Here is a 56723-nt window from a genome sequence, read left to right on the forward strand (position 1 = left end):
GCGGCCGTCAGGCTCGCAGCGGCCGCTCCCCTGTGGCGACCCGGCGCCACATTCGGGTACCACGCCCTGACCATCGGCATCATCATGGAGGAGCTCTGCCGCCGCGTCGCCGGCAGCACGCTGCAGGAACTGTACGATGCCCGCATCCGGGTGCCTTTCGGCGTCGACTTCTTCCTGGGGCTGCCGGAAGACCAGGAGCCCCGCTACCGGGACGTGCTGTACGACGCGGACATCCTCCAGCCGTGGCTGGATCCGCTGGGACTCGAAGGCCTGAACGGCAACGCCGCGATCAGCACCGTCATGGAACTTCCCAACCACAGGGTCATCCGCCAGTACGGCATGAGCGGTGCCGGAGGCGTGGGATCCGCCGACGGCCTGGCACGCCTGTACGCTGCCGCCACCACCGGCGTTGACGGCGGCGATGCCTTCCTCGCAGCTGACACAGTCCGGACCATGTCCGAGGAACAGGTGTGGGGGCTGGACCGCGCGTCGGGCCTTGACAACGCTTTTGCCATTGTGTTCATGAAGCCGCATCCAAGCCGGAATTTCGGCAGCCACCGTGCGTTCGGCCACGAAGGCGCCAACGCCGCGCTCGGGTTCGCGGACCCCGCCTATGATCTCGCCTATGGCTACATTCCTGGAAGACAGGAAGAGGGCCGCACGCCCGGCCGGGCGCACCGTTTGGCCCATGCGGTTCGGCAGGTTGCAGCCTCGATCAGGCAGGCGCCCGCCGCCCGTGCATACTCCTGAGTAGGTTTGTCCACTTGTAGCACCATTAGGACCCGCCTAGGGTGAGGCCAGATGATCAAATCAAAACAGCATAACGAGGGATCACCGTCGCTGGCGGCCAGATTCTGGCGCACCACTGTGGAGAGCCTTTCCGCTGCCGTCTCGGGCCCGCGGCTGCAGTTGGCGGCCAAAGCGGGACTAGCCGCTGGACTGGCCTTCCTGGTCGCGCCCTTGATGCCCGGGGCCGCGGCCCAGTACCCCTACTACGCCCCATTGGGCGCCCTCGTGGCAATGTACGAGAACGTCGCGGGGTCCATGCGGCAAGGCGTCCAGACCCTCATCGGACTCGGGCTCGGCATCGGCCTCGCTTTCCTGCTGGTGAGCTTCAGCGACCCCACACCGGTGACCGTCGCCATCGTGATGGGCCTTGGAGTCCTGCTGGCCGGACTTCCCCGCCTCGGAGCCGGCCGCGACTGGATTCCCACCGCAGCCCTCCTGGTCCTCCTCGTGGGGGGAAACAACCCGGACGATTTCTCCTTCGGCTACCTCGTCCAGATGGGTGTAGGAGTAGTGGTGGGCATCGCGGTCAACGTGCTGGTTTTTCCGCCGCTCCACTTCAAAGCTGCGGCCCTCAGCCTCGCCGAACTGCGCTGGGCTTTGGCCAAGCAGCTCTCCGACATGGGTGCGGCCATGCGGGAAAAGTGGCCGCCCGAACACGAGGAGTGGGCAGTGCGTTCGGAGGCGCTTGCCCAGTCGGCACGGGACGTCAGGACCGCCGTCCAGAAGGCGGATGCCAGCCGGCAGGCCAATCCCCGCCGCCGACTTCACGACCACAACGTGGACCGGGACTACAACGACCTGCGCGGCTTGGAGAGCGTGACCTTCCATATCCAGGACATGACGGAGGTCCTGGCAGATGTGATTTGGGACGAGGATGCGCCCTTTGTGATCCCGCTTCCCTACAGCGAGCCCCTTGCTGATGCGCTGGACGCGGTCAGCGAAGTTCTGCGGTCCATGGAGGACGAGCAGCCTGACAAACAGAATGAGCTGATCGGGTCGGCCAAGGCCGCCGTGGACGCCCTGGCCGAGCGGATGGCCTCCGACGACGTCAACCCGCATGCCCCGAGCGCGGCCGAATCGATTGTCCTGACCCTGCACCGTATTCTCCGGGTGGTCACGGCCGGCCAGTCCTGAGCCCTAGCGGCATCCCGCGGTAACTGACATCAATCACGACGGCGGAGGTCACCTTGCGAGGTGACCTCCGCCGTCGTGATTTCTGCGGTATTTGCAGGAAAGGGAGGTTACAGCGCCTCCACAGAACCGCTGAAGTGCCGTCGGCCCGACCGCGGATTCCACGCCACGTACTGGGAGTGCTGCCAGGCGCCGGCCGCAGAATGGACCGAACTGATGTCCAGTGCCACGCGTGCGGGCAGGAACACCGGCGCTTCAAAGGCAACATCCCAGCGGAAGGAATCCCCCTTCACGGCGCCGACGTCGGCGAGCGCCCGCGAGGCAAGGTACATGCCATGCGCGATGGAGCGCCGCATGCCCAGGGCCTTGGCCGAGAGCACACTCAGGTGGATGGGGTTGAAGTCGCCGGAGACTGCGGCGTAGGCCCTGCCGGTGTCAACCCCCAACTGCCAGAGTGCAGTGGGGTCAGGCGCCGAGAAGGTTGCGGGAGTGGCAGGCGCCGAGGGCTTGTCGATCCCGGGGAGGAAGACGCCCTTTGCCAAGTACGTGGAGGTTCCCTTCCAGCGGACTTCGGTTTCACCCGTGCTGCGGACCTCTGCGGTGATGTCCACCTGCGTGCCGGCACGGTGCCCGCGCAGGTTCTCCGCCCAGGACGTGATGTCCAATGCCTCAGTGAACAGGACCGCTCCATATTGCTGCACCTTGTTGCTGAGGTGCACCATTCCCAGCAGCGGCAGCGGGAAATCGTCACGGTTCATCACGCTCATGGACAGCGGAAACGCGAGGGCGTGAATGAAGCCTGCAGGCAGGATGTCGCTTGCGGTCTCACCCACGAGGTGCTGGTAGGCCGTGAGGTTACCAACCTGAGCCAGCACTCCCCTGACTTCATGCCCGCAGGGAGGCAGCGCGATCCCCGTGTCCGTGCCAAGGACGCGCCGCCTTGCTGCAGTGGCGGCGGCATTGACGTACAGCTTGGATAGGGACGGCATGTCCCCGAGGATCAGGGGCTGGGCTGCGGTCATGCGCCCACCAGGTTCTGTCCGCATACCCGCAGCACCTCGCCTGTAATGCCGCCGGCGGCGTCGCTGGCCAGGAACGCAATTGCCTCAGCCACATCACCCGGCTGTCCTCCCTGCTGCAGGGAGTTCAGGCGCCGGGCGATTTCACGCGTCGCAAACGGAATCCGCGCGGTCATTTCAGTTTCGATGAAGCCCGGGGCCACCGCGTTGATGGAACCGTGGCGTTGCGCCAGGAGGGGTGCCGTTGCGCGCACCATGCCCATCACCCCGCCCTTGGACGCCGCATAGTTCGTCTGCCCCCGGTTACCTGCGATGCCGCTGGTAGACGCAACAGACACTATCCGCGGCGCGTTCCGGAAGTGTTCGGACGCCAACAGCGCCTCATTGATGCGAAGCTGTGCCGCGATGTTGACGGCAATCACGGAATTCCAGCGGCCCGCGTCCATGTTGGCCAGCAGCTTGTCCCGCGTGATGCCTGCATTGTGGATGATGATGTCCAGCCGCCCGTGCCTTCCGACAGCATGATCGATGATCCGCTGGCCAGCGTCCTCCCGGCTGATGTCCAACTGCAGCGCAGTCCCCCGGACCTCGTTTGCGACCGCTGCCAGGTGGTCCCCCGCGGCAGGGATGTCGACCACCACCAGGGTGGCGCCGTCGCGGTGGAGCGTGCGGGCAATCGCCGCGCCAATTCCCCGGGCGGCGCCGGTCACGACAGCCACTTTGCCCGCCAGCGGTTTATGGGGATCGGCCGGAAGCTGTCCTTCCCCGGAAGCGACTGTGAGGAGCTGGCCGTCGACAAAGGCCGACCGGCCGGACAGGAAGAACCTCAGGGCGCCGAGGGCACTGGGACTCACGGTGATTACCCCGTCGGCCAGCACGATGCCGTTTGCCGTGGCGCCGGCGCGCAGCTCCTTGGCGAGGGAGCGCAACAGCCCGTCCACGCCTTGACGAGCCGCCGCCGCGGCAGGCGTGGGCGCGCTCGCTGACGTCCGGGACACCGTGACGACGCGTGCGTTGGGCGCAAGATCCCGGACGGACGACGCCACTGAGAGGACCGGCCGTTCAAGGTCCTCCGGGCGGTCCAGTTCATCCAGGACCAGGACGATGGCGCCCAGTTTCTCCCGTGGCACGGCATGCCGCCGGACATCGAGGTCCCAGGACAGGAGGGTGGCGGCCAGGTCGTCAGCGCCGCCGCTCGATCCCTGGACCAGAATGGGACCGGGTACGAGCGACTGTCCCGGGTGGTATCGCCTGAGCATTACCGGCTGCGGCAGGCCAAGCCTCCTGGCAACGTCCTTGCCTATGCCGCGGCTTACGAATTGTGCGTATTTGTCCGTCACGCCGGCCTCCCTAAAGTGCTTCAAGAATGGCGACGACCCCTTGGCCGCCGGCAGCGCAGATGGAAATCAGGCCCCGGGCCGGACGGCCGTCCACCTGTCCCTTTTCGTGAAGCATCTTGGCCAGGGAGGCTACAATCCGGCCTCCAGTGGCGGCAAAGGGGTGCCCTGCCGCCAAGGAGGAGCCGTTGACATTCAGCTTGGAACGGTCGACGCTGCCCAATGCGCCGTCCAGGCCGAGCCGCGTGCGCCCGAATTCTTCGTCCTCCCACGCGGCCAGGGTGCTGAGGACTGTTCCGGCGAACGCCTCATGGATCTCGAAAAGATCGATGTCGTCCAGTGTGAGGCCGTTACGGGCCAGCAGCCGGGGCACTGCGAATGCGGGCGCCATCAGCAGGCCGTCCTTGCCATGGACGAAGTCGACTGCGGCGGCCTCGCCGTCGATGACTGTTGCAAGCTTGGGCAGCTCGTGCGCGTCCGCCCATTCTTCCGAAGCCAGCAGCACGGTGGACGCGCCGTCGGTCAGCGGCGTGGAGTTGCCGGCGGTCATCGTTGCCTCGGCGCCGAGGTTCTTACCGAAGACGGGCTTGAGCGTTGCCAGCTTTTCCAGGGTTGTGTCGGGTCGGAGGTTCGAATCCCTGTTCAGTCCGCGGTAGGGCGTGAGCAGATCGTCGAAGAACCCGGCATCGTAGGCAGCTGCAAGGTTTCGGTGGCTGTTGTACGCCAGCTCGTCCTGGGCTTCGCGTGCGATCTTCCACTGTGCGGTGGTCAGAGCCTGGTGCTCGCCCATGGAAAGCCCCGTCCGGGGCTCCCCCGTATTGGGCGCATCAGGTGCCAGGTCTTTGGGCCGCAGGCGGCTCAGCACCTGAAGCCGCTGGGGCAGGGACTTGGCACGGTTGAGGTCCAGCAACACCTCACGCAGGCCCTCGCTCACGGCGATCGGTGCATCGGAAGCAGAATCGACCCCGCCGGCGATGGCCGAATCGATCTGGCCCAGTTTGATCTTGTTGGCCAGGCCGAGGACCGTTTCCAGCCCTGTGGCACAGGCCTGTTGGAGGTCGTAGGCAGGCGTTTCCGCGGAGAGGGCCGAGCCCAGCACGGCCTCGCGGGTGAGGTTGAAGTCGCGGGAGTGCTTGAGGACTGCGCCTGCGGCAACCTCGCCAATGCGTTCGTCCTGCAGGCCGAAGCGGGCAATCAGGCCGTCCAGGGCGGCCGTCAGCATGTCCTGGTTGGAGGACTTGGTGTAGGCCCCGCCGGTCCGCGCGAACGGGATCCGGTTTCCGCCCACCACTACAGCCCTGCGCACCGTGCCCGCGGCAGGTGCTGGCGCGGAGGTGGTGGATGATTCGTCTGGTCCGGTTGCGGACAGTCCGTTAAAGGACATGTGCTGTCTCCTCTTGATCAACGCTGGTTACCGATACCCAGCGTACCTGATACGCTGGGTATCGTGAACATTCTTCATGCTGAACTTCCCGCGCCTTCCAGCAGCATCGTTTCAACCAGTGATGCTTCCGGCGGATCCGGCGGAGCGGTCGACGGGCGCGCCGCCCGCTGGCAGTCACACAGGGAGGAACGCCGGCGGGAACTCATCAAGTCCGCGCGTAAAGCCGTCCATGCACTAGGCAGCGATGCTTCCATGGAGGACATCGCCGCTGCCGCAGGCACGTCAAAGTCCGTGTTCTACCGCTACTTCGGTGACAAGGCAGGACTCCAGCAGGCAGTTGGCGAAGTGGTGCTCAGCCAGATGCAGCGCCGCATCCAGGAAGCTGCCCAGAGCGCCCAAACACCCCGGGAGGGACTCCTGGCCATGGTTTCGGCCTATCTCCAAATGGCGGAAACCAGCCCGAACGTCTATGCGTTCGTCACCGCCTACTCGGCAGGCGAGCCGGGGACAGCCAACCCGGGAATGGCAGCGGCCGGAGCCCTCGGCCACTTCTTCGAAGAAGTCCGCGACATGATTGCCCGGCCCATGCGCACGCATCTGGGCACTGGCAAGGAAGCCGTGATCGGTTACTGGCCCACCGCGGCGATCGGGCTCGTGCGGAACGCGGGTGAGCAGTGGCTAGGCACTCCGGCGTCCCCCGCCAAACCGTCCCCGGAAGCCATGGCCCGCCAGATCACCGCCTGGCTGTGCGTCGGGATAGCACCGGAACTGGAAACTGTTGACCCCAAGACCCAACCCCTTAGTGACCCAAACCCTTAGTGAATTGTCAGAACCAAAGAAGGAATCGACATGACTGACGTAGTTGACCGCCCCGCCGGCCAGGCAAGCCGTCCCGCCGGACGTTCCAAGCAACCCGCCGAAGGATCGCCCGCCGTCGACGTCGCCGCCCTGGGCGAGCAGCTCCTGGGCAAGTGGGCCCACATCCGGCGGCACTCCCGCGAGCTTTCCGGCCGTCCCGAGCTGCACAAGACCGAGGGCCTCACCCACGCCGGGCACCGGAAGCGCACGTTTGGCCAGCTGAAATACCTGGTGGAGAACAAGGCCGTCCACCGGGCCTTTCCCGTGTCACTCGGCGGTTCCGACGATCACGGCGGCAACATCGCCGGGTTCGAGGAACTGGTCACGGCCGATCCGTCGCTCCAGATCAAGGCGGGTGTCCAGTGGGGGCTCTTCGGCTCGGCCGTGATGCACCTCGGCACCGAGGAACACCACGCCAAGTGGCTGCCCGGCATCATGAACCTGGACATCCCGGGCTGCTTCGCGATGACGGAAACCGGGCACGGCTCCGACGTGGCCAGCATTGCCACCACGGCCACCTTCGACCCTGCCGCACAAGAGTTCATCATCCACACGCCTTTCCGCGCAGCGTGGAAGGATTACATCGGCAACGCCGCAATTGACGGGCTCGGCGCCGTGGTATTCGCCCAGCTAGTGACCAAGGGCGTCAACCACGGGGTGCATGCGTTCTATGTGGACCTGCGGGATCCGGAGACCAAGGAATTCCTGCCGGGCATCGGCGGTGAGGACGACGGCGTCAAGGGCGGACTGAACGGCATCGATAACGGCCGGCTGCACTTCAGCAATGTCCGCATCCCGCGTACCAACCTGCTCAACCGCTACGGTGATGTTGATGCCGACGGCATCTACACCTCCCCCATCGCCAGCCCTGGCCGTCGCTTCTTCACCATGCTGGGCACGCTGGTCCAGGGCCGCGTCTCCCTGGACGGTGCCGCAGTGGCTGCCAGCAAGCTCGCACTCAAGACCGCCATCCAGTACGCCACCGAGCGCCGCCAATTCAATGCGTCATCCCACACTGACGAAGAAGTGCTCCTGGACTACCAGCGCCACCAGCGACGGCTGTTCACCCGCCTCGCCACTACCTATGCCGCCAGCTTTGCCCACGAGCAGCTCCTGCAGAAGTTCGACGACGTCTTCTCCGGCGCGCACGACACCGACGAGGACCGCCAGGATCTGGAAACGCTCGCCGCAGCACTAAAGCCGCTCAGCACGTGGCATGCCCTTGATACCCTCCAGGAGTGCCGGGAAGCCTGCGGCGGCGCAGGGTTCCTGATTGAGAACCGCTTCGCGTCCCTGCGCGCAGACCTGGATGTGTACGTCACCTTCGAAGGCGACAACACCGTACTGCTCCAGCTGGTGGCCAAGCGCCTCCTCGCGGACTACGCCAAGGAGTTCCGCACGGTCGGCGTCGGCGTGCTGGCACGCTACGTGGTGAGCCAGGCCGCCGGGGTGGCAGTGCACCGAACGGGCCTGCGCCAGGTTGCCCAGTTCGTGGCCGACACGGGTTCGGTGCAGAAGGCAGCAATCGCGCTCCGGGACGAAGACACCCAGCGGCTGCTGCTGACGGACCGGGTACAGACCATGGTGGCCGAGGTCGGAGCCGGGCTGAAGGGCACCAACAAGCTGCCCCAGGTCCAGGCCGCCGCCGTCTTCAACGATCACCAGCATGAACTGATAGATGCAGCCCAGGCCCATGCGGAGCTCCTGCAGTGGGAAGCCTTCACGGAGGCGCTGGCCGATGTGACCGACCCGGGCACCAAGCGTGTGCTGACCTGGCTCCGGGATCTGTTCGGACTCTCGCTCATCGAAAAGAACCTGTCCTGGTACCTCATGAACGGGCGGCTTTCAATGCAGCGCGGACGCACAGTGGGTGACTACATCAACCGGCTGCTGGCCAAGATCCGCCCGCACGCCCTGGACCTCGTGGACGCCTTCGGGTACGGGCCGGAACACCTTCGCGCGGCCATCGCGACGGGGGCCGAGCAGACCCGCCAGGACGAGGCGCGTGCGTACTTCCGGGCCCAGCGCGCCGACGGACAGGCGCCGGTCGACGAGAAGGTCCTGATGGCCCGGAAGGGCCTGGAAGCCAAGGCTCCGCGGCGGTAGTTTCCGGCGGACTCCCGCCGGAAACTGCGGAAACGACGACGGCGGCACCCCGAGGTGGGGCGCCGCCGCCGTCGTCTATTTCCCGCTGCTGGTCACCTTCGGTGGTTGGCAGCGGCTGTCTGCTCGGATTCAGGCAAGGACCGAGCGGTACACCTCAAGTGTGGTTTCCGTGATGGACTCCCAGGAAAAGTGCTCCTCAGCGCGGCGGCGGCCGGCCTGCCCCATGGCCCGGGCCCGCTCGGGATCCGACACCACTTCGGTCAGGGCGGCCGCAAATTCGCTGACGAACTTCTCAGGATCCAACGGAGTACCCGTGCCGTCCGTTACCTGTTCGATGTCCACGAGCAACCCGGTCTCGCCATGCTGGACAACCTCGGGGATGCCGCCGGTGGCGCTGGCCACCACTGCAGCGCCGCAGGCCATGGCTTCCAGGTTCACGATGCCAAGCGGCTCGTAAATGGACGGGCAGGCGAAGGCAGTGGCATGGCTGAGGACCTGGATGAGTTCATTGCGGGGCAGCATCCGCTCAATGAGGATGACGCCGTTGCGCTGGCTCTGGAGCTCCTCGATCAGCCGTGCGGTTTCCGCGGCGAGTTCGGGCGTGTCCGCTGCGCCAAGGCACAGGACAACCTGGACGTCCGAGGGCAGCTTGGCGGCGGCCCGCAGGAGGTAGGGAACACCCTTCTGCCGGGTGTTCCGGCCCACGAACACCACGCTCGGAAGTTCCGGGTCGATGCCCAGGGCCCTGATGGCGTCATCGCCCTCGTCACGCTTCCAGAGTTCGACGTCGATGCCGTTGTGCACCACGCGGACCTTGGCCGGGTCGACCTCGGGGTAGCTCCGCAGAATGTCCTGCCGCATCCCTTCGGAGACGGCGATGATTGCGGCCGCGGCCTCGTAGGCGGTCTTCTCCACCCAGGAGGACAGCGCGTAGCCGCCACCGAGCTGTTCGGCCTTCCACGGGCGCAGCGGCTCGAGGCTGTGGGCGCTCAGCACATGCGGGATGCCATGGAGCAGCGACGCGAGATGGCCCGCCATATTGGCATACCAGGTGTGCGAATGCACAACGTCGGCTCCCGCAACGTCCGGGACGATCCGCAGGTCAACGCCAAGGGTCTGGACAGCGGCATTGACCGCACCCAGGTCATCCGGAACCGAGTAGGACGTCACCTTGGCCCCGTGATAGTCGGGATCCCGGGGCGCACCGAAGGCACGCACCTGCAAATCCACATGCTTGGCCAGCACTCGGCTCAATTCGGCCACGTGGACGCCGGCGCCACCGTAGATCTCGGGCGGGAACTCTTTAGTCACAATGTCTATTCGCACGTTACCCAAGGTAGTCCTTCCGGCGTATCTGTTCTAGTGTGAAGGGGTCCGGGCATGCCGGACTTTTTGGGGAGTTACGAAGGCGTACAGGAGCGACCATAATGCCGTTGAATAAGAAAGTCCTGGCTATTGTCCTCGCCGGTGGCGAGGGAAACCGTCTGATGCCATTGACGGCTGACAGGGCTAAACCCGGCGTGCCGTTTGCCGGGAGTTACCGGCTAATCGACTTCGCGCTATCGAACCTCGTCAATTCGCGTTATCTCCAGATAGTGGTCCTGACGCAATATAAATCGCATAGCCTGGACCGGCATATTTCCGAGACGTGGCGGATGTCCACCCAACTTGGAAATTATGTTGCATCCGTTCCGGCGCAGCAGCGTGTCGGCAAGAGCTGGTTCCTTGGCAGCGCCAACGCCATCTATCAGTCCCTTAACCTGATCCATGACGCCAACCCGGACATCGTTGTGGTGGTTGGCGCCGACCACGTTTACCGCATGGACTTCGCCCAGATGGTGGAACAGCACGTGCGCAGCGGCGCGAAGGCAACCGTGGCAGCCGTGCGGCAGCCCCTGAACATGGCCGACCAGTTCGGCGTCATCGAAGTGGACCAGGACGATCCGCAGAAGATCGCAGCTTTCGTTGAGAAGCCTGCCTCGACGCCTGGCCTGGCAGCCGATCCCACGCAGTTCCTCGCGTCCATGGGAAATTATGTCTTCAACGCTGACGCCCTGGTGGATGCCCTGCACGTTGACGCCGAGCGCCTGGACACCAAGCACGACATGGGCGGGGACATCATCCCCTACTTCGTTAGCCAGGGTGAAGCGGGAGTCTATGACTTCACGCTGAACGACATTCCGGGTTCCACTGAACGGGACCGCACCTACTGGCGGGACGTCGGTACGATCGACTCCTTCTACGACGCGCACATGGACCTGATCTCGCCACTGCCGGTGTTCAACCTGTACAACTCCGAGTGGCCCATCTACACCCGCCAGAGCATTTCCCCGCCGGCCAAGTTCGTCCGCGGCGACAACAACACTGTAGGAACCGCCCTGGATTCGATCGTGGCCAGCGGCGTGGTGATCTCCGGCGGCATCGTGGAGGGCTCCGTCCTGTCCAACGACGTCTACGTGGGTACGGCCAGCCGCGTGGTGGATTCGGTGCTGATGGACAAGGTGCAGATCGGCGAGGGCGCCGTGGTCAACCGCGCCATCATCGACAAGAACGTCAAGGTGCCCGCGGGCGCCGCGATCGGCCTGGACCCGGACCGTGACCGCGCCCGCGGATTCAAGGTTACGGACTCCGGCATCACGGTTCTGTCCAAAGGCCAGCTGGTCCCCGAGCCCGATGCAGCGGAACGGGAGCTCTCAGCGGCCAACCTGCACCTTGTTCCGAACGCGGTCAAGGCTGCGACGGAGAATTCCGCGTCGGCGAGGGAATCCGTGGAGAAGGTCGGGGAGGCCCACGCCGCGGCCGTTCGCGTGCCTGCCACCGACTAAGAGACGATCAGCAGCAATCCCTGAACCCTGAGGCAGGCCGGAAGCTTCGCAGGCTGTAAAATCGGAACAATGAACTCCCCCGATTTGACGCCTGAGGACATCCAGGCCTGCCTCAAGGTCTTAAATAGCATCCATGCCTACGACGAGGAACACCCGGACTACGTCTCGGTTCGCCGCGCCACCGGCAAGATGTTCAAGGCTGTCAAACGCCACCGCCGGGTCACCAAGCGCGACCTGATCTCCGAATCCGACCGCGCCGTGATCGCCCAGACGGCCACCGCGGCCCCGGACCGGATCGACGACGAAACCCGCGGGAACAAGCTGGCACCCTCGGTGACGGGCAAGGTGGCGGGGCACCTCATCAGGTCCCGCCCCTGCTACATCTGCAAGAAGCACTACACGCAGGTTGATGCCTTCTACCATCAGTTGTGCCCCGAGTGTGCCGCGTTCAGCCACAGCAAGCGGGATGCACGCACCGACCTCACCGGCCGGCGCGCCCTGCTCACTGGCGGGCGTGCCAAAATCGGCATGTACATCGCCCTCCGGTTGCTCCGGGACGGTGCCCACACCACCATCACCACACGCTTCCCGAAGGACGCAGCGCGTCGCTTCGCGGCGATGGAGGACAGCGGGGACTGGCTCCACAGGCTGAGGATTGTGGGCATCGACCTCCGCGATCCCTCCCAGGTGATGGCCCTGACCGATTCGCTCGACGCTGCCGGCCCGCTGGACATCATCATCAACAACGCAGCACAAACCGTCCGAAGGTCCGGGAACGCGTACAAACCGCTGGTTGATGCCGAGGACGAGCCCCTGCCCGCAGCACTCGAACCGGCCAACGGTGGTCCCGAACTGGTGACGTTCGGCCACGCCCACGACAAGCACCCCCTTGCCCTCGCGAGCAGCGTCATGGAGCATCCCGTCCTGGCCGGAGACGCCATCACCTCCCTCGCCCTCTCCACCGGGTCCGCGTCGCTGGAACGGATTGCGTCCGGCACGGCCATCGACGCCGGCGGCCTGGTCCCCGACCTGGCCACGATCAACAGCTGGACCCAGGTGGTGGACGAAGTGGACCCATTGGAAATGCTCGAGGTGCAGCTCTGCAACGTGACCGCGCCGTTCCTCCTGGTGAGCCGGCTGCGGGGCGCCATGAAGCGCTCTACCGCGCCCCGGAAGTACATCGTGAACGTCTCCGCCATGGAAGGGCAGTTCTCCCGCGCCTACAAGGGCCCGGGCCACCCCCACACGAACATGGCCAAAGCAGCGCTGAACATGATGACCCGTACCAGCGCACAGGAAATGCTCGATTCCGACGGAATCCTGATGACGGCGGTGGACACCGGATGGATCACGGACGAACGCCCGCACTACACCAAGGTCCGGCTCATGGAGGAAGGCTTCCACGCGCCGCTGGACTTGGTGGACGGTGCCGCGAGGGTCTACGATCCCATCGTCATGGGCGAAAACGGCGAAGACCAGTATGGCGTCTTCCTCAAGGACTACAAGCCGAGCCCGTGGTAGCGGGCACCCCGCAGCCGTTCGGACAGCAGCGGCTGCGGTAGCGTCGCCCAAGGCCTTATGGCCCTGATGGGCCTGCCGGAGGGACCGTAACGTGGGTCTACATGAACACAATGACGCCGCCCGAGGGCCAGCTGTCCATTGACCAGTGCTGGGTCATGCTCGACTCGGAGACAGTCGGGAGGATCGCGCTCATTGTTGATGCCCATCCGGAAATCTTCCCGGTGAACTTCGTGCTTCAGCGCCGCACCATAGTCTTCCGGACAGCCGGCGGAACCAAGCTCTGGGCGGCCATGACGTCCAAACCGGTGGCTTTCGAAATCGACGGCTATGACGCCCGGGAGGAGATGGCCTGGAGCGTGGTAGCCCGCGGCGATTCCGAACTCATCGAGAGCCAGGCGGATAAGGAACAGGTCGATGCCCTCTTCCTGGAGCCGTGGCAGCCAGGGGACAAGGATTACTACGTCCGGCTCGCGCCCAAGGCGATGACCGGCCGGCGGTTCAAGGTCAGGAAGCCTGACCTGTGGAGCACACGGCTGTCCGACCCCCGGCGCGCCTCATTCGAGTAGGCAGGCTTTCGGTCACCCCAGGCCTACGGGCAGCCCGTTCGGGTAGCCCGTGTGTCAGTGCTTCTCAGGCGTGTGGACCACCAGGACAGGGCAGTGGGCATGGGCAACGCAGGCCGAACTCACGGAGCCAAGCAGCAGCCCTCCGAACCCGCCGTGGCCGCGTCTTCCGACCACCAGCATGTCGGCTGTACGGCTGGCATCGATAAGGGTGTGCCGCGGGCGTCCCTGCACCAGCCGGGTTTCGATGTTCGCGGGCGTTTCCGGCCCGAACGCCTTGGCGACTGACTCTTGGAGGATCTCCCCGGCACGCACGTCGAAGTCATTGATCCCCATGGCAACATAGCCGTCATACACCGGCGGGTAATCCCAGCAGGCCAGCGCCACAAGGTGGGCTCCGAGGCCCACCGCCAAGCCCTGGGCCTGCTTCAGCGCTTCCACCGAAGGCTCGGAGCCGTCCACTCCGACAACAATCGTACGGACGTCCCTGGCCTCGTTCATTTTTTCCTTTCGCACGCGGCTCCCGCGGGCGGGGCCCGATGGGTGGGGCCCAACGGGCGGGCCGTCGGGTGTACTTCAAGGATGTGTGCCGGGAGTGCGGGCAGGTAGGGCCTAAAGTCATGCCCCCGGGGGGTCCAAGGACCCTTGTTGCGCTTATGGCCGTCAACGAGAATGGCAGAGCCGGATGAACGAAACCGGCTCCGGACAGACATAATGGGACTTGCACCGCATCGGCACGCCGTCTGCGGACCGACACTGGCAGCGCAGGCCGCCGGACAGGAGGACCATGATTCCCCGGGCAGACCAGGGTCCCTCCGTACGGGACATGCACACTGACCTGATCCGCGTGTTCATCCTCGATGACCACGAACTTGTCAGGCGGGGGTTGCAGGAGCTTCTCGAAGGCGAGGGCTTCCACGTTGTGGGCAGTTCCGGTTCCGCTGTTGAGGCGACACGGCGAATTCCGGCCCTGCACCCCGATGTCAGCGTGCTCGATGCGCGCCTTCCTGATGGAACGGGAATCGAAGTCTGCAGGGACGTCCGGTCAGTGGATCCGAACCTGAACTGCCTCATCCTGACGAGCTTTGACGATGAGCAGGCCCTGCGCGGGGCGGTCCTCGCCGGCGCCCGTGGGTATGTCCTGAAAGAGATCGGCGGCACGGACCTTATCGGGGCAATGCGCCGTGCCGCTGCAGGAGAGTCACTGTTCGACGACGGCGTGGCGGCCAGTATCGTCGAAAGCCTCGTCACACCCCAGCAGGTGGATCCGAGGATTGCCGGGCTCACACCACAGGAACGGCGAGTGCTGGAACTCGTGGGCGGCGGCCTCACCAACCGGCAGATCGCGGCGGAAATGTTCCTGGCGGAGAAGACCGTGAAGAACTACGTGTCCTCGCTCCTTGCCAAGTTGGGCTTTGAACGGCGGACGCAGGCTGCGGTGTACATCGCCAACAACGCGATGCCGGGCCCGTCCGCGTCCGGGCATTCCGGTACTGCCCATTCCGCCACTTCCCACTCAGCCGGCACGGATTCTGACGGGCACCGGCGCTAAATCGGGACTGACCACTCCAGGCTGGTCCCGGCGTCGGGTGCGCTGGTGATGGTGCAGGTTCCTTCCAGGATCCTGGCGCGCTCCTCCATGTTGTTGAGGCCGTTGCGTTTTGCCGAGCCCCTGAATCCGCGGCCGTTGTCCGTAACGAGGACGGTCATCCTGCCCTTCAGCGCCGAGACGGATACCTCGATCGAATCCGCGCCCGAGTGGCGGACGGCGTTGCTAAGGCCTTCGGAAACAACGGCCACTACATGGTTCGCGGTGTCCGGCAGGACTGAGTCCACGGGGCCTTCCAGGTTCAGCCCGGGTGTGAACGCCATCGCCTTGGCTGCGCTGCGCGTGACACGCCGCAGCCTTCCGCTGAGCAGTTCGGCGTCGCCGTTGCCGGTCCTGAGCGAGTAGATGGTGTCCCGCAGGCTGCGGATTGCCTCATCCAGTTCTCCTGTGATGGCGCCGATCCTTTCAAGCGCAAGGCCTTCCCTGGTGAAGCGGGTCAGGCTCTGTACGCTCAGGCCGGCAGCGAAAAGCCGCTGGATCACGAGGTCATGAAGGTCGCGGGCTATGCGGTCCCGGTCAGTGAAGACCAGCAGTTCTTCACGTAGCCTGTGGACCCTGGCGAGTTCGAGCGCCAAGGCGACGTGGGACCCAAATACAGCGCCCATCTCCACATCGGTGCGGCCGTAGGCGCCAGCTCCGGCGTCCCGGACCAGGACCAGGAGGCCGTGATGGGCCCCCTGGGTGCTGAGCGCCACTGCGAGGAGTGGGCCGGCCACGCTTCCTTCCAGCACGCCCAATACGTCCGCTGCATTATCCACGAGCAGCGGCTCTCCTCCGGCGAGAACCGTTTGCAGTGCTTCTGAATCCAGGGACAGCGGCAGGCCCGAAAAGAGTTCCGCGTCTTGACCGTTGGCCCCGGCCACAACGTAGCCGACCCCGTCCGCGGACGGCGCCACGATCAGGGCCAGCCTGGACCCGGATTCCCGCAGCGCCCTTCCGGCAATGGGATCAAGGCCCTCTGATGAGGACGCGGGATCACTCCCCAGCATCAGGCCGGAGACATCCATGCAGGCTTCAAGCCACTGTGCGCGACGCCGGGCGTCGTCGTAGAGCCGCGCGTTTTCGATGGCCACACCGGCCGCCGCAGCCAGGGCAACGGCGAGCTCCTCGTCCTCTACGGTGAAATCGCCGCCGCCCTCTTTTTCAGTCAGGTACAGGTTGCCAAAAACGACATCGCGGACCCGCACCGGAACACCGAGGAATGACTGCATGGGCGGGTGGTGTTTGGGAAAGCCGTAGGCCTCAGGGTGGCGACGAAGGTCATGGAGGCGCAGCGGCCTGGGATCGGAGATCAGCAATCCCAGGACGCCATGGCCGGTGGGGAGGGGACCAATCCGCTTGGCCAGTTCGCCGTCGATTCCGACGGTGATGAAGTGGCTCAGGGCGCGGTCATCACCAATAACACCCAAGGCACCGTAGCGGGCGTGCAGCAGCTGGCAGGCGGACTGGACAACACGCTCCAGGACGGCGTCAAGGCTCAGATCCTCCGCGACAGCCACGACGGCCTCGAGCAGCCCGCCCATGCGCTCCTGGAACTGGAGGAGTTCACCGGCCCGTGAAACGAAATCCTTGAGCAGGTCTTCGATCCTCAGGCTACCCGCGGTTGTATACCGTTCGGCACCGTCGCCATTGGCATGCATATCCACAACCCGACTCCTGACCGCGTCCGTCCGCTCCGGCGGCGTGAGGCCAGAATACCGTTAACGCATAGTTCACGGGGCGGAGAACGCGGTGCGGCGGCTTGGGGCCATTGTGCCCTAGCTTGCTTGCCGTTCCCTGCCTAGGCTCAGCCTCATGAGCACTGATCGTAAACCGGGCGCCGATACTCCGCATGAGGTCGAAAACCTCGACAACCACGAATGCTGGCGGCTGCTGCGGAGCGTTTCAGTGGGCCGGCTGGCAGTCTGGGTCGAAGACCACCCTGATATCTTCCCCGTCAACTACAAGGTGGACCACGGAACGCTGGTTTTCCGTACGGCAGAAGGCACCAAGCTGCAGTCAGCGACCGGCGACACCCCTGTAGCTGTGGAGGCCGACGGTGTGGACGCGGACACTGGGATCGCATGGAGCATCGTAGTCAAGGGCCAGGCCGCCCCGGTAAAGGACCCGCAGGAGGTCCTGGACACGGTGGGGCTGCTGCTGTTCCCGTGGCAGGCCGGAACGAAGGAGCACTTCGTCCGGATCACCCCGGACACGGTCACCGGCCGGCGTTTTAAGGTCGCTCCCCCGCTGACCTGGTGGACGCCGCTCGATGACGCCACCCGGTCCTCGGACGAATAAGGTACGGGCCTAAGCCAGACGTGTGATTTCCACGCTGACGTTCAACGCGGAACCCCCGCCGCCGGACAGGATGCCCTTGAGCGGCGGCACGTCCCGGTAGTCGCGGCCACGTGCCACCGTGACATGAAAATCACCGGCCGGTTTGTGGTTGGTGGGATCCCAGCTGCGCCACTCACCGTCCCACCACTCAAGCCACGCGTGGGACTGGCCGGCCACTGTTTCCCCGATGTCCGCCGTCGAACGCGGGTGAAGGTAACCGGAGACATACCGGGCAGGGATCCCGCAGCTGCGCAGCGCCCCGATCGCGAGGTGAGCCAGGTCCTGGCAGACACCCTGGCGCTGGCCCCAGGCCTGCGCCGCGTTGGTAGTGACCCCCGTTGAGCCCTTCATGTAGGTCATCTCCCCGCGCATCCACTCGAAGACGGCCATGGCGGCCGCATGCGGGCTCAGGCCTTCGACGATCCCCGGAATGATGCCGAGGACTTCGTCGCCGGGACCACTCAGGCGGGACTGCGGGACCCAGTCGCTGAACTGGTTCAGAGCCTCGGGCGCCTGCAGCACGTCCCAGGAGACGATGTCGCCCTCGGCGGGGATGCGCTCAGCGCGGTGGACCTCGACCGTGGTGGTGGCGACGACCTCAAGGTACTCATGCGGCATCTGCATGTCGAAGCCGGTGACACGCGTACCCCAGTAGTCGCGGTAGCTGCTGATGGCTGCCTGCGACGGCGCAACTTTCATGGACGATTCCAGCACCACCTGCTGCGGATCAGTCAGCGGCGTCATGCGGGCTTCGTTGTACGAGAGCGTGACGCGCTTGTTGTACTTGTAGCCGGTCTTGTGGATGATGCTCAGCCGGGTCATGAAACTTCTCCCACCCAGGCCAGTTCGTCCGCCTGATTGAAGTACTTACGGGAAATTGCGTCGGAAGCCTGCGACACAGCCTTCTGCACGCGCTCCATGTGCTCCGGCAGTTCGGACATGAGGTCGTCGGTGCGGTGGAACTCCAGGAAGGTGCGGGCCTGTCCAACAATCCGGCGTGCGTCGTTGATGAAACCAACGCGCTGCGCGGAGGGGTCAAGCTTCGCCAGGCAGTCGTCCGCATCCCGCAGGGCGTAGACGATGGAACGCGGGAACAGCCGGTCCAGCAAAAGGAACTCGGCCGCATGCTGGTCGCCGAAGGCGGCGCGCCGGGTCCGCAGGAAGGATTCATAGGCGCCGGCGCAACGAAGCATGTTCACCCACGACATGCCGGCGGAGAGGACATCCCGGGTGGAGAGCATGCGGGCTGTCATATCGGCACGTTCCAGGGAGCGTCCCAGGGCCAGGAACAGCCAGCTGTCGTCGTGGCTGACGGTTGTGTCCGCCAGCCCGCTCACCATGGCTGTGCGTTCCAGCACCCAGTGGCAGAAACGGTAGGTGCCCACCACGTCCTTGCGGTGCTGGTTCAGGCCGTAGTACGTGGTGTTCAGGCTCTCCCAGAGCCCGGAGGAAACCGTTTCGCGGGCACGGCGGGCGTTCTCGCGGGCAGCGCCCAGCGAACCCGCAATCGACGTCGCGCTCTGTTTGTCGTAGGCGAGGGCGTGGAGCAGCTCCTCGAGGCCAAACTCGTCGCTCTCGGGCCGGGCGCCCATGACCGCCAGTAGTTCCCGGGCGACATTGTCCCGTTCCTCCGTGGGCAGGTGGTTGAGCCGCTCAAGGTGGACGTCCAGGATGCGGGCGGTGCCATCCGCCCGCTCCACATAGCGGCCGATCCAAAATAGGGACTCGGCAATACGGCTAAGCATTTGCGGCTACCTCCTGCGGGTCCGAAATCTGCATGAACATAAATGGTGAGAATGATACGGGCTGCACCCGACGGCGTCGGCTCACTGCTGCTGCTCCGTCTGGCGGTCGCGCCAGTTGCTTTCGACCGGCCACACCGAAACCCGCTCGCGGACGGTGATGGACGGCCTCGGCAGGAGTTCCACCGGAACCTCGGGAGAGTCAGACAGCACCCAGGTGTCCTTGGAGCCGCCGCCCTGGCTGGAATTGACGATCAGCGACCCCTCCTTGAGGGCGACGCGGGTCAGTCCGCCGGGAAGCACCCAGACGTCGTCGCCGTCGTTGACGGCAAACGGACGCAGGTCGACGTGCCGAGGGCCAAACTTATCACCGCTGAGGGTAGGAACCGTAGACAGCTGCAGGACGGGCTGCGCAATCCAGCCGCGGGGATCGGCGATGACGCGCTTGCGCAGAGCCTCCAGTTCGTCCTTGGTCGCGTCGGGCCCGATGACCAGGCCCTTGCCGCCCGAGCCGTCCACCGGTTTGACCACCAGTTCATCCAGCCTGTCCAGGACGTGCTCGCGCGCTTCCTTTTCCTCCAGCCGGAACGTGTCGACATTCGCGATCACTGGCTCTTCGCTGAGGTAATAGCGGATGAGGTCGGGCACGTAGCTGTACACGAGCTTGTCGTCCGCAACGCCGTTGCCCACGGCGTTGGCGATGGTCACGCCGCCGGCGCGGGCTGCATTGACCAGACCCGGGCAGCCCAGCATGGAATCGGCACGAAACTGCAGCGGATCGAGGAAGTCATCGTCGATCCGCTTGTAGATGACGTCAACGCGCTGTTCGCCTGCAGTGGTCCGCATGTAAACCCGGTTGCCGCGGCAGATGAGGTCGCGGCCCTCCACGAGCTCCACGCCCATGAGGCCGGCCAGCAGGGTGTGCTCGAAGTATGCGCTGTTGAACACCCCGGGGGTAAGGACCACTACTGTAGGGTCGTCGACGCCGGACGGCGCCGTCTTGCGGAGCGCGGACAGCAGCCGGCGCGGGTACTCTTCGACCGGACGGATCAGTTGCTGGCCGAAGGCTTCGGGCAGGCCCTTGGCCATGGCCCGGCGGTTTTCCAGCACGTAACTGACGCCCGAGGGGACCCGCACGTTGTCTTCCAGCACGCGGAAGGTTCCCGCCGCATCGCGGACAACGTCGATCCCGGAAATGTGGACGCGGACGCCGCCGGCGGGCTCAAAGCCGTGCACCTGGCGGTGGAAGTGGGCGCTCGTGGTGACAAGCTGGCGTGGGATGACGCCGTCGGTAACCACGGTCATCTTGTCGTAGACGTCATTGAGGAATGCTTCCAGCGCCCGGACCCGCTGCGCGACTCCCCTTTCGAGGACGCTCCACTCATCGGCCGGGATCACACGGGGCACGATATCCAGGGGAAACGGCCGTTCCTCCCCTGCGAAGTCGAAAGTGACACCGCGGTCCAGGAACGTCCGCGCCATCGAGTCGGCACGGGCGGTGACGTCGGCGAGGGAAAGCTCACGGAGGGCCCCTGCGACCTGCCCGTAGGACTTCCTGGCTAGTTGGCCGGGGGCAAACATCTCGTCGTAGGCACCGCTGCGGCCGGCGGCCTCGGAGTAATCCTGGAATAGGTCAGACATGGTCATTAGCCAACCACCTTTTTGTTTCGAATTCATTACTGGTGCCCATTGTGGCGTGTTGCAGCCACCCCCTCCGGTTCGTGTTTTTCCGCACTGTTCCGGCAAAGTAGGTGAGTGCCACTGCCCAGATTCCCCGCCGCCCGCCTGGGACGGATCTCCACACGGATCCCACCCATCGTGCCGGGACTGCTCACTGCCGTTTTCGCCGTCGGGGTGGCATTTACCGTACACGCAATGGTGCCCATCCTGCCTGCCATGACCATCGCGGTGGTGCTGGGACTGCTTGCCGCCAACCTGCCGGGCACGGGAACGTGGGTTGGAGGCGGGGCACGCTCCGGGCTCGACTTCGCTGGAAAGCACCTGATGAGGGCCGGCATCGTGGTCCTGGGCCTGAAAGTCAGCGTCATGGATGTCCTGGGGCTCGGCTGGCAGGCGCTGCTGCTCATCACCGGCGTGGTCCTGGTCAGTTTCGCAGGGACCTACGGGATATCGCGGATGTTCCGGCTGACCCGCGACGCCTCGCTGCTCATTGCCACCGGCTTTTCCATCTGCGGTGCCTCGGCCATTGGTGCCATGGCCGCGGTACGCAGGATCCGGCACGTGGACACAGTCTTGCCGGTGGCGCTGGTAACCCTGTGCGGCACGTTGGCCATCGGCGTCCTGCCGCTCCTCCTGCACCCGCTGCAGCTCACCCCCGAAGTGTTTGGCGCATGGACCGGCGCATCCGTGCACGACGTCGGCCAGGTGGTGGCCACGGCGCAGACCGCAGGAACCGGCGCGCTGGCGATCGCCGTCGTGGTCAAGCTGACCAGGGTGATCCTGCTGGCCCCCATGGTGGCCGCCGCCGGCGTCCACCAGCGGACCGTCATCAGCCGCGACGCGCGGAACGCGGCAGCGCTGAACGGAACCGTTGACAACGGGGCTGGCCCAAACAGGACAGACCCGAACGGAACGGGCCCGAACGGAACAGACCTGAACGGCGCGGGCGATCCGGACACGGACGGCGCGGAACTCCGGTTGCCGCCGGTTGTTCCGCTGTTCGTCATCGGCTTTGTGGCCATGGTGGGTTTGCGCTCCACGGGCTGGCTGTCCCCGGGGTGGCTGGACGCGGCAGCCGCCGTGCAGGACCTGCTGCTGGGCACGGCCCTGTTCGGCCTGGGCTCGGCGGTCCGGGTGCAGACCCTGCTCCATACCGGGGCAAGGGCGCTGCTGGCCGCCCTCGCGGCGTGGCTGCTGATCGCCCTCCTCGGCCTCGGGGCCGCAGTGCTGATCGTCCAGCCCCACTGATCGTTCAGCCATGCGGATCTTCCGGTGCTCTTGGTTGCCCCGGCGCGCGAATGTTTCGGGGCGGGCGCGTGATTCAATAGCTTGGTGTCGAATGAGAACCTGCACCGCGATGAAGCGGCAATACGCTCAGCCCTGGTCACCACCCACAGCTACGACGTTTCGCTCGACGTCCGCCTGGCGCAGGATCCGGAGGTCCGGGGATACACGAGTCGCAGCGTCATCAACTTTTCGGCGCGGGAACCGGGTGCATCCACCTTCCTGGACTTCATCAGCAGCGATGTGCACAGCGTCTTCCTGAACGGACAAGGACTCTCCGTCGAGGACGTCGTGGACGGATCCCGTATCCGCCTGGACAACCTCCAGGCTGAAAACCAGGTCACCGTCACCGGGACGGCCCTCTACAGCACCTCCGGCGAGGGCATGCACCGCTTCTTTGATCCGGCGGACGGCAAGTGCTACCTCTACACCCAATACGAGCCTGCCGATGCCCGGCGGGTGTTTGCGAATTTTGAGCAGCCCGACCTTAAGGCGGAGTTCACGTTCCACGTGATGGCGCCGTCGGACTGGCAGGTCGCCTCCAACGGTAGCGAGGCCGGCCGCGTCCAGCTGACCAGCGACCCGGCAACCAGCCGGTGGGACTTCGCCCCCACGGGGCGGATGTCCACCTACATCACCACGGTCCTGGCGGGGCCGTATTTCAGGGCAGAGGACCACTGGAGCGGAACACTCGACGACGGGACCGCGCTGGAGGTCCCGCTCGCGCTGTACTGCCGCGCCTCGATGGCCAAGTCGTTCGACACCGGACACCTTTTCCAGCTCACCAAACAGGGGCTGGGGTTCTTCAACAACCTTTTCGACTATCCGTATCCGTGGGGCAAGTACGACCAGGCCTTCGTGCCCGAATACAACCTCGGCGCCATGGAAAACCCCGGACTTGTCACCTTCACCGAAAATTACGTCTTTACGTCCCGGGCGGCCGATTCCCAGTACCAGGGACGGGCGAATACCCTCATGCACGAAATGGCGCACATGTGGTTCGGTGACCTCGTGACGATGCAGTGGTGGGACGATCTCTGGCTCAAGGAATCCTTCGCGGACTACATGGGCACCCTGGGCGTGGACCGTGCCACGGACTGGGATACGGCGTGGGTGAACTTCGCCAACAACCGCAAAGCCTGGGCCTATGTCCAGGACCAGCTGCCCACCACCCACCCGATCGTCGCCGACATTCCTGACCTGGAGGCGGCCAAGCAGAATTTCGACGGCATCACGTACGCCAAGGGCGCGTCCGTGCTCAAGCAACTCGTGTCCTATGTCGGTTTTGAGGCGTTCATCGCGGGTTCGCGCCGGTATTTCCGGGACCACGCGTACGGCAACACCACCCTGTCTGACCTGCTGGCCGCCCTGGGCGAGGCATCGGGCCGGGATCTGACAGTGTGGGCCCGGCAGTGGCTGCAGACCTCGGGGATCTCCACCGTCACTGCCGAAATCGAAGAGCACGACGGCGTGCTCGGCAAGGTCGCCCTCGTCCAGGACGCGGTGGACCCCAGCACGGGCCGCCAGGAACTGCGGCCGCACCGCCTTCGGATCGGGCTGTACGATTTCAACCCCGACGGCGCGCTGGCCAGGGTGGACAGAGTGGAGACTGACTTGGCCGGCGACCGCACCGTCGTGACGGAGCTCGAGGGCAGGCCGGTACCGGCTCTCCTTCTGGTCAACGACGACGACCTCAGCTACGTGAAGGTCCGGTTTGATCCCCGCTCGGAAGCGACCGCCCGGGCGTCCCTCGGCGCCCTGCAGGATCCGATGGCACGGGCGCTCTGCTGGACGGCACTCTGGGACTCCGCACGCGACGCCGTGGCACCTGCGGACCGCTACGTTGCGGCTGTGGAAAAATTCGGCCCCGCCGAGAAGGGCATCGGCGTGCTGCTGAATGTCCTGGGCAATGCCACCACCGCCATTGACCGCTATGTCCCCGCTGCCGAACGGCCCGACGTCCGGAACGGTTTCCTCAACGCTGCTGCACGCGAACTCGAGGCGGCCGAACCCGGCTCGGACCACCAGCTCGCCTGGGCGAGGGCACTCGCCACGACGAGCAGGCAGGCCACCGGCCGGCTGGAGCTCGTGCGGGGGATCCTGGACCGCACAACGGTGGTCGAAGGCCTGGCCGTCGATCCGGAGCTCCGTTGGAGCCTGTGGCACGCGCTGGCAGCCAACGGGCAGGCGACCGAGGCCGAACTGGATGCCGAGCTGGCCCGTGACACCACAGCTTCAGGCCGCGCCGGCCATGCCACGGCACTGGCCGCCCGGCCCGACCCCTCCGTCAAAGCCGCTGCGTGGGAAGCGGCCGTCAACGGCACCGCACTCTCCAACCAGCTCCTCAGCGCCACGATCGCAGGCTTCAACACCGCGCCGGACACGTTGCTGGACCCGTTCGTTGAGCCGTACTTCGATTGCGTGGAGAAAGTCTGGGCGGAGCGCAGCATCGAGATCGCCAGCCGGATCGTTCGCGGCTTGTTCCCCGCTGGGCAGGACCTTGTCGCCGGGCCGCCCGAGGAGCACCCGGTCCTGGTCCGCACCGATGACTGGCTCGCAGGACATCCCGCGGCACCGCGTGCGCTGCGCCGGATCATCATCGAGCAGCGGAGCCACCTGGACCGTGCCCTTAAGGCGCAGGCCCTGACCCCACCATCGGTTGCTAGGGCACCCGGTGCAGCCACTCCCCTGTTCCGAACTTGACTTCGACACGGTCGCGGGCGGCGGCAAGCTCCGCGTCGGTCAGGACCGACGGCGTTGCCCCGTACCGGCCGCTGAAGACGTTTATCATGGCCTCAACGATCTCCGCCCGGGCAAGGCCCGTCTGCCGGCGCAGCGGATCCACCCGCTTCTTCGCGCTGGTGGTGCCCTTGTCTGACAGCTTTTCCTTGCCGATCCGCAGGACCTCCACCATCTTGTCGGCGTCGATGTCGTAGCTCATGGTCACGTGGTGGAGCATTCCGCCGTTGGCCAGGCGCTTCTGTGCTGCGCCGCCGATCTTGCCCTGTTCGGTGGCAATGTCGTTGAGGGGCACATAGAAGGCGCTGATGCCCAGTTTCTCCAGCGCGGCCATGACCCAGGCGTCAAGGAACGCGTAGGAGTCGGCGAAGCTGATGCCGTCCACGAGGGTCTGGGGCAGGTACAGCGAATAGGTGATGCAGTTGCCCGCTTCCATGAACATCGCTCCGCCGCCGCTGATCCGGCGCACGACGGTAATGCCGTGGCGGGCCACGCCGTCGGGATGGATCTCGTTGCGCACGGACTGGAAGCTGCCGATCACCACGGACGGTTCCTCCCAGTCCCAGAACCGGAGCGTGGGATTGCGGCGCCCGGCACCCACCTCCTCGGTGAGGACCTCGTCCAGGGCGACATTGACGTGCGTCGGCAGCACCGTTGGGGCTATGACATTCCAGTGGTGGTCCGCCCAGCCAGTGGCTTTCGCCAGCGCCCTGCGGACGGCGACAGAGACGGCGTCGGCGGAGAACCCGAACAGGACGGCATCGTCCGGTAGTGCGGCGGTTACAGCCGCCGAGATGTCCGCCGCGGCCGTTGTCTCCGGAAGCCCGGCCAGGGCGCGGTTGATGTCCAGGAGTGCTTCATCCGGTTCCAGGAAGAAGTCACCGCTGACGGACACGTGCGCGAAACGCCCGCCGACGACGTCGAAATCCACCACGACCAGCTTGCCGCCCGGGACCTTGTACTCACCGTGGCGACGGCCGCCGTCGTCGTGCGTGACGTCCGCCGGACCGTGCTCAAAAGGAGGGATTGCCATGCAGTCCATCCTGCCTCATCAACGCGAAAAGCCCGCCCCTTCCGGCAGAACCGGAAGGTGCGGGCTTTCCAAAGAACCTTGGGGAGAAGTTGTTACTTCTTGCCGCCGAAGCCCTTGAAGCGAGCGTTGAAGCGCTCGACGCGGCCTGCGGAGTCCATGATGCGCTGCTTGCCCGTGTAGAACGGGTGGGACTCGGAGGAGATTTCGACGTCGATGACCGGGTAGGTGTTTCCGTCTTCCCACTCGATGGTCTTCTTGGAAGACACGGTGGACTTGGTCAGGAACTTGACGCCGGAAGCCAGGTCGTTGAATACAACAGCTTCGTACTTCGGGTGGATATCAGACTTCATAATGGGACCTTTGTTCGCACAACTGGATTTTGCCAGTTGCCAGGTATGAATGGGATGCGGGCCGTGGAACACCGGTCTGCATGCCAAAAGCAGTGCAAACACCGGGTGTCCGGACCAACACTCAATCCTAGCCTAAAGACGCTCGTGGCACGAACCCGCATAGGCGCCCCACAGGCGGAAGCGGGGCCTTCCGGGAACTAGCCGCGGGGCCGCAGTTCCCAGAAGGCGACGGCGGAAGCCGCCGCCACGTTGAGCGAATCGACGCCTGCCCGCATCGGAATCCTGACGGCGAGGTCGACGGCGGAGAGGGTTTCGGCGCTCATCCCGGCGCCTTCCGTGCCGAGGACCAACGCCAGCTTGTCCGGATTCCGGGCGGCCAGTTCGTCGAGGTCCACCGCGTTACCGGTGAGCTCCATCGCTGCCACAGTGAACCCCTGCCCGCGCAGTACCTCCAGATCGGCCGGCCAGGACTCCAGGCGCGCCCAGGGAACCTGGAACACGGTGCCCATGCTCACCCGGACGCTGCGCCGGTAGAGCGGGTCGCCGCACCGGGGCGAGACGAGTACTGCGTCAACGCCCAGGGCTGCCGCGGACCGGAAAATGGCACCGACGTTCGTGTGGTCCACAATGTCCTCCAGAACGGCCACCCTCCGGGCGCCAGCCAGGAGTTCGGGCAGCGGGACGGGCGCGGGACGGTGCATGGCCGCCATCGCACCTCGGTGCAGGTGGAAGCCCGTGATGTCCTCGAGCAGCGCGGCGGAGCCGATGTAGACCGGAACGTCCGGAAACTCACTGAAGACATCGGCCAGGTCCTCCAACCATTTCTCCGCAAGGAAGAAGGACCGGGGCCGGTGGCCGGCAGCCAGGGCGCGGCGGAGGACCCGCGATGATTCCGCTATGTACATCCCCTCCGCGGGCTCCCGGACTTTGCGGAGGTGGACATCCGTCAGCCGGGTGTAATCGGACACCCGGGGATCGTCGGAGGACTCGAGATAGTGGAGCGTCATGGGAGGTTCATTTCAACAGGCATTCAACGGGTTATTTGAAGAGGTTTGCGATCATGAAGCCCAGGGCCACGAGGCCAAGGGCGAAGATGACACCGCGGAGGACCGGCGGCGAGAGCCGGCGGCCCACTTTGGAACCGACGACGCCGCCGATGAGCGAACTGACCGCGATAATGGCCACTACAGTCCAGTTGATGCGGCCGAAGGCAAACAGCAGGTAGGACGCCGCAGCCACGATGTTCACGCCCAGCACGAGGATGTTCTTCATGGCGTTGGCGTTCTGGATGGTTCCTGTCATGAAGATGCCAAGGATGCCCACCAGAAGGATGCCCTGCGCAGCCACGAAGTAGCCGCCGTAGACGCCGGCCAGGTACACCAGCACGATCAGGATCACGCCGTGGCGTTTGTCCCGGATGGCATGCTCCGGGTTTTCCTCACGGTTCCTCACCCACTGCTGGAGCCGGGGCTGGAACACCACCATCAGGAGGGCCAGTACGATCAGCGCGGGCGCGGCGTAGTGGAACACCTTTTCCGGGAGGTGCAGCAGCAGCCAGGCGCCGCTGATGCCGCCCAGGAGGGATGCCGGGAGGAGCCGGAGCAATTGCCGGCCGCGCCCTGCAAGTTCCTTCCTGTACCCCCAGGCGCCGGCGGCATTGCCGGCCACCAGCCCCATGGCATTGCTGATGGAGGCTGTTACCGGGGCAACTCCCAGTGCGATGAGGACGGGAAAGGTGACGAGGGTGCCCGAACCCACAACACTGTTGATGGTTCCGGCCCACAGCCCGGCAAAAAAGACGAAGACGCCGCTGAGTAAGTCCACGCTAGGCTGGCCGCCGGATCAGCGGCGGGCGGTGGCTGCGTAGCGTCCCGCGTTGACCGTGACGTCGAGCGGCAGGCCGAAGGTCTCGCTGAGGTGCTCCGACGTCAACACGTCCGAAATGGGGCCGGCTGCCACCACCTGGGCATCCCGCATCAGCATGGCGTGGGTGAAGCCCGGCGGGACTTCCTCGAGGTGGTGCGTTACGAGCACGATGGCCGGGGCCGTGTCGTCCCGCGCCAGTTCGCTGAGGCGGTGCACCAGGTCTTCACGGCCGCCAAGGTCCAGCCCTGCGGCGGGCTCGTCCAGGAGGAGCAGTTCCGGGTCCGTCATCAGGGCCCGGGCAATCTGGACCCGCTTGCGCTCACCTTCGGAGAGGGACGCGAACGCCCGGTTCAGGAGCGGCCCCATGCCCCACTCGTTCAGGAGCCGGAACGCGCGGCGTTCGTCGTCCTTCTCGTAGCCTTCGCGCCAGCGTCCGGTGACACCGTAAGCCGCCGTCACCACCACGTTGAGCACTTTCTCCTGCTCGGGAATCTGGGTGGCCAGAGCGGCGGAGGATAGGCCGATGCGGGGCCGGAGTTCAAAAACGTCAACAGCCCCCAGCATTTCCTCCAGGATCCCGGCCATCCCGCTCGTGGGGTGGAGCCGTGCCGCCGCAATCTGGAGCAGAGTGGTCTTGCCGGCGCCGTTGGGTCCCAGGATCACCCAGCGTTCGCCTTCTTTGACCTGCCAGTCCACTTTGTTGAGGAGCGTTTTAGCTCCGCGGACAACGCTGACGGCAGCCATTTCAAGAACATCACTCATAGGAGTAGACACTAGGACAAAACAGCGTGCGACTGATAACTGAAACGTCGCGGGCGAAACCGGCTGCAGGGCGGGACGAAACGAATTCGGGCGGCGGGACGGCGCTCGATAAGATTGCAGTCATGAGTTCGAACGTGACTGCGGTCAGCTACGGCGTGAAATTGTCCCCTGCGGAACTGGAGAACCTCCGTTCCCTGCTGACCGGATCAGGCGCGTCCTTCGCCGCCGAGTCCCGCACCGGCGACGAGCGTTTCGAGGTGTACGCGGTGGATTTCTCCGTGGAGTCCGGGACAGCTGCCGAGATCGGAGCGCTGCGGCAGGACGTGGCCGCAGCAGGCTTCAGGGGAATGGACACAGCGATCGTTCCAGCGGCCCTTCGGGAGGCGCCCCGCAAGTTCTTGATCATGGATGTGGATTCCACCCTGATCCAGCAGGAGGTCATTGAACTCCTGGCAGCTTACGCCGGGAAGCGGGAGGAAGTTACGGCCGTCACCGAGGCGGCCATGCGCGGCGAGCTCGATTTCGCCCAGAGCCTGCATGCTCGGGTGGCGGTCCTCGCCGGGCTACCCGCCGACGTCGTCGATTCCGTCCGGACCGAGGTGAAACTCAGTGAAGGTGCTGCGGAGCTTGTTGCGGCCTTCAAGGCTGCCGGCCACGCCGTGGCAGTGGTTTCGGGCGGGTTCAACCAGATCCTGCGTCCCATTGCTGAGGACCTCGGCATGGATTACTGGATCGCCAATGAACTGGAAATTGTCGACGGCGCGCTGACGGGCAAGGTGCTTGGGGCCGTGATTGACCGCGCAGCGAAGGAGAAGTACCTGCGCGAGTGGGCCGCCGCCGAGGGCATCCCCATGGAGCACACCATCGCCGTGGGCGACGGCGCCAATGATCTCGACATGCTCAGTGCCGCCGGGATCGGTGTCGCCTTCAATGCCAAGCCCGCCGTGCGGGCAGCGGCGGATGCGGCCGTCAACATGCCCTATCTGGACGCCGTGCGGCACATCGCCGGGGTCTGAGGCAGCCGTCGGGCGCTGACGAACAGCGTCGTGAATGAGCACCAACAAAGGAAGGCCGGGCATTCGCCCGGCCTTCCTTTGTTGGTGCGTGGTGCGGAAGAGTCAGCCTGCCTGGCCGGTGCCCTTGCCGAAGTAGTCGGCACCGCCGGCGTATTCCGTGTGGCCGGTTTCGACGTCGGCGGTGACCATCTTGGCAATTTCCGCGGCGAACTCCGCAACGGAATACAGCTTGCCGGCCTCCGCGCGGCGGGCTTCGATGGCGCCCGGGTTGGACCGGTCAAGCAGCGTGGCGGTAACCGTTCCTTCGATCATGTCGCCGGACACCACCACGAGGGAGATGCCCTTGTCAGCAAGGTTCGGGATCAGGGCGCGCAGGGCATCCTCGCCGGCGCGCTTGCTGCGTGCCACGGGCTCATATTCCGGCATGGTGGGCACGGAATCGATGAAGTGGGCCTGGTGGCTGGTGATGAACACCACGCGGGAGCCTTCACGCATCAGCGGCACGGCGGCGTTGAGCATGTTGACCTGGGCATCGCGGTTCAGCTTTAGGGCGTAGCCCTCCTCCATGCCCGATTCCATGCCGCCGGAGGCGTTCAGGACCAGGACGTCGAGCGAGCCGAAGTTCTCCATGGCCGCGCTGGCCAGGGCCTGGACACCTTCCTGCGTGGTGAGGTCGGCTCCGACCGCCGCTGCACGGCCACCGGCCGCCTCGATCTCGGCCACAACCTTGTTGGCGCGCGGGGCCTTCTGGCGGTAGTTCACCACAACGGCCGCGCCTTCGGCCGCGAGGAGCTTGGCGACATCCGCGCCGATCCCCCTCGACGAACCGGTCACAATGGCAGTCTTGTTGTCCAGCAATCCCATTCGAGCTCCTTTGTTCCAAACGTCCAAAATCTGTGGGTCTGCCATCCATCATGCCAGCGGAGGGCGGGAATTCAGTTGTTTGACGTCAACAAAGAAGGGGACCCGGCCTAGTTGCGGTTGATTCGGATTTTCCGCTTCTCCGTGGCTGGTGCCTGCTCGGGTGCCGGCGCACGCACCTCAAGGACGCCGTCCGTGTAGGTGGCCGTGACGTCGTCCTCGCGGGATCCGGGCGGCAGGGAGACACTTCGCGAAAGGGAGCCGTAGCGGAACTCCGTGCGGTAGCCGTACTTGTCCTGATGCTCGGACTTTTCCTCGCGCTCCGCCTTGATGTGGAGCATCCCGTCGGCCACTGAGACATCCACGTCCGTCTCGGGATCAATGCCGGGCAGTTCCGCCCGCACCACGAGGGTGCTGCCGTCCAGGAACTGTTCCACACGGATTGACGGCTGCGTCAGGTCCCCCTCGAGGAACCGCCGAAACGGCTCCAGAACATCCGATGGCGTCCATTTACTGAGATCGGCCATGATAGCTCCCTAGTCTTGTTTCCCAGCATGCGGCCGGCCGTGGCATGGGACCGGCCCGTATGCCCATTACACACCTGGCGAACGGGCGTGTAATGGGCAAAAGGTCCCGTTGTGCCACGGATCCACCCGACAGGGACCCTGGAGCAGGTAGCGGGGGCGGGGCTAGTGCCCCATGCCCAGGCCGCCGTCCACAGGGATGACGGCACCGGAGATGTAGGACGCTTCATCGCTGGAGATCCAGCGCACCACGTTCGCCACCTCCGCGGCTTCGGCGAAACGGCCCGCGGGAACCTTGGACAGGTAGTCCTTCTGGGTGGCCTCGGGCAGTTCCGCCGTCATGTCCGTGTTGATGAACCCCGGCGCCACGACGTTGGCGGTGATGCCGCGGCCGCCGAGTTCGCGCGTCAGCGACCGGGCAATCCCCACGAGGCCGGCCTTGGAAGCCGAGTAGTTGATCTGGCCGGGGGCGCCGTACAGTCCGGAAACGGAGGAAATCAGGACAACCCGGCCCTTGCGCTTGCGGATCATGCCTTTGGAGGCCCGCTTGATGACCCGGAAGGCACCGGTCAGGTTGGTGTCGATGACCGAGGTGAAGTCGTCTTCGCTCATGCGCATCAGCAGTGTGTCCTTGGTGATGCCAGCGTTTGCCACCAAGACCTCCACCGGACCGTGTGCAGCTTCAACCTCAGCAAAGGCAGCGTCAACAGAGGCCTCATCGGTGACGTCGGCCTTGACGCCCAGGATTCCTTCCGGAAGCGCCGACTCGCTGCGGTACGTGACCGCGACCTTGTCACCGTTGGCGAGGAAGGCCTCGGCGATGGCCAGTCCGATGCCTCGGTTGCCTCCGGTGATCAGAACGCTGCGGCCGGTTGATGCTGCTTCAGTCATAGTTTGCTCCGGGATTCTGCGGCATGGGGCACCGCGGTAAGGGGCGGGATTTTTACTGCCTCCGATCTTAGCCCGCGTTTGGGCGGCACTGTTGAGGGTGAGAGAATTGGATTAAGCCTTGGGAGCGTGATTAAACAGCCGTGACACTTGCAAAACGACCCGGACATTCGATGCCCGGTGGACCGGACGCCGTCTCCGGTGACGCCCAGGTGCACAGCATTACGGATGCCGCCTCCGCCCACTCGGAAGAGATGCGCGGGCGGATGATCAAGTACGCCGTGGCCATGGGCATCCGCATGGTGTGCCTGATCCTGGTGTTCGTCGTGGACGGCTGGTTCAAGGTTGTCCCGATTGCCGGCGCGGTGTTCCTGCCCTGGATTGCAGTGGTCATTGCCAACGGCAGCGACAAAGCGGAGATTCACAGCGACTACCTGCTCGACTCCGCCCCGCTGGCGGAACTCGAAGCACCGGACGTACCGGCAGCTGCCGAGGACGAAGGCCCAACGGTTCTCCAGGGCGAACTCATCGAGGACGAAGACGATATCGACGGCCAGGAACGGGCAGCTTCATGAACATTTTTGACCTGGCGGGAGGCGATGCTGCGCCTGTCGAAGCGGCTGCGCCCATGTGCTCCAGGAAGGCCTGCCGGTCCGGTGCCGCCTGGCAGCTGCTGTGGAACAACCCCAAGATCCACACGCCCGAACGCCGCAAGATCTGGCTCGCCTGTGATGAGCACCGGCTCTGGCTGGAGGATTACCTGCAGACCCGTGGCCTCTGGAAAGAGACGGTGCCGCTGGGCCTGGCAACCGCGTCAGGCAGGGACAGCTGAATGTACCGCTTCCTCTTTTCCAGCAAGTGGCTGGGCTATTTGCTGCTGGCTGCGATCTTTGCCACGGCCTGCGTGTTCCTGGGCCGCTGGCAGATGGACCGCAGGGCCGAGACCCTTGCGGAAATCAACCGGGTCACGTCCAACTACTCGGCCGCTCCCCTGCCGTTCGCCGAAGCCGAGCAGCAGTTTTCCCGGCTCGATGCCGACAAGGAATGGACCCAGGTTGAGTTGAAGGGCCGCTATGACGTCGCCGGACAGAGGGTGGTGCGCAACCGCCCGCTCAACGGCCAGCCGGGCTATGAAGTGGTGGTTCCCTTCAAACTCAACACCGGACAGACGGTTGTGGTGGACCGCGGCTGGCTCCCGATCGGTAACAACACCCCGGGCCGCCCCGATTCCGTCCCCGAGCCGCCCCCGGGCGAAGTCACCGTGATCGTGCGCCTGAAACCGGGTGAACCCGAACTTCAGCGTGGCGCCCCGGACGGACAGCTTGCTTCCATTGACCTCCCGGCCTATGCCGCCCAGCTTGGCTACCCCGTACTGACCGGCGCCTACGGGCAGCTCGCCTCCGAAACACCGGCCGCCGCCGCAATGCCGTACCCCTTCCCGAAGCCTTCAGTGGAAGAGGGTACCCACCTGTCCTATTCGCTGCAGTGGTTCGCCTTCGGCGTCCTGATGTTCATCGGCTTCGGCTACGCGGCCCGCCAACAGGCGCGCAACGCGGAGATCGACGCGCAGGACGCCGCGGCGGACGGTGCGGCGCCCGAATATGCCATGGCCGCGAACCGCCGCCGTCCCGCTCCCCGGAAACGGAAACAGCCGACGGCGGAGGAAGAGGAAGACGCGATCCTGGACGCCCAGGGGTACTGACCGATGAGCCTTGATGCCTTTCCCGACCCGGTGGCAAACGTGAAGCGCGCGCTCACTGCCCTCGGTGCCGAGGACACCGTGACGGTGTTCGACTCGAAAGTCCCGACGGCGGCAGCTGCGGCCGCCGCGCTCGGCTGCGACGTCGCGGCAATCACCAACAGCCTGGTGTTTAACCTCGAGGGTTCCCCGCTGCTGATCCTGGCCAGCGGCGCGGCCAAGGTGGACGTCCACAAGGTTGCCGCGCAACTGGGCACCGGCAGGATCCGCCGGGCCTCCCCCGAGTTCGTCCTGGAACACACAGGCCAGGAAGTAGGAGGAGTGGCCCCGGTCGGGCACCCGGAAAAGATCAAAACCCTGCTGGACGAGTCACTCAAAAGCCACGACGTCCTCTGGGCAGGAGCGGGAGACCACAACTCGATGTTCTCCATCACCTACAAGGACCTGCACAGGATCACCGGCGCAGAAGAGATGCCCGTCCGCTAGCGAAGCGGACGCACGGACGACGCCAACGAGGCTTATGCGAGCGTAATCAGGTCCAGGTAGTCTTCGTTCCAATGGTCCTCGATGCCGTCGGGCAGGAGGACGACGCGTTCGGGGTTAAGGGCTTCGACGGCACCTTCATCGTGGCTAACCAGCACGACGGCGCCTGTGTAGTTGCGCAGGGCGCCCAGGATCTCGGAGCGGCTGGCAGGATCAAGGTTGTTCGTGGGCTCGTCAAGGAGCAGCACGTTCGCGCTTGAGGCCACGATCGTGGCCAGGGCGAGGCGCGTCTTCTCACCGCCGGAGAGCACGCCGGCAGGCTTGTCGACGTCGTCACCGGAGAACAGGAACGAACCGAGGATGCCGCGCACCTCGGCGTCGTTCATGTCCGGCGCGGAGGAGCGCATGTTCTGCAGGACTGTGCGGTCGACGTCGAGCGTCTCGTGCTCCTGGGCGTAGTAGCCAACCTTCAGGCCGTGGCCCGCGATCACTTCGCCGGTGTCGGGCTTGTCCACGCCGGCAAGCATCCGCAGCAGGGTGGTCTTGCCGGCGCCGTTGAGGCCCAGGATGACCACCTTGGAGCCGCGGTCGATGGCCAGGTCCACGTCGGTGAAGATTTCCAGCGAGCCGTATGACTTGCTGAGGCCGTCCGCGGTGAGCGGAGTCTTGCCGCAGGGCGACGGGTCGGGGAAGCGCAGGGCTGCCACGCGGTCGGTTTCGCGCACGGCCTCCAGGCCGCTGAGCAGGCGTTCGGCGCGCTTGGCCATGTTCTGCGCGGCAACGGCCTTGGTGGCCTTGGCCCGCATCTTGTTGGCCTGGTCGAACAGGACCTGCGCCTTCTTTTCGGCGTTGGCACGCTCACGCTTGCGGGCGCGCTCGTCGGTTTCGCGCTGCTGCAGGTAGCGCTTCCAGTCCATGTTGTAGAAGTCGATCTGGGCGCGGTTGGCGTCCAGCAGGAAGACCTTGTTCACGGTGGCTTCGAGCAGTTCCGTGTCGTGGCTGATCACGATCAGGCCGCCCTGGTGGTTCTTCAGGAACTCGCGCAGCCAGGCGATGGAGTCAGCATCGAGGTGGTTGGTGGGCTCATCGAGGAGCATGGTCTCGGCGTCCGAGTACAGGATGCGGGCGAGCTCCACACGGCGCCGCTGCCCACCCGACAGGGTCTTGAGCGGCTGGTTGAGCAGGCGGTCCGGCAGTGCGAGGTTTGAACAGATCGCTGCGGCCTCGGCTTCGGCAGCGTAGCCGCCGGCGGCCAGGAATTCGGATTCCAGCCGGTCATAGCGGTTCATCGCCTTGCGCTGGACGGCGGCGTCCTCGCTGGCCATCTCTTCATGGGCCAGCCGGAGCTTCCCGACTGCGATGTCCAGGCCGCGGACAGACAGGATCCGGTCGCGGGCGAGCTGTTCCATGTCCGGCGTGCGGGGGTCCTGGGGAAGGTAGCCGATCTCGCCGCTGCGGCTGACCTTGCCGCCGGCGGGCAGTCCCTCGCCGGCTAGGACGCGGGTGAGGGTCGTCTTGCCTGCACCGTTACGGCCGACAAGGCCGATCTTGTCTCCCTTGTCGATCCGGAAGCTCACCTGGTCCATGAGGAGGCGGGCGCCGGCGCGCAGTTCGAGATCCTGGACGGTAATCAATGCAGCTAAGGCCTTTCACAACAGGGAACGCCGCGGCACAACGGATGGAGTCTGGGCAGGGCCGGGGCAGTGTGGCCGAGAGAACGGCCCTTACCAGTCTACCGGCACCACTCCCCCCGGATTACCTCGGCACTGGCGCCGCGGAAGTCATCTTTTGGCCACCCTGTCCAGAGCGGGCGTCCTCCGTTAGTGGATCCCCTACAAAATACGGCAGGGACCGGAGACGTATCGTCGAAATGGAGGGAAGCGCCTGTACGCAGGCGGCTGCCCCCAACCCCGTTGCACTTGCACCAATTGACAGGACCTCCCCATGACCAAGACTGACAGTGCCGCCACCAGCCAGGCGGCCTCAGGCGTCAAATCAGGCAGTAAGCCCGGCCGGAAGCGCTGGAACGCCACGGACCTCGGCCTCATCGCCGTCTTTGCCGCGCTCGTGGCCGGCTCCGCGCTCATTGCGGCCATTCCCGTGGGCGGACTCGGCGTGCCGATCACCCTGCAGACACTCGCCGTGATGCTGACAGGGCTGGCACTGGGCCCCGGCAGGGCGTTCGCGGCCGTCGGCCTGTACACCCTGCTGGGGCTTGCCGGCCTGCCGATCTTCAGCGGCGGCAGGAGCGGGCTGGGGATCCTCGCCGGCCCCTCCGCCGGCTACATCATCGCCTTTCCGCTGGCTGCCCTGGCCGTCGGCTGGCTCACCACGATCGTGCTCCGCCGCACCTTGAAGTACCGGGGGCTGTTCCTGTTCGCCGCGGCCATGGCCACGAGTATTGTGCTGGTGCACGGCCTTGGGGTGCTGGGCATGATGGTCAACGCCAAGCTGGACCTTTCAAAGGCTTTCCTCCTGGATTTGGCCTACTACCCGGGCGACATCATTAAGAACCTCCTGGCCGTCAGCATCGCCCTCGCCCTGCACAAGGCGTTCCCGGATCTCCTGATCCGCCGCGCCGGCGTCCGGAACTCCGGGGCGGGCCAGGCAGCCAGTTAGCATGGGCAGCATCCTTCTGGACGGAGTCGCCGTTCGGGTGGCGGTGGACGGCAGCCCGCAGCCCAAAACGCTGCTGCGCGGCGTCTCGCTGAATCTTACGGAACAGCGGATCGGCGTGATCGGAGCCAACGGGTCCGGGAAGTCCACGCTCCTGCGGCTCCTCAACGGACTCGTGGCACCGAGCGACGGAGCGGTGACCGTTGACGGCGACGATACCGTCCGCTCCGTGCGTGCCGTGCGCCGAAAGGTCGGATTTGTTTTCACGGACCCCCTGTCCCAGCTGGTGATGCCCACCGGCCGGGAGGATGTCGAACTGTCCCTGCGGCGATCTGTCCGGAACACAACGGAGCGCCGGGACGCTGCCGAGGCGATCCTCAACCGCTTCGCGCTGATGCCGCTGGCGGACCAAAGCATCTACGAGCTCTCGGGCGGCGAACGGCAGCTGATGGCCCTGGCCGCCGTCCTCGCCGTCGAACCTGCAGTCCTGGTGCTGGATGAGCCGTCCACGCTGCTGGACCTGCGCAACCGCGAACTGCTGCGGCGGACCATCTCGGGCCTCAGCCAGCAGATCGTCATGTCCACGCACGACCTGGAGCTGGCCCGGGACATGGACCGCGTCTTGGTGGTGGAATCCGGACAGGTGGTGTTCGACGGCGGTGCTGGCGCCGCCGTCGAGCACTACCGGGAGCTGTCCGCTGCCAGCCTCCCGCCGGTCAGCGCCACCGTGCCGCCGGGCAGTCCGGAGGACAGGTGAGCAGCCAGGGATTCCTGCTGGTGAACTACGTTCCCGGTACCTCGCCGGTCCACCGGGCGCCGCTCTGGCTAAAGTTCATGGGGGTGGTTGGCTGCGGCATGGGATCGTTCCTTGTGGTCGACTGGGTGGTTGCCGCGGCGGTGCTGACGTTCATGTGCTCTGTTTTCCTGCTGAGCGGCGCCGGCCCGGGACGCCTGTACAAGGCCGTCCGGCCCATCCTGCCCGTGCTGCTTGCCATCGGCCTGTTCCAGTGGTGGCAGCTGGGCGGTCCTGTTGCGGGGCGGATTGTCCTTAACATCCTGGTCTGCGTCGTTGCGGCGTCCATTCTGACCGCCACCACGCCGATGCAGCGGCTCCTCGACGGCGTCGTCTCGCTGGCTGTGCCGTTCCGGCGTTTTGGCGCGGATCCCGAGCGCTTCGCCCTGACCATCGCGATCATGCTCCGGAGCATTCCGTTCATCGCCGGGGCGTACTCGGAGGTGAGGGACTCGGCGCGGGCGCGCGGCCTGGAGCGGAATCCGCGGGCGCTGGTCCTGCCGGTTTTCATCACCACGGTGGCCTACGCCCGCCAGACCGGCGATGCCCTGGCTGCCCGCGGTCTGGGAGAACCCGACGATGACGACTACCCGCGCCAGGGAGACGGCTAGGACGTTTCGGCCATCCGGTCGAGAGGTTCGTACCTGAAGAGGGCCGCGGTTCCCATGCCGCCGGCAATGCTGATCATGGCCAGCGCCAGCTGTCGCGGGCCGCCATTCCGGCCGCCATGGACAGCGTCCCGGCGCGCCTGGGCAAGGAGCCTCGTCACCAGCACAGCACCGGACGCGCCGTACGCGTGGCCCAAGGCCAGCGCCCCGCCGTCGAGGTTTGCCCGCCCGGGGTCGATGCCGAGGGCGTCCAGGCAGGCGAGGGTCTGTGAGGCGAAGGCCTCGTTGAATTCCACCAGGTCAATGTCCGCGGCCCGAACGCCGTGCCCGGCCAGGAGCCGCTGCGCAGCAGCGGCAGCACCCATGCCCAGAACCCGCGGGTCCACCCCCGCGGTATCGGTGCCGAGCACCAGGAGGCCGTCGGCCGCCCCCAGTTCCCGCGCCCGCTGCAGGGAAGTAATCACGACGGCGGACGCGCCGTCGGCATCAAAACAGGAATTCCCGGCGGTGACAGTCCCGCCCTCCGCGAACGCCGGCGGGAACCGCGACATCAGGGCGGCCGTCAGGCTTGCCCGCGGACCGTCGTCGGACTCCACGTATCCGGACGCCGCCCGCAGCGCGACGAGCTCGCCGGTGTAGGTTCCTGATGCTGCCGCGGCCAGCGCCCGCTGGTGGCTCTGCAGCGCGAACCGGTCCTGCCGCTCGCGGCTAATCCCGAAAACCCCGGCGACATTGTCCGCCGCGGTGCCCATGTCAGGATCGCCGTAGCTGAGCGGCACGAACTGGGCCCGGCGAAAGAACTCGGGGCTGCCGTCGGCTGCCCTGTTGGCGCGGAGGGGAGCCGTGCTGATGCTTTCAACCCCGCCGGCAAGGTACGCTCCGTTGCCGCCTGCTGCCACCAGCCGCGCAGCGAGCACAATGGCGTCGAGCCCGGAGCCGCACTGCCTGTCCACGGTGACCCCGGGAACGCTGACCGGCAGTCCGGCCTCCAAAGCGGCCAGGCGCGCCACATTGCCCCCGCCTCCCACGGCATTGCCGATCACGATGTCGGTAACGGCCGTTGCCGGCAGGCCGGTGCTTTCCAGGAGGCCGCGAAGGACGGGAGCCAGGAGCTGGTGGGCCCGGAGTTCCTTGAACGCTCCGTTGACCCGTCGGATGGGGGTGCGCAGGGCGGCGATGACCACCGGCTGGCGGTCAGGTGGCAGTAGCTCAGGCAAGGCGGCGGATCCTTGCGTCGCCGCTCTCAACCCAGTCCAGCAGCAGCTGGCGGCTGACCTTCCCGCGGTCCGTCACCGGCAGTTCCGCGAGGGCAAAGTACTGCAGCGGCCGCTTGTCCCTGGGAAGGACATCGTCCAGCCCGGCTTTGAGCTGGGTGGCCGTGATGCCGCCATGGGAGGGGACGACGCCGGCCACCACCCGCTGGCCGCGAACGTCATCGGCCATGCCCGCCGCGACAGCAGCCGCGACACCGGGAACGGAAGCCAGGGCCAGTTCCACCTCATGCGGATAGACGTTCTTGCCGGCTGTGATGATCATGTCGGCGCGCCGGCCCAGGATGTGAAGCTCACCGTCCTGCAGGTACCCCTGGTCCCCCACCGTGTACCAGCCGTCGAAGCAGCGAAGGGCCTGCCCGTCGTCGCCCCACAGGTAGCCGTTGCTGACCATGCCGCTGCGGACGCAGATGTTGCCGTCCGTTCCGTCGGCAAGCTCTGCGCCGTCGTCGTCCAGGATCCGGACGTTAACGCCGGGGAAAGGTTTCCCGATGCCGGTTCCGCCGGCATCCAGCGGCTTTCCGGCCCGCAGGCCCGCACCGGAAACGAAGCTCAGTTCGGACGCGCCGTAATACTCAAAGATGGTGGCCTTTGGCGCCCAGCGGCGGGCGGCCTCGAGCGTGCGGGCATCCAGCTTGGACCCGGCGCAGATGATGGAGGTTATGCCGGACGCGTCCACGCAGCCGGCCAGTCCACGTTCACTGAGCAGCCGGAGCATGGTGGGGACAAGGACCAGCCGGGTGATCCCGTCATGTGTTATGGCGGCATGCACATCGCCAACGTCGAATGATTCCAGGGTGTGGAACTCGGAGCCGGCATACAGGCACTCGGAGAGGGCATACAGGTTGAGGCTGGCCGCCAGGGGTCCCGGGGCGAGCGTCTTGTCCTGCTGCGTGAGTCCGAAGAACTCGATGGACGCCTCGAAGGACAGCTGCCACGAACTCCTCGACCTCGTGAACGCCTTGGGCACGGACGTGGTGCCGGAGGTCAGCCCGATCAGGAAGGGGGATTCCGGGCGCCCGTCGCGCAGTTCCCTCGGCTGCGGCGCTGCCGCCGGTGTGGGGTTTGACGGCGCAGGTTCCGTGGGTTCCGGCTGCGGAATGGCCGCGGTGGCGTGCAGCCTGGCCGCAATGTCAGCCTTGAGCTGTCCCGGCCAGGTGGGATCGAGGACGGCGCATTGCCGGTCCCCTGCCACGGCAGCAGCGAAGGACACGGCAAAGTCCACGGAGTTGGCCTCGGCGAGCACGCTCACCGCCCCGGCATCCGGAATCCGCCCCGCGGCGGCATCCCGAAGGGCGGCCCAGCTGAGGTGCCGGCCCGCCACGACGACGGCGGTGTCGTCGGGGCGGTCATCGGCCCAGCGTTGAAGTCTGTTGAGGAAAGGCATCGGATCAACTTTACCGGCCGGGCACGGGTCCCGGCCTGTCCGGTACGGCTATTGTGACAATATGAGTTTCAATGACAACGTCCAGCTGGATCCGTCCCAGGTCCAGGACCGGCGTGGCATGGGTCGTGGGACCAAGATCGGCGGCGGAATCGGGGGCGGAATCATCCTCCTGCTGGCCGCCCTGTTTGGGGTCAACCCGCAACTGCTGGAAGGCCTGACGGGGGCGGCGCCGGACCCGCAGAGTCAGGGAAGTGCACCGGCCTGCGAGAGCGGCGCAGACGCAGACGCCCGCCTCGACTGCCGCATCACCGGAACCGTCAACAGCCTCAATGCCTTCTGGCCGGCTTATCTGGCGCAGTACAACACGGAGTATCCGCGCCCCACGACGGTGATCTTCAGCCAGGCCACCAACACCGGCTGCGGCGGCGCAACCTCCGACGTCGGTCCGTTCTACTGCCCGGCCGACACCACCGCCTACTTCGACCCCGGCTTCTTCCAGGACCTGGTGGACCGTTTCGGCTCGTCCGGCGGCCCGCTGGCCCAGGAATATGTGGTGGCGCATGAATTCGGCCATCACGTCCAGAATGTCCTGGGCAACCTTGACCGTGCCCAGCAGGATCCGCAGGGCCCCGAATCGGGCGCAGTCCGGGTTGAGCTGCAGGCGGACTGCTATGCCGGGCTCTGGGTCCGGTACGCCACTACGCAGCAGGATCCCAAGACCGGCCAGCCGTACCTCGAACCGCTCACCCAGCAGGACCTGAACGATGCGCTGTCCGCGGCATCAGCAGTCGGTGACGACCGCATCCAGGAAGCAGCCACGGGCCGGGTTTCACCGGAGGCCTGGACCCACGGCTCCAGCGCGCAGCGGCAGAAATGGTTCTACCAGGGCTACCAGACCGGCGACATCAACCAGTGCGACACGTTCAGCGCGCCCACGCTCTAGCTGGATCGGCTGCTCCGTAAGCACCGTTTTGAGGGCGCAAAAGGGCGCTGGGCCCACGACGGCAGGGTTCCCTGGCCGAACTTGCGAGGCTAGGGGCCGGTGGGGATCAATCGATGAAGTTACGACGACGGCCGGTCACCTACGCTGGGAGGTAACCGGCCGTCGTCGTACTCAAGCGGTGAGCGGGGCTCAGATATTGAAGCCGAGGGCCCGCATCTGGTCGCGTCCGTCTTCGGTGATCCGCTCGGGACCCCATGGCGGCATCCAGACCCAGTTCAGCCGCCAGTCGTCCACGACGCCGTCGAGGGCCTTGCCCACCTGCTCCTCAATGACGTCCGTCAGCGGGCAGGCCGCCGTGGTGAGCGTCATGTCGATCAGCAGGGCGCCGTCGTCGTCCGAGTACTTCAGGCCGTAGAGCAGGCCCAGGTCAACGATGTTGACGCCAAGCTCGGGGTCAATGACGTCCTTGAGGGCCTCTTCGACATCTTCGAGGCCCGTACGGGCCGCTTTGATTTCGGTCATGGCGTTGTCCTAACTAGGCCTGTGCCGCTGCGGCGATGGTGGCTGCGCCTGCACCGGTGGCGTAACGGTCGTAGCCTTCTTCTTCGAGTCGGTCGGCCAGTTCCGGGCCGCCTTCTTCGACAACCTGTCCGTCAACGAACACGTGCACGAAGTCCGGCTTGATGTAGCGCAGGATGCGGGTGTAGTGCGTGATGAGCAGCGTGCCCATCTTGCCCTCGGCGTGCGCGCGGTTTACGCCCTCGGAAACAACCTTGAGTGCGTCCACGTCGAGGCCGGAGTCGGTTTCGTCCAGGATGGCGAACTTCGGCTTGAAGAGCTCCAGCTGGAGGATCTCCACGCGCTTCTTCTCGCCACCGGAGAAGCCTTCGTTGACGTTGCGCTGGGCGAAGTCGGCGTCGATGCGCAGCTGCTGCATGGCGGCCTTGACGTCCTTGGTCCAGGTGCGCAGCTTGGGTGCTTCGCCGTCGATGGCGGTCTTGGCGGTCCGCAGGAAGTTGGTCATGGAGACGCCCGGAACCTCCACGGGGTACTGCATGGCCAGGAACACGCCGGCGCGGGCGCGCTCGTCCACGCTCATGGCCAGGACGTCTTCGCCGTCCAGCGTGATGGAACCACTGGTGACGTTGTAGCGCGGGTGGCCGGCGATGGTGGACGCCAGGGTGGACTTGCCTGAACCGTTCGGGCCCATGATGGCGTGGGTCTGGCCGGTCTTGATGGTCAGGCTGACGCCCTTCAGGATCTCCTTGGTGCCCTGCTCCGTCTCAATGCTGACGTGCAGGTCCTTGATCTCAAGAGTAGACATGTGTCTTGTTCTCCTCTGCACCGTGCCCTCCGGCGGCGGTGCGGTTTCTCGGCTGAAAGTTTTCTAAAGCGGGGTGCGGAATGCGTTGGTGGCCAGCGCCGTCAGCTGAAGTTCGGGACTTCGGCACCGTTGACAACGTTGGTGACGTCCACGTAGACGTCGTCGCCGTGAACGGCCACGGCAAACACCGGAACGGGGTCATAGGCCGGCAGCTGGAGCGGCTGGCCGCTGCGGAGGTCGAACTGGGAGCCGTGGCCCCAGCATTCGATCTTGCAGCCCTCGATCTCCCCCTCGGAGAGTGAGATGTCCGCGTGCGAGCACGTGTCACCGATGGCGTGGATTTCGCCCATCGAGTCCTTCACGATGGCTACGGGGTAGTCATCGATCAGGATCCGCAGCGCCTGCTTGAGTTGGATCTCGCTGGCGTTGCAGACAAGCTCGCCTTTTGGCTGGTCAGTCATCTGGTGTAGTCCCTGTGTTCTCTGGTGCTGCGCACTAGTTATTCGTGGCCGCGAGTTCGCGCTCAACGGATGCGATGAGGCGCTCTTCGATGGCCGGCACCTTGATGTGCTGGATGATTTCGTGCAGGAATCCACGGACCACGAGGCGGCGTGCCACGTCTTCCGGGATACCGCGCGCCATCAGGTAGAACAGGTGCTCGTCGTCCAGGCGGCCGGTGGCACTGGCGTGGCCGGCACCCTTGATCAGGCCGGTCTCGATTTCGAGGTTCGGAACGGAGTCGGCACGTGCGCCGTCGGTGAGCAGCAGGTTGCGGTTCGCCTCGTAGCTGTCGGTGCCCTCTGCCTCCTTGCGGATCAGGACGTCACCAACCCAGACGGCGTGCGCGTTGCGGCCCTGGAGCGCGCCCTTGTAGAGGACGTTGGACTTGCAGTTGGCCACTGCGTGGTCAACGAACAGGCGCTGCTCAAGGTGCTGGCCGGCGTCGGCGAAATACAGGCCGAGCATTTCAACTTCGCCGCCCGGGGCGGTGAACCGTGCCGAAGGCGTGACACGGACCAGGTCGCCGCCGAGGCTGACCACGATGTGCTTGAACTTGGCGCCGCGGCCGATTTTGGCCTGCTGCGACGAGGCGTGCACGGCGTCGTCGTTCCATTCCTGGAGCGAGATGACGGAGAGTTCAGCGCCGTCCTCAACCACGATTTCCACGTTTTCGGAGACAACCGCGCTGCCCTGGTGGTCCAGGACCACAACGGACTTGGAGAACTTCTGCGCAACGATCACGAGGTGCTGCGCGGACGCGTCCGTTCCCTGGCCGGTCAGGACAACGTTGATCTCGCCGTCCGACTCGAACTCTGCGGGCACGGTGATGACCGTTGCCTCGCCGAAGTTTTCCCAGGCGTTGGCGGACACGCGGTCCTCGGGGATCGCGGCGGAGCCGATGCGCTTGTCATCGCGGCCAACGGTTTCAACCGTGACGGCGTCAGGTGCGGTGACGCTGACGGCGGGAGCCGTGCCGTTGAGGACAGCCGAGTGGAGTCCTCGCAGGCGCTTGAGCGGAGTGAACCGCCAGTCTTCCTCCATGCCCGTCAGCGGCTTGAAGTCCGCCAGCTTGTAGGAGGTCAGGCGGCCGGCGCGTGAGCTGTCCGGAATGCCGACGCCGCCGCCGTGGGAGTGGCTCTTGACGGCCTCTCCCGCGAGCGGTGCCTTTGAACCGGCGGCGTTGATGGGTGAAAGGCTCTCGCCTTCCTCGGTGAAGCCGTTGATGAACGGCTGGGCTGACGGCGCGCCGATGCGGGCCTTTTCAGTAGTGATGTCAGTCATTAACCGACCGATCCTTCCATCTGCAGTTCAATCAGTCGGTTCAGCTCGAGGGCGTATTCCATCGGCAGTTCACGGGCAATCGGCTCGATGAAGCCGCGGACGATCATCGCCATGGCCTCGTCTTCACGCATGCCGCGGGACATCAGGTAGAACAGCTGCTCTTCGCTGACGCGCGAAACAGTCGCCTCGTGTCCCATGACGACGTCATCCTCGCGGATGTCGATGTACGGGTAGGTGTCCGAACGGCTGATGGTATCCACCAGCAGGGCGTCGCAGCGGACCGTGTTGGCCGAGTGCTTGGCGCCTTCGCGGACCTGGACCAGGCCGCGGTACGCCGCGCGGCCGCCGCCGCGGGCAACCGACTTGGAGATGATGGAGCTCTTCGTGTTCGGTGCGATGTGCACCATCTTGGAGCCCGTGTCCTGGTGCTGGCCTTCGCCGGCGAACGCGATGGACAGGGTTTCACCCTTGGCGTGCTCACCCACGAGGTAGACGGCCGGGTACTTCATGGTCACCTTGGAGCCGATGTTGCCATCGATCCATTCCATGGTGGCGCCCTCTTCGCAGATGGCGCGCTTGGTGACCAGGTTGTATACGTTGGTGGACCAGTTCTGGATGGTCGTGTAGCGGACGCGTGCGCCCTTCTTCACGATGATCTCCACAACGGCGGAGTGCAGGGAGTCCGAGGTGTAAATCGGCGCCGTGCAGCCTTCGATGTAGTGGACGTAGGAGTCCTCGTCGGCGATGATCAGCGTGCGTTCGAACTGGCCCATGTTTTCCGTGTTGATGCGGAAGTAGGCCTGCAGTGGAATATCCACGTGAACGCCCTTGGGGACGTACACGAAGGAACCGCCTGACCATACGGCCGTGTTCAGCGAAGCGAACTTGTTGTCGCCCACCGGGATGATGGTGCCGAAGTACTCCTGGAAGATCTCCGGGTGTTCGCGCAGTGCGGTGTCGGTGTCCAGGAAGATGACGCCCTGGGCTTCGAGGTCCTCGCGGATCTGGTGGTACACAACTTCGGATTCGTACTGGGCTGCCACGCCGGAAACAAGGCGGCTGCGCTCGGCTTCCGGGATACCCAGCTTCTCGTAGGTGTTCCGGATGTCCTCGGGGAGGTCTTCCCAGGTTGCAGCCTGCTTCTCAGTGGAGCGCACGAAGTACTTGATGTTGTCGAAGTCGATGCCGGAGAGGTCTGCACCCCAGGTGGGCATGGGCTTGCGGTCGAAGTACTTCAGGCCCTTGAGCCGAAGGTCGAGCATCCATTCCGGCTCGTTCTTCTTGGCCGAGATGTCCCGGACGACTTCGTCATTGATGCCACGACGTGCGTTGGCGCCGACATCGTTCTTGTCGGCCCAGCCGTATTCATAGGTGCCGATACCGTGGAGCTCGGGATTCTTCTCCAGAATCTCCGAAATCACAGTAGTCTCAGCAACCTTGTTCTCTGATAGTTGGTCCGTCATCACGGCCTTTCTTGCAGATGGTTGGATACTTCGCCCAGGCTGTCCGTGGTGTGTCCGGGACCGTCAGGCCCCTTGGCGGCCGGACGGCCTGTAGGTATATGGGTGGTGCAGACGTGCCCGCCGCGTGCCAGCGTGGACAGCCTGCGCACATCGACGCCGACGAGCCGGGAGAATACCTCGGTCTCGACGTCGCAGAAGACCGGGAACTTAGTGGCCAGCTGCTGGATGGGGCAGTGCCCCTGGCACAGCTGGACGCTGGAAAGCGCTGCGGGGAGCGGCGCTTTGGCTTCAATGGAGGCAGCGGAGGCCACGAACCCGTCACGGCTCAGCGCTGCAGACAGTGCCTGCGCCCGTGCGGTGATATCCGGTCCGGCAGCGTCGATCTCCGGCGCGTACCGGCGTTCCATGTCCGCAAAGCGTTCGACGGCGAACTCCCGGACCGCGTCGGGTCCGGCGATCTCGCCCAGGCGCTGCAGGGCCAGACCGGCAATATCAAGGTAGTCGTCACCGAGCGATGACTGGCCCTGGGAGCTGAGGACGTAGCGACGGGCCGGGCGTCCAGCGCCGGCACCGGCCTTTGCCACACGCTTGACTTCGATCACGCCGGTGCGCGACAAGTGGTCCAGGTGGCGGCGCACGGCTGCGGGAGTGAAGCCCAGCAGGTCACCGAGCTCGGCGGCGCTGACCGGCCCGTGCTCCAGCACGGCGCTCAGTACGCGGTCCCGCGTGCGCTCGTCCGAGTCGGCGGCGGCCACGTGGGGCGCCGCCGTCGACGGCCGGAACGAACCGGCGGCGCCAGCGGGCGCGTCGGACCCGGTTCGGGGCGCAGAAAGTCGAGTGCTCATGGAATACACAACACAATCATGTCGTAATTTACTCCCACGTACCAGTAAGGTGAGGCTGACCTACGGTCACATCCGGGGCGGTGCCGTGCGTACTACATCGCGTAGAATGCTTTGGTGCGATCTCCCGATTCTCCCGTCCTCTCCATCACAGGACTCATTAAGGACGTTGGCCCGCTGGCCTCCCTTGACGGCAAGATGCTCCGGGTGGTCAGCGGAGTCTCCCTCGCCGCCGAACCCGGACAGGTCACCGCCCTGCTGGGAGCCAACGGCGCCGGCAAGACTACCACCATCGAATGCGCGCAGGGACTGCAGCGACGGTCCGGCGGGTCGGTTTCCTTGCTTGGCCAGGACCCCGACACCGCAGGCGCTGAGCTCCGGTCCCGCGTAGGCGTCATGCTCCAGGACGGCGGACTGCCGCCGTCGGCCCGTCCCATTCCCCTGCTGAAGCATATCGCCGGAATGTACAAGGATCCATGGCCGGTAGATGAGCTGATCGGGCGACTAGGCATCGACGCCTTTAGCCGGACCACGGTCCGGCGGCTCTCCGGAGGCCAGCGGCAGCGGCTGGCGCTTGCCGCAGCGCTGGCGGGGAACCCCGAGGTGCTGTTCCTGGACGAACCCAGCGCGGGCCTGGACCCGCAGTCGCGGCAGCTGGTCTTCGAGCTGATTTCCGAACTGCGGGACGCCGGCATGGGAATCGTCCTGACAACCCACCTGATGGACGACGCCCAACGTTTGGCCGACTACGTATACATCATTGACGCCGGCAGGAACGTGGCCGAAGGCACGGTGGCGCAGCTGCTGCAGCGGAACATCAGCGCGGACGCCGCCCAGGAACACATCCGGACACTTCTCTTCGAGTCGCGGCCGGGCCTTGATTTCACAGGCGTCCTGCCCGCCACCGTCGACGTCCGGGAAGCGCGGGCCGGGAGCTACTCCGTGACTGGAGCGCTGACGCCGGAGGACCTGGCTGCGCTGACAGCCTGGTGGGCTGCGCACGGCATTATGCCGGGCTCCATGAGCCTGGAGGCCCGGAGCCTGGAAGACGTATTTTTGGACATTTCCGGAAGGGAGATCCGATGAGCCGGGTCCTCGGCAGCGCTCCCGCCCCGTTGCTCCGCCGTATTCTGCTCCAAGGCAAATACGAGGCACTCACGATGCTGCGGAACGGGGAGCAGCTCATCCTCGCCGTCGTCCTGCCTCTGATGGCCCTGGTTGGCCTGACCGTCACCCCGTTGCTGGACGGACTCGGCGGCACGCGCGTCGATGTTGCGGTGCCCGGCATCCTCGCCCTGTGCGCCATGTCCACCGCCTTCACCGGCCAGGGCATCTCCACCGGCTTCGACCGCCGCTACGGTGTGCTGCGCTTCCTGTCCACCACTCCCCTGGGCCGGACCGGACTGATCACCGGCAAGATCCTGGCCGTCCTCGCCGTCCTGCTCCTTCAGGTCCTGGTGGTGGGCGCGGTGGCTTTCGTGCTCGGCTGGCAGCCGACGACGGCGGGCTGGGTTCCGGCGCTGGCACTCCTGGTCCTGGGGGCGGCAGCCTTTACTGCACTGGGGCTTCTGGTTGCGGGGACTGTCCGGCCGGAGGCGACCCTGGCCATCACCAACCTCTTATGGATCCTGCTCGGAGCCCTTGGCGGCATCGTCATCCCCGCGGAACGGCTGCCCGGCCCCGCCCAGGAACTGGTCCACTTCCTGCCTTCCGGGGCGCTGGGTGAGGCCCTCCGGGATGCTTTCCTCGCAGGCACCTTCAATGGTGGTGCCACCCTTATCCTGCTGCTCTGGACGGCAATTGCCGGCGCAGCAGCCATCCGTTGGTTCAAGTGGAATTGAGAAAACCGTGAGTACGGCATCGCGCCTCCCCCAGATCCTCGGACGGATGACGTCCAAACTGCCCGTCACGGTTGATGCGACCGTTCGCCGGCTGGCCGTACTGTCGCTCATCGGGCAGACAGTGCTCGTTGTGACCGGCGGGGCCGTCCGCCTTACCGCGTCCGGGCTCGGGTGCCCCACCTGGCCCCGCTGCACGGATGCGTCCCTGGTCAACACGCCCGAAATGGGCATCCACGGCTTCATCGAGTTCGGAAACCGGCTCCTGACGTTTGCACTGGCGGCCATCGCGGCCCTCATGCTGGTCTACTTGTGGAACCTCCGCAAGGAGCGCAAGGACCTCTTCCTCCTGGCGGCGGGCCTGCTGGCGAGCATCCCGGCCCAGGCCGTCATCGGCGGCATCACGGTGCTCACCCAGCTCAACCCGTGGGTTGTGGGACTCCACTTCCTGGTGTCGATGGCCCTCGTTGTGTTTGCGACGCTGCTGGTCAACCGGGCCTACGGCCGTACGGGCAAGTTCCCCGCCGTGGCGCTTCCCGCCCTGCCGGGCGCCGCACGGCCGGTGATGACCGCCGTCGCCCTCTTTTCCGCTTTGGCTGTAACCCTCGGCGTGGTGGTCACCGGGGCCGGCCCGCACGCGGGTGATGCCGAGGCCCCCAGGAACGGACTGGACTGGGACCTCTTCTCCCACATCCACGCCGTCCCCGCCTACCTCGTAACGTCCGGCGCCCTCTTCGGAGTGTTCCTCGTGTTCCGGGACCGGATCAAAGGCCCGTTCCGTATGGCCGTCCTGTTACTGCTGGGAGTCACGCTGCTCCAGGCCGCCATCGGCTTCACCCAGTACTACAACGGCATTCCTGCACTGCTGGTGGGAGCCCACATGCTGGGAGCCGCGCTGCTCATGAGCGCAGCCACGAACGCCGCGGACGTCGCTCGGTTCAGCCCCGTTAAATAGGCGCGGGGCCGTGAAGTCGGACGCGTGAAGTAGGACGAAGCCGCTTAGTAGGACACGTTCCGTCAACTAATACAGCCTGCAGACAAGCACTCCGGCCCGCAGTTCACAGGGACCGGGGTGCTTCTCTGTGCACGTCCAACGCTCTCTCAGTTCCTGCGGGGTTCCCACGGACGCTCTCTCAGATCCTGCGGGGTTCCAACGGACGCTCTCTCAGATTCCGGGCACACGTCTCCGACGCTCTCTCAGATCCTGCGGTTTAACTGGTAACGCTCCCTCACACGGTATGAAGGAGTGTTACCCGATTCGTTGCGAAAGCTGAGAGAGCGTTGGCGGTGTTACCCCCGGAAGTGAGAGAGCGTTGGCGGTGTTACCTCCGGAAGTGAGAGAGCGTCCTGGGAGGCTGAGGGGCGGTTGGTGCTAGCCCATGATGGCTGAGCCCACGAAGGGGTCGACAGCCAGTGCGATGAAGAGCAGAGTCAGGTAGCTGATGGAGCCGTGGAAGACCTTCATGGCGCCCTTGTTGGAGACGTCGCCACCCTGGGCCCGGTTGTAGAGGGCGTGGGATTCGTACAGGAACCAGGCACCGGCCAGGACGGCAGTGACGGTGTATACCCAGCCCGCGCCGCCGGCGGGTACCAACAGCAGCGAGCACGCCACCATGGCCCAGGCGTAGAGAACCACCTGGACGGAGACAACCTTCGCGCCGGCGATGGCGCCCAGCATCGGCACGTTGGCGTTCCGGTAATCCTCGCCGTAGCGCATGGACAGCGGCCAGTAGTGCGGCGGGGTCCACAGGAAGATCACCATGAACAGCACGATGGCGGGCCACTCCACGGTGTTGGTGACGGCGGCCCAGGCGATCAGCACCGGGAAGCACCCTGCCGCTCCGCCCCAGACAATGTTCTGCGCCGTGCGGCGCTTGAGGATCATGGTGTAGATGACCACATAGAAGACGATGGCGCCGAGGCCAAGCCAGGCCGAAAGCGGGTTGGCGCCAAACCAGAGGATGGCAATGGCGGCCGCACCCAGCAGCCACGAGAATACGAGCGCTTCGCGCGGCGTGACCTCACCGGTGACGAGGGGGCGTTTTTCCGTGCGGTGCATCAGTTTGTCGATGTCACGGTCGATGTAGCAGTTGAACGCGCCGGCGCTGCCCGCGGCGAAGGCTCCGCCGACGAGCGTTGCCAGGATCAGCCCGATGGACGGAAACCCGCGTTCGGCGTAGATCATGGTGGGCAGCGTGCTCACCAGGAGCAGCTCAATGACCCGCGGTTTCGTGAGGGCAAGGTACGCCTTGGCTTTGCGGGCTATCCCAATTTTTCCGGGGAGCCGGGAGGCGTTCAGCGGCGTATCTGTTGTGCTCACGGTGGCAGTCACTCTGTTCTGTCTGGCTGTTCAGTCCGGCTGGTTCTCGCAGCGGCGGGGGCCCAAAGCGGGCCCGCTCCCTCCGGCGGTGGCCTCCGAATATCATACCGTGGCTCTCCGGCCACCAATGCCTCCACAATTCCGGCACGTTAACCGATCCTCACAACCGCCGCAAGACTCGGTGATTCATATAAGAAAATTCAGTCCACTTAGTGAGATATACGCTGACCAGCCCTTGGAATGGGGCTAAGCTATCTGCAGATCAGCACGTAAGGAATGCCCATGGAATGCGCATTCCCGGAATCTCAAACGCGACTGAATGATAGATCAACGTTTCAATGGTGAACGGCTGGTACACACCGCAGCGGCGCCATTAAGCGCGCCTCGGCTGCGGCCCGTCCGTACCACCTGCCGTCAGCACAGAGAGGGGCCCGGTTTTCGTGCCACATTTGGAAGAGCAAGAACTGTCATGGACCAGTTTGGACCAGCGCGCCGTTGACACGGTCCGCATTTTGGCCGCGGATTCGGTCGAAAAAGTAGGGAACGGCCACCCTGGCACCGCGATGAGTCTCGCCCCGGCTGCGTACCTTCTCTTCCAGAAGCTGATGCGCCATGACCCGAAGAACCCGGACTGGATCGGCCGCGACCGCTTCATCCTCTCCCCCGGCCACACGTCCCTGACGCTGTACATCCAGCTGTTCCTCTCCGGCTACGGCCTGGAGCTCGATGACCTGAAGGCCCTGCGCACCTGGGGCTCGCTGACACCTGGACACCCGGAGTACAAGCACACGGCCGGTGTGGAAATCACCACCGGCCCGCTGGGCCAGGGCCTTGCGTCCTCGGTCGGTTTCGCCTACTCCCAGCGCCGCCAACGCGGCCTGTTCGACGCCGATGCTCCCGCCGGCGAGTCCCCGTTCGACCACACGATCTGGGTCATTGCCTCCGACGGCGACCTCCAGGAAGGCGTGACCTCCGAGGCTTCCTCGCTGGCCGGCCACCAGGAACTGGGCAACCTCGTGGTGGTTTACGACGAGAACCACATCTCCATCGAAGACGACACCGACATCGCCTTCACCGAGGACGTCCTGGCGCGCTACGAGGCCTACGGCTGGCACGTCCAGCGCGTGGACTGGACCAAGACCGGTGAATACAAGGAGGACGTGCAGGAACTGTACGCCGCCCTGCTCGCCGCGAAGGCCGAGACCTCCAAGCCCTCCATCATTTCGCTGCGCACGATCATCGGCTACCCGGCCCCGAAGAAGCAGAACACCGGCAAGATCCACGGTTCCGCCCTGGGCGCCGAGGAAGTCGCCGCGCTGAAGAACGTTCTCGGCTTCGACCCCGCGAAGACGTTCGAGGTTGACCAGGACGTGCTGGCGCACGCCCGCGCCGTCGTTGACCGGGGCGCTGCGGCCCGCGCCGAATGGCAGGACTCCTTCGAAGCATGGCAGGCAGCCAACCCGGAGAACGCGTCCCTGCTCGAGCGTGTGGAAGCCCGCAAGCTTCCTGTGGAGCTCGACGGCGCCCTGCCGGTCTTCCCGGCCGGCAAGGACGTCTCCACCCGCGCAGCCTCGGGCAAGGTCCTGAACGCGATCGGCCCGGTCATGCCCGAACTCTGGGGCGGCTCGGCCGACCTCGCCGAATCGAACAACACCACCATCGAAGGCTCCCCGTCGTTCGTGCCTGCCTCCAAGCAGACCGACGCCTGGAAGGGCAACCCCTACGGCCGGGTGCTGCACTTCGGCATCCGCGAGCACGCCGCGGCCTCGATCGTGAACGGCATCGCCCTGCACGGCAAGACCCGTGCGTTCTCCGGCACGTTCCTGATCTTCTCCGACTACCAGCGCCCGGCCATCCGCCTCGGCGCGCTGATGGGTGTCCCGTCCCTGTATGTGTGGACGCACGACTCCATCGGCCTGGGCGAAGACGGCCCCACCCACCAGCCGGTGGAGCAGCTGGCCTCCCTGCGCGCCATCCCGGGCCTGGACGTTGTCCGCCCCGGCGACGCGAACGAGGTCTCCGCTGCCTGGAAGGTCATGCTCGAGAACCACGAGAACCCGGCCGGCATCGTCCTGACCCGCCAGAACATCCCCACCTACGCCCGCGGCGAAGGCGAAGCAGAAGGCGACACCTTCGGTGCCGTCTCCGGCGTCGCGAAGGGCGGCTACGTCCTGGCAGAAGCGTCCACCGACGGCAAGACCGCCGAAGCCCAGGTCATCCTGATCGGCACCGGTTCCGAGGTCCAGCTGGCCGTGAACGCCCGCGAAGCCCTCCAGGCCGAAGGCATCCCCACCCGTGTGGTGTCCATGCCGTGCGTGGAGTGGTTCAACAAGCAGGACGCCGCCTACCGCGACGCCGTCCTGCCCCCGGCCGTGAAGGCACGCGTTTCCGTCGAAGCCGGCCTGGCCCTGGGCTGGAAGGAATTCGTCGGCGACGCCGGCCGTTCCATCAGCCTCGAGCACTTCGGCGCCTCCGCCGATTACAAGCGCCTCTTCCAGGAATTCGGCATCACGACAGAAGCAGTCGCTGCCGCGGCCAAGGAATCCCTCGCCGGCCTCTCCAACTGATCCACCCACGGTTCCGGGGGACCGAGTCCCCCGGAACCTATGACTTCAAGGAGTTTGACATGACTACCCCCACACAGCAGCTCTCCGACGCCGGCGTCTCGATCTGGCTCGATGACCTCTCCCGCGGCCGCCTGGAGACCGGCACGCTGCGCAAGCTCATCGAAGAGAAGAACGTTGTTGGTGTTACCACCAACCCGTCCATCTTCCACGCCGCGATCACCACCGGCCACGACTACGACGCCGTCATCGCCAGGGAGGCAGCAGCCGGCGCCACCGTCGAAGAGACCGTCTTCGAAATCACCACCACCGACGTTGCCGACGCCTGCGACCTGTTCGCCCCCGTCGCCGCGGCATCCAAGGGTGTTGACGGCCGTGTTTCCATCGAGGTGGACCCTCGCCTGGCCTGGGACACCGCCGGCACCATCGCCGAAGCCAAGCACCTGTACAAGAAGGTCGGCAAGGACAACGTCCTGATCAAGATCCCGGCAACCCTTGAAGGCCTCGAAGCCATCACGGCCACCCTGGCCGAGGGTATCAGCGTCAACGTGACCCTGATCTTCTCGCTGGAACGCTACCGCGCCGTGATCAACGCCTTCCAGTCCGGCCTGGAGCAGGCCAAGGGCAACGGCCACGATCTGTCCAAGATCCACTCCGTCGCGTCCTTCTTCGTCTCCCGCGTGGACGCCGAAATCGACAAGCGCCTCAACGCCATCGGCACCGACGAAGCCAAGGCCCTCAAGGGCAAGGCCGGCCTGGCCAACGCCCGCCTGGCCTACCAGGTCTACGAGGAGCTCTTCTCCACCGAACGCTGGGCACTGCTCGCCGAGGCCGGTGCGCTTCCGCAGCGACCGCTGTGGGCCTCCACCGGCGTGAAGGACCCGGCCTACCCGGACACCCTCTACGTCACGGAACTCGTCGCCCCCGGCGTGGTCAACACCATGCCGGAGAAGACCCTGGACGCCACGTTCGACCACGGCACCGTCACGGGCGACACCGTGACCGGCACCTACGCCGATGCCAACGCCACCCTCGACGCCCTGGAAGCGCTTGGCGTTTCCTACAACGACGTCGTGGCACTGCTTGAGTCCGAGGGCCTGGACAAGTTCGTGGCCAGCTGGAAGGAACTGCTGGGCGACGTCGAAGGCGCCCTGGCCTCTGCACGGAAGGCTTCCTAACCCATCATGAGCACACTCAGCTACGACGCCACCGGCGCAGCCCGCCAGGCCCTTGAGCAGCACCTCCCCGCCCTGCTGGAAGAACGCATTGCCACCCGGATCTTCGCGAAGGACCATACCCTGTGGGGTCCGGACGCCGAGCAGGAATCCGCGATCCGGCTGGGCTGGGTCGAGGCGGCCACCGTCTCCCAGCCCCTGGTGAGCGACATCCTGGAACTCCGCGACGCGCTGAAGGCCGAAGGCGTCACGCGCATCGTCCTCTGCGGGATGGGCGGCTCCTCGCTGGCGCCTGAAGTCATTGCGGGCACCGCTGGCGTCGAGCTGACTGTGCTCGACAGCACCGACCCCGAACAGGTCAGTGCCGCGCTGATGGACCGGCTTGCCGACACAGCCATCGTTGTTTCGTCCAAGTCCGGCTCCACGGTGGAGACCGATTCCCAGCGCCGGATCTTCGAGCAGGCATTCACCGATGCCGGCATCGACGCGAAGAGCCGCATCATCATCGTCACCGACCCGGGTTCGCCGCTGGACAAGGCTTCCCGGGAGGCCGGCTACCGCGCCGTCTTCAACGCCGACCCCAACGTCGGCGGCCGGTTCTCGGCGCTGACCGCCTTCGGCCTCGTCCCCTGCGGCCTAGCCGGAGTGGACATCCAGGGTTTCCTGGATGAAGCCGAGGAAGCAGCCGAGATCCTCAACGAGGACGCCCCGGAAAACATCGGCCTTGCCCTTGGCACGGCCCTGGGCGGCACCAACCCGCTGCGCAACAAGATCGTCATCGCGGAGGACGGGTCCGGCATCGTCGGCTTCGCCGACTGGGCCGAGCAGCTCATCGCTGAATCCACGGGCAAGCTGGGCACCGGCGTACTGCCGGTCGTGGCCGGCCCGTCAGCACCGGAGGTCACCTCCGGCGCAGCCGACGTCCTGGTGGTGCGGCTGGTAGCGGCCGACGCCGACGACGTGCAGCTCGGCGAAAACGAGGTCGCCATTGCCGGTGGCCTGGCAACGCAGATGATGGTGTGGGAATTCGCGACGGCGGTGGCCGGCCGGCTGCTGGGCATCAACCCCTACGACCAGCCTGACGTCGAGGCCGCCAAGGTGGCCGCCCGCGGCCTCCTGGACGCACAGCCGGAGCCGACCCCTGCCAACTTCGTGGACGGCGCCATCGAGGTCCGAGGCGGCGACTGGCTGGGAGATGCCTCCACGGCATCTGCAGCCGTGTCCGCCTTGCTCTCGCAGCTCGCCGACGACAGCTACCTCAGCGTCCAGGCCTACTTCGACCGGCTGGCGTACGCTCCGTTCGAAGGCGTCCGCGACCAGCTCGCAGCCGCCAGCGGACGCCCGGTGACGTTTGGCTGGGGCCCGCGCTTCCTCCACTCCACCGGCCAGTTCCACAAGGGCGGACCCGC

53 protein-coding genes (2 of these 53 running past the window's edge) are annotated in these 56723 nt (G+C 65.7%); 26 read left to right on the forward strand and 27 right to left on the reverse strand.

The genetic code is table 11. From position 1 onward, the window contains the following. Both J2S97_RS04740 and J2S97_RS04745 read left to right on the forward strand, forming a co-directional pair. Positions 1-750 carry the 3' portion of a serine hydrolase domain-containing protein gene (locus J2S97_RS04740; RefSeq protein ID WP_307047076.1) on the forward strand. It extends 387 nt beyond the left edge of the window, so 750 of the gene's 1137 nt are visible here — the last part of the coding sequence; the start codon falls outside the window, past its left edge; the stop codon is at positions 748-750. Between the two features lie 51 nt (positions 751-801). After that, positions 802-1923, forward strand: a complete 1122-nt coding sequence (locus tag J2S97_RS04745; RefSeq protein ID WP_307047078.1) for an FUSC family protein — start codon at positions 802-804, stop codon at positions 1921-1923. A gap of 107 nt (positions 1924-2030) precedes the next feature. On the opposite strand, the gene J2S97_RS04750 is transcribed toward J2S97_RS04745, so the two are convergent. From J2S97_RS04750 to J2S97_RS04760, 3 genes are read right to left on the reverse strand one after another with little or no spacing between them, the layout of a single operon-like run. Further along, the gene (locus J2S97_RS04750) at positions 2031-2942 is read right to left on the reverse strand and encodes a MaoC family dehydratase (RefSeq protein WP_307047079.1); all 912 of its coding nucleotides are present in this window, start codon (positions 2940-2942) and stop codon (positions 2031-2033) included. Next, complete coding sequence (locus tag J2S97_RS04755; protein WP_307047080.1) at positions 2939-4279, reverse strand: 3-oxoacyl-ACP reductase; 1341 nt, start codon at positions 4277-4279, stop codon at positions 2939-2941. Before J2S97_RS04755 ends, J2S97_RS04750 begins: the two co-directional genes overlap by 4 nt. 10 nt (positions 4280-4289) lie before the next feature. Further along, positions 4290-5660: an acetyl-CoA C-acetyltransferase gene (locus J2S97_RS04760; RefSeq protein ID WP_307047081.1), complete on the reverse strand. Its 1371-nt coding sequence runs from the start codon at positions 5658-5660 to the stop codon at positions 4290-4292. Positions 5661-5765: 105 nt separating this feature from the next. On the opposite strand from J2S97_RS04760, the gene J2S97_RS04765 reads away from it, so the two are divergent. Both J2S97_RS04765 and J2S97_RS04770 read left to right on the forward strand, forming a co-directional pair. After that, positions 5766-6479, forward strand: coding sequence for a TetR/AcrR family transcriptional regulator (locus J2S97_RS04765; RefSeq protein ID WP_307047752.1), 714 nt, complete (start codon positions 5766-5768; stop codon positions 6477-6479). Between the two features lie 30 nt (positions 6480-6509). Then, a complete protein-coding gene (locus tag J2S97_RS04770; protein WP_307047083.1) occupies positions 6510-8624 on the forward strand; it encodes an acyl-CoA dehydrogenase family protein in 2115 nt (704 codons plus the stop codon). 129 nt (positions 8625-8753) lie between these two features. Here the strand turns inward: J2S97_RS04770 and glgA are convergent, their stop codons facing one another. Further along, on the reverse strand, positions 8754-9950 hold the full coding sequence (gene glgA, locus J2S97_RS04775) for a glycogen synthase (protein ID WP_307047084.1): 1197 nt from the start codon (positions 9948-9950) through the stop codon (positions 8754-8756). Between the two features lie 101 nt (positions 9951-10051). Here glgA and glgC point away from each other — a divergent pair, with 101 nt between their 5' ends. The 3 genes from glgC (at position 10052) to J2S97_RS04790 (ending at position 13536) form a co-directional block, all read left to right on the forward strand. After that, positions 10052-11449, forward strand: a complete 1398-nt coding sequence (glgC, locus tag J2S97_RS04780; RefSeq protein ID WP_307047086.1) for a glucose-1-phosphate adenylyltransferase — start codon at positions 10052-10054, stop codon at positions 11447-11449. Between the two features lie 69 nt (positions 11450-11518). Next, positions 11519-12970, forward strand: coding sequence for an SDR family NAD(P)-dependent oxidoreductase (locus J2S97_RS04785; protein ID WP_307047087.1), 1452 nt, complete (start codon positions 11519-11521; stop codon positions 12968-12970). A gap of 101 nt (positions 12971-13071) precedes the next feature. Further along, entirely contained in the window at positions 13072-13536 is a 465-nt protein-coding gene (locus J2S97_RS04790) for a pyridoxamine 5'-phosphate oxidase family protein (protein WP_307047089.1), read from the forward strand. A 54-nt stretch (positions 13537-13590) separates the two neighbouring features. On the opposite strand, the gene J2S97_RS04795 is transcribed toward J2S97_RS04790, so the two are convergent. Next, the gene (locus tag J2S97_RS04795; protein ID WP_307047090.1) at positions 13591-14034 is read right to left on the reverse strand and encodes a universal stress protein; all 444 of its coding nucleotides are present in this window, start codon (positions 14032-14034) and stop codon (positions 13591-13593) included. A 286-nt stretch (positions 14035-14320) separates the two neighbouring features. On the opposite strand from J2S97_RS04795, the gene J2S97_RS04800 reads away from it, so the two are divergent. After that, a complete protein-coding gene (locus J2S97_RS04800) occupies positions 14321-15085 on the forward strand; it encodes a response regulator (RefSeq protein WP_307047093.1) in 765 nt (254 codons plus the stop codon). Here the strand turns inward: J2S97_RS04800 and J2S97_RS04805 are convergent. Further along, the gene (locus J2S97_RS04805; protein WP_307047754.1) at positions 15082-16782 is read right to left on the reverse strand and encodes a GAF domain-containing sensor histidine kinase; all 1701 of its coding nucleotides are present in this window, start codon (positions 16780-16782) and stop codon (positions 15082-15084) included. The genes J2S97_RS04800 and J2S97_RS04805 overlap by 4 nt on opposite strands. Before the next feature lie 154 nt (positions 16783-16936). Here J2S97_RS04805 and J2S97_RS04810 point away from each other — a divergent pair, with 154 nt between their 5' ends. Next, complete coding sequence (locus tag J2S97_RS04810) at positions 16937-17422, forward strand: pyridoxamine 5'-phosphate oxidase family protein (protein WP_307047095.1); 486 nt, start codon at positions 16937-16939, stop codon at positions 17420-17422. A 9-nt stretch (positions 17423-17431) separates the two neighbouring features. Here the strand turns inward: J2S97_RS04810 and J2S97_RS04815 are convergent, their stop codons facing one another. From J2S97_RS04815 to J2S97_RS04825, 3 genes are all read right to left on the reverse strand, one after another. Continuing rightward, a complete protein-coding gene (locus J2S97_RS04815) occupies positions 17432-18283 on the reverse strand; it encodes a transglutaminase family protein (protein ID WP_307047097.1) in 852 nt (283 codons plus the stop codon). After that, positions 18280-19206 carry an alpha-E domain-containing protein gene (locus J2S97_RS04820; RefSeq protein WP_104174221.1) on the reverse strand — a complete coding sequence of 309 codons (927 nt, stop codon included), beginning with the start codon at positions 19204-19206 and terminating at the stop codon, positions 18280-18282. The genes J2S97_RS04815 and J2S97_RS04820 overlap by 4 nt, the downstream gene beginning before the upstream one ends. 81 nt (positions 19207-19287) lie before the next feature. Next, a complete protein-coding gene (locus J2S97_RS04825; RefSeq protein WP_307047756.1) occupies positions 19288-20844 on the reverse strand; it encodes a circularly permuted type 2 ATP-grasp protein in 1557 nt (518 codons plus the stop codon). 234 nt (positions 20845-21078) lie between these two features. On the opposite strand from J2S97_RS04825, the gene J2S97_RS04830 reads away from it, so the two are divergent. Both J2S97_RS04830 and pepN read left to right on the forward strand, forming a co-directional pair. Continuing rightward, a complete protein-coding gene (locus tag J2S97_RS04830) occupies positions 21079-22131 on the forward strand; it encodes a YeiH family protein (protein WP_373460507.1) in 1053 nt (350 codons plus the stop codon). An 84-nt stretch (positions 22132-22215) separates the two neighbouring features. Then, entirely contained in the window at positions 22216-24870 is a 2655-nt protein-coding gene (pepN, locus tag J2S97_RS04835) for an aminopeptidase N (RefSeq protein ID WP_307047099.1), read from the forward strand. On the opposite strand, the gene J2S97_RS04840 is transcribed toward pepN, so the two are convergent. From J2S97_RS04840 to J2S97_RS04860, 5 genes are all read right to left on the reverse strand, one after another. After that, positions 24830-25939 carry a lipoate--protein ligase family protein gene (locus tag J2S97_RS04840; RefSeq protein ID WP_307047101.1) on the reverse strand — a complete coding sequence of 370 codons (1110 nt, stop codon included), beginning with the start codon at positions 25937-25939 and terminating at the stop codon, positions 24830-24832. The two genes, pepN and J2S97_RS04840, sit on opposite strands and share 41 nt — an antisense overlap. Before the next feature lie 92 nt (positions 25940-26031). Beyond that, positions 26032-26289: a type B 50S ribosomal protein L31 gene (locus J2S97_RS04845; RefSeq protein ID WP_028267311.1), complete on the reverse strand. Its 258-nt coding sequence runs from the start codon at positions 26287-26289 to the stop codon at positions 26032-26034. A gap of 197 nt (positions 26290-26486) precedes the next feature. Then, the gene (locus J2S97_RS04850) at positions 26487-27296 is read right to left on the reverse strand and encodes a TrmH family RNA methyltransferase (protein ID WP_307047103.1); all 810 of its coding nucleotides are present in this window, start codon (positions 27294-27296) and stop codon (positions 26487-26489) included. A gap of 31 nt (positions 27297-27327) precedes the next feature. Beyond that, complete coding sequence (locus J2S97_RS04855) at positions 27328-28113, reverse strand: sulfite exporter TauE/SafE family protein (RefSeq protein ID WP_307047105.1); 786 nt, start codon at positions 28111-28113, stop codon at positions 27328-27330. Positions 28114-28131: 18 nt separating this feature from the next. Beyond that, complete coding sequence (locus J2S97_RS04860) at positions 28132-28917, reverse strand: ABC transporter ATP-binding protein (RefSeq protein WP_307047107.1); 786 nt, start codon at positions 28915-28917, stop codon at positions 28132-28134. 122 nt (positions 28918-29039) lie between these two features. Between J2S97_RS04860 and serB the strand changes: the two genes are divergently transcribed. After that, positions 29040-29933, forward strand: coding sequence for a phosphoserine phosphatase SerB (gene serB, locus J2S97_RS04865; RefSeq protein ID WP_307047109.1), 894 nt, complete (start codon positions 29040-29042; stop codon positions 29931-29933). Between the two features lie 102 nt (positions 29934-30035). Here the strand turns inward: serB and J2S97_RS04870 are convergent, their stop codons facing one another. From J2S97_RS04870 to J2S97_RS04880, 3 genes are all read right to left on the reverse strand, one after another. Beyond that, positions 30036-30797 carry an SDR family oxidoreductase gene (locus tag J2S97_RS04870; RefSeq protein ID WP_307047111.1) on the reverse strand — a complete coding sequence of 254 codons (762 nt, stop codon included), beginning with the start codon at positions 30795-30797 and terminating at the stop codon, positions 30036-30038. Between the two features lie 107 nt (positions 30798-30904). Beyond that, positions 30905-31321: an Hsp20/alpha crystallin family protein gene (locus tag J2S97_RS04875; protein ID WP_307047113.1), complete on the reverse strand. Its 417-nt coding sequence runs from the start codon at positions 31319-31321 to the stop codon at positions 30905-30907. A gap of 162 nt (positions 31322-31483) precedes the next feature. Continuing rightward, entirely contained in the window at positions 31484-32209 is a 726-nt protein-coding gene (locus J2S97_RS04880) for a beta-ketoacyl-ACP reductase (protein ID WP_307047115.1), read from the reverse strand. Positions 32210-32349: 140 nt separating this feature from the next. Here J2S97_RS04880 and J2S97_RS04885 point away from each other — a divergent pair, with 140 nt between their 5' ends. From J2S97_RS04885 to J2S97_RS04900, 4 genes are read left to right on the forward strand one after another with little or no spacing between them, the layout of a single operon-like run. Next, positions 32350-32781 carry a DUF3099 domain-containing protein gene (locus tag J2S97_RS04885; RefSeq protein WP_373460496.1) on the forward strand — a complete coding sequence of 144 codons (432 nt, stop codon included), beginning with the start codon at positions 32350-32352 and terminating at the stop codon, positions 32779-32781. Beyond that, positions 32778-33038, forward strand: coding sequence for a hypothetical protein (locus J2S97_RS04890; protein WP_307047117.1), 261 nt, complete (start codon positions 32778-32780; stop codon positions 33036-33038). Before J2S97_RS04885 ends, J2S97_RS04890 begins: the two co-directional genes overlap by 4 nt. Continuing rightward, positions 33039-33908 (forward strand): SURF1 family cytochrome oxidase biogenesis protein, encoded by an 870-nt coding sequence (locus tag J2S97_RS04895; RefSeq protein ID WP_307047119.1) that lies wholly within the window; start codon positions 33039-33041, stop codon positions 33906-33908. Positions 33909-33911: 3 nt separating this feature from the next. After that, the gene (locus tag J2S97_RS04900; protein WP_307047121.1) at positions 33912-34391 is read left to right on the forward strand and encodes a YbaK/EbsC family protein; all 480 of its coding nucleotides are present in this window, start codon (positions 33912-33914) and stop codon (positions 34389-34391) included. A 32-nt stretch (positions 34392-34423) separates the two neighbouring features. Here the strand turns inward: J2S97_RS04900 and J2S97_RS04905 are convergent, their stop codons facing one another. Continuing rightward, the gene (locus J2S97_RS04905; RefSeq protein WP_307047123.1) at positions 34424-36022 is read right to left on the reverse strand and encodes an ABC-F family ATP-binding cassette domain-containing protein; all 1599 of its coding nucleotides are present in this window, start codon (positions 36020-36022) and stop codon (positions 34424-34426) included. A gap of 310 nt (positions 36023-36332) precedes the next feature. Between J2S97_RS04905 and J2S97_RS04910 the strand changes: the two genes are divergently transcribed. Genes J2S97_RS04910 through J2S97_RS04920 form a run of 3 tightly spaced genes read left to right on the forward strand, consistent with a single transcriptional unit; the run spans position 36333 to position 38408 of the window. Beyond that, positions 36333-37007 carry a biotin transporter BioY gene (locus tag J2S97_RS04910; protein WP_307047125.1) on the forward strand — a complete coding sequence of 225 codons (675 nt, stop codon included), beginning with the start codon at positions 36333-36335 and terminating at the stop codon, positions 37005-37007. A gap of 1 nt (position 37008) precedes the next feature. Beyond that, a complete protein-coding gene (locus tag J2S97_RS04915) occupies positions 37009-37761 on the forward strand; it encodes an energy-coupling factor ABC transporter ATP-binding protein (RefSeq protein WP_307047127.1) in 753 nt (250 codons plus the stop codon). Next, positions 37758-38408: an energy-coupling factor transporter transmembrane component T family protein gene (locus J2S97_RS04920; RefSeq protein WP_307047130.1), complete on the forward strand. Its 651-nt coding sequence runs from the start codon at positions 37758-37760 to the stop codon at positions 38406-38408. Before J2S97_RS04915 ends, J2S97_RS04920 begins: the two co-directional genes overlap by 4 nt. On the opposite strand, the gene J2S97_RS04925 is transcribed toward J2S97_RS04920, so the two are convergent. After that, positions 38405-39622, reverse strand: a complete 1218-nt coding sequence (locus J2S97_RS04925) for a thiolase family protein (protein ID WP_307047132.1) — start codon at positions 39620-39622, stop codon at positions 38405-38407. The genes J2S97_RS04920 and J2S97_RS04925 overlap by 4 nt on opposite strands. After that, entirely contained in the window at positions 39615-41063 is a 1449-nt protein-coding gene (locus tag J2S97_RS04930; protein ID WP_307047134.1) for a class I adenylate-forming enzyme family protein, read from the reverse strand. The genes J2S97_RS04925 and J2S97_RS04930 overlap by 8 nt, the downstream gene beginning before the upstream one ends. Before the next feature lie 61 nt (positions 41064-41124). Between J2S97_RS04930 and ypfJ the strand changes: the two genes are divergently transcribed. Then, positions 41125-42006 (forward strand): KPN_02809 family neutral zinc metallopeptidase, encoded by an 882-nt coding sequence (ypfJ, locus tag J2S97_RS04935; protein ID WP_307047136.1) that lies wholly within the window; start codon positions 41125-41127, stop codon positions 42004-42006. Between the two features lie 189 nt (positions 42007-42195). Here the strand turns inward: ypfJ and J2S97_RS04940 are convergent, their stop codons facing one another. The 6 genes from J2S97_RS04940 to J2S97_RS04965 all read right to left on the reverse strand — a co-directional run bounded on the left by J2S97_RS04940 (position 42196) and on the right by J2S97_RS04965 (position 47420). Next, a complete protein-coding gene (locus J2S97_RS04940) occupies positions 42196-42528 on the reverse strand; it encodes a metal-sulfur cluster assembly factor (protein WP_011691953.1) in 333 nt (110 codons plus the stop codon). Between the two features lie 13 nt (positions 42529-42541). Continuing rightward, positions 42542-43330: a Fe-S cluster assembly ATPase SufC gene (sufC, locus tag J2S97_RS04945; RefSeq protein WP_307047139.1), complete on the reverse strand. Its 789-nt coding sequence runs from the start codon at positions 43328-43330 to the stop codon at positions 42542-42544. 101 nt (positions 43331-43431) lie between these two features. After that, positions 43432-43791 (reverse strand): non-heme iron oxygenase ferredoxin subunit, encoded by a 360-nt coding sequence (locus tag J2S97_RS04950; protein WP_104174201.1) that lies wholly within the window; start codon positions 43789-43791, stop codon positions 43432-43434. 34 nt (positions 43792-43825) lie between these two features. Next, positions 43826-45112: a Fe-S cluster assembly protein SufD gene (gene sufD / locus J2S97_RS04955; protein ID WP_307047141.1), complete on the reverse strand. Its 1287-nt coding sequence runs from the start codon at positions 45110-45112 to the stop codon at positions 43826-43828. After that, positions 45112-46575, reverse strand: coding sequence for a Fe-S cluster assembly protein SufB (sufB, locus tag J2S97_RS04960; protein WP_104174199.1), 1464 nt, complete (start codon positions 46573-46575; stop codon positions 45112-45114). The genes sufD and sufB overlap by 1 nt, the downstream gene beginning before the upstream one ends. Further along, entirely contained in the window at positions 46575-47420 is an 846-nt protein-coding gene (locus J2S97_RS04965) for a helix-turn-helix transcriptional regulator (protein WP_307047145.1), read from the reverse strand. Before J2S97_RS04965 ends, sufB begins: the two co-directional genes overlap by 1 nt. Positions 47421-47534: 114 nt before the next feature. Between J2S97_RS04965 and J2S97_RS04970 the strand changes: the two genes are divergently transcribed. From J2S97_RS04970 to J2S97_RS04980, 3 genes are read left to right on the forward strand one after another with little or no spacing between them, the layout of a single operon-like run. Beyond that, positions 47535-48503, forward strand: coding sequence for an ABC transporter ATP-binding protein (locus J2S97_RS04970; protein WP_307047147.1), 969 nt, complete (start codon positions 47535-47537; stop codon positions 48501-48503). Then, the gene (locus J2S97_RS04975; protein ID WP_307047149.1) at positions 48500-49258 is read left to right on the forward strand and encodes an ABC transporter permease; all 759 of its coding nucleotides are present in this window, start codon (positions 48500-48502) and stop codon (positions 49256-49258) included. Before J2S97_RS04970 ends, J2S97_RS04975 begins: the two co-directional genes overlap by 4 nt. Before the next feature lie 7 nt (positions 49259-49265). Then, positions 49266-50210, forward strand: a complete 945-nt coding sequence (locus tag J2S97_RS04980; RefSeq protein ID WP_307047150.1) for a COX15/CtaA family protein — start codon at positions 49266-49268, stop codon at positions 50208-50210. 417 nt (positions 50211-50627) lie between these two features. Here J2S97_RS04980 and J2S97_RS04985 read toward each other — a convergent pair whose 3' ends face one another. After that, positions 50628-51587, reverse strand: coding sequence for a heme o synthase (locus J2S97_RS04985; protein ID WP_307047152.1), 960 nt, complete (start codon positions 51585-51587; stop codon positions 50628-50630). Positions 51588-52024: 437 nt separating this feature from the next. Between J2S97_RS04985 and tkt the strand changes: the two genes are divergently transcribed. The 3 genes in view from tkt to J2S97_RS05000 are tightly spaced (at most 59 nt apart) and all read left to right on the forward strand, a layout consistent with a single transcriptional unit that may run on beyond the window. Next, entirely contained in the window at positions 52025-54142 is a 2118-nt protein-coding gene (gene tkt, locus J2S97_RS04990) for a transketolase (RefSeq protein WP_307047762.1), read from the forward strand. A gap of 59 nt (positions 54143-54201) precedes the next feature. Continuing rightward, entirely contained in the window at positions 54202-55317 is a 1116-nt protein-coding gene (gene tal, locus J2S97_RS04995) for a transaldolase (RefSeq protein WP_307047155.1), read from the forward strand. Between the two features lie 6 nt (positions 55318-55323). Further along, positions 55324-56723: the 5' portion of a glucose-6-phosphate isomerase gene (locus J2S97_RS05000; protein ID WP_307047157.1), read on the forward strand. Its footprint extends 238 nt past the window's final position; 1400 of the gene's 1638 nt are visible here — the first part of the coding sequence; it begins with the start codon at positions 55324-55326; its stop codon lies beyond the right edge, outside the window.

It is taken from the genome of Arthrobacter oryzae, from assembly GCF_030812315.1.
In the GTDB taxonomy this organism is placed as follows: domain Bacteria; phylum Actinomycetota; class Actinomycetes; order Actinomycetales; family Micrococcaceae; genus Arthrobacter; species Arthrobacter oryzae_B.

Coding starts and splice junctions, on each gene's coding strand:
- J2S97_RS04850 (WP_307047103.1), bottom strand. CDS start 27,296: ATGACGCTCCACTATCTCGAGTCCTCCGACGATCCCCGGGTGTCCGAT.
- glgC (WP_307047086.1), top strand. CDS start 10,052: ATGCCGTTGAATAAGAAAGTCCTGGCTATTGTCCTCGCCGGTGGCGAG.
- ypfJ (WP_307047136.1), top strand. CDS start 41,125: ATGAGTTTCAATGACAACGTCCAGCTGGATCCGTCCCAGGTCCAGGAC.
- J2S97_RS04750 (WP_307047079.1), bottom strand. CDS start 2,942: ATGACCGCAGCCCAGCCCCTGATCCTCGGGGACATGCCGTCCCTATCC.
- J2S97_RS04805 (WP_307047754.1), bottom strand. CDS start 16,782: ATGCATGCCAATGGCGACGGTGCCGAACGGTATACAACCGCGGGTAGC.
- J2S97_RS04930 (WP_307047134.1), bottom strand. CDS start 41,063: ATGCCTTTCCTCAACAGACTTCAACGCTGGGCCGATGACCGCCCCGAC.
- tal (WP_307047155.1), top strand. CDS start 54,202: ATGACTACCCCCACACAGCAGCTCTCCGACGCCGGCGTCTCGATCTGG.
- J2S97_RS04890 (WP_307047117.1), top strand. CDS start 32,778: ATGAACATTTTTGACCTGGCGGGAGGCGATGCTGCGCCTGTCGAAGCG.
- J2S97_RS04910 (WP_307047125.1), top strand. CDS start 36,333: ATGACCAAGACTGACAGTGCCGCCACCAGCCAGGCGGCCTCAGGCGTC.
- J2S97_RS04965 (WP_307047145.1), bottom strand. CDS start 47,420: ATGAGCACTCGACTTTCTGCGCCCCGAACCGGGTCCGACGCGCCCGCT.
- J2S97_RS04810 (WP_307047095.1), top strand. CDS start 16,937: ATGAGCACTGATCGTAAACCGGGCGCCGATACTCCGCATGAGGTCGAA.
- J2S97_RS04770 (WP_307047083.1), top strand. CDS start 6,510: ATGACTGACGTAGTTGACCGCCCCGCCGGCCAGGCAAGCCGTCCCGCC.
- sufC (WP_307047139.1), bottom strand. CDS start 43,330: ATGTCTACTCTTGAGATCAAGGACCTGCACGTCAGCATTGAGACGGAG.
- J2S97_RS04820 (WP_104174221.1), bottom strand. CDS start 19,206: ATGCTTAGCCGTATTGCCGAGTCCCTATTTTGGATCGGCCGCTATGTG.
- sufB (WP_104174199.1), bottom strand. CDS start 46,575: ATGACGGACCAACTATCAGAGAACAAGGTTGCTGAGACTACTGTGATT.
- J2S97_RS04785 (WP_307047087.1), top strand. CDS start 11,519: ATGAACTCCCCCGATTTGACGCCTGAGGACATCCAGGCCTGCCTCAAG.
- J2S97_RS04830 (WP_373460507.1), top strand. CDS start 21,079: ATGGTGCCCATCCTGCCTGCCATGACCATCGCGGTGGTGCTGGGACTG.
- J2S97_RS04900 (WP_307047121.1), top strand. CDS start 33,912: ATGAGCCTTGATGCCTTTCCCGACCCGGTGGCAAACGTGAAGCGCGCG.
- J2S97_RS04800 (WP_307047093.1), top strand. CDS start 14,321: ATGATTCCCCGGGCAGACCAGGGTCCCTCCGTACGGGACATGCACACT.
- J2S97_RS04790 (WP_307047089.1), top strand. CDS start 13,072: ATGAACACAATGACGCCGCCCGAGGGCCAGCTGTCCATTGACCAGTGC.
- J2S97_RS04915 (WP_307047127.1), top strand. CDS start 37,009: ATGGGCAGCATCCTTCTGGACGGAGTCGCCGTTCGGGTGGCGGTGGAC.
- J2S97_RS04860 (WP_307047107.1), bottom strand. CDS start 28,917: ATGAGTGATGTTCTTGAAATGGCTGCCGTCAGCGTTGTCCGCGGAGCT.
- J2S97_RS04975 (WP_307047149.1), top strand. CDS start 48,500: ATGAGCCGGGTCCTCGGCAGCGCTCCCGCCCCGTTGCTCCGCCGTATT.
- J2S97_RS04895 (WP_307047119.1), top strand. CDS start 33,039: ATGTACCGCTTCCTCTTTTCCAGCAAGTGGCTGGGCTATTTGCTGCTG.
- J2S97_RS04745 (WP_307047078.1), top strand. CDS start 802: ATGATCAAATCAAAACAGCATAACGAGGGATCACCGTCGCTGGCGGCC.
- J2S97_RS04880 (WP_307047115.1), bottom strand. CDS start 32,209: ATGACTGAAGCAGCATCAACCGGCCGCAGCGTTCTGATCACCGGAGGC.
- J2S97_RS04940 (WP_011691953.1), bottom strand. CDS start 42,528: ATGACCGAAATCAAAGCGGCCCGTACGGGCCTCGAAGATGTCGAAGAG.
- J2S97_RS04870 (WP_307047111.1), bottom strand. CDS start 30,797: ATGGGATTGCTGGACAACAAGACTGCCATTGTGACCGGTTCGTCGAGG.
- J2S97_RS04950 (WP_104174201.1), bottom strand. CDS start 43,791: ATGACTGACCAGCCAAAAGGCGAGCTTGTCTGCAACGCCAGCGAGATC.
- serB (WP_307047109.1), top strand. CDS start 29,040: ATGAGTTCGAACGTGACTGCGGTCAGCTACGGCGTGAAATTGTCCCCT.
- J2S97_RS04815 (WP_307047097.1), bottom strand. CDS start 18,283: ATGACCCGGCTGAGCATCATCCACAAGACCGGCTACAAGTACAACAAG.
- J2S97_RS04760 (WP_307047081.1), bottom strand. CDS start 5,660: ATGTCCTTTAACGGACTGTCCGCAACCGGACCAGACGAATCATCCACC.
- sufD (WP_307047141.1), bottom strand. CDS start 45,112: ATGACTGACATCACTACTGAAAAGGCCCGCATCGGCGCGCCGTCAGCC.
- J2S97_RS04840 (WP_307047101.1), bottom strand. CDS start 25,939: ATGGCAATCCCTCCTTTTGAGCACGGTCCGGCGGACGTCACGCACGAC.
- J2S97_RS04795 (WP_307047090.1), bottom strand. CDS start 14,034: ATGAACGAGGCCAGGGACGTCCGTACGATTGTTGTCGGAGTGGACGGC.
- J2S97_RS04825 (WP_307047756.1), bottom strand. CDS start 20,844: ATGTCTGACCTATTCCAGGATTACTCCGAGGCCGCCGGCCGCAGCGGT.
- J2S97_RS04845 (WP_028267311.1), bottom strand. CDS start 26,289: ATGAAGTCTGATATCCACCCGAAGTACGAAGCTGTTGTATTCAACGAC.
- J2S97_RS04875 (WP_307047113.1), bottom strand. CDS start 31,321: ATGGCCGATCTCAGTAAATGGACGCCATCGGATGTTCTGGAGCCGTTT.